The sequence below is a fragment of the Leptolyngbya sp. AS-A5 genome (assembly GCF_039962495.1).
Classification (GTDB): Bacteria; Cyanobacteriota; Cyanobacteriia; order Leptolyngbyales; family Leptolyngbyaceae; genus Leptolyngbya.
Genome location: NZ_JAMPLL010000001.1, coordinates 113924 through 171434 on the forward strand (window position 1 = coordinate 113924; position 57511 = coordinate 171434).

Below are 57511 nucleotides of genomic sequence, written 5' to 3' on the forward strand. Positions count from 1 at the left end.
AAGCTGAAGATTCAAACCCTTTCACAAGCATCAGCTTATACGCCAAAATGGCGTGCGGGATTTGGGCCTGAATTCCTCAATCGTGAAGATGGATTCCCTGGACTAGCGAAGACTTATAACCTGAAATTTGAATCTCAACCGAAAGTAATGGATTTGGGATTGTTGTATCGATCGCTGCAAGATAAACAAGTCGATATCGTGGCGGGAAGCACAACTGATGGCTTACTTTCAACACTTGATCTAACAGTTCTAAAAGACGATAAACGTTATTTTCCACCGTATGAAGCGGCAGCAGTGGTTCGGCGCGATACGTTCCAAAAACATCCAGAACTCAGAGAAGTTTTAGATCAGCTTGGTGGTTTGATTTCTGATAAAACGATGCAGGAATTAAACTATCGAGTGGATGGAAAGAAAGAAGATGTAAAACAAGTGGTTCAGGAGTTTCTAAAATCTAAGTAGAGGCTTGAAAGATTTGTGTAGCTGTTAGCTGTAAGTCTGGAAAAGTTGGAGAAATGATGCGATCGTTGCTTAAGTCATGGCGATTGACCGATTGCGGCAACTTCATTCTAGAAACAAGTAGGCTCGACTCTCGACTCCAATCTGCTTAAAACAGACTGCAATCGAAAATCGAGCCTACAGCTAAACCACGATCGACGAAATTAACGACGGCTGCGGTTCGGCACTTTGCTCATGTAGTCTTCAGAAGTTACGACGCTGCCATAGTTCGATTTAGGCGCGATCGAGGCTGCCACACTGAGGAAGCGACGCGGATCACCTTCGGGCAAACGGCGTTCTTGAGAGCGCTTGGAGTAGTAGTTCTGCACCACAAACTGCCAATCGTTCTTCACAGTTCCCACCGTGTCGCGGAAGTCTTCGCCGTAACGCGGTGTGACCAAGTTAAACGGACGCGCCTCCATACGACGACGCTGATACGGAACAGTGTAGTCACCGAAAGTGTTGGTGTACTCTTCGCTGTCGAGCAAGGCATCAACGAATCCGTTGAATCCTTTGGTTCCGATAACGATCGACCAAGCAACCTCCTCGTTGCGGTCATAGGAATCCCGACCCAAGAACCGCTTGAGGCAGATTTGCACTAAGCGATAGTTGTTGTTTACTTCTACAACGGTGCTGTAGAAGCGCTCGGATTTTGCCAGTTCACGAATGAAATCGCGCACGGTGATTGCGCCGTTTCTCAGACGAGATTCGCAAGTCACTTGGCGGTTAAACTTCAGCGTTTCATGTTCGCTGAACACTTGACGATAGGTAGCCCAGATCAGAGCTTCCATATCCGTTGAAGAGCTTACATCTTCGATTCGATAGATGTAAGGAGTATCTTCGTTTTGGTCAGCAATGCCGAAATTTTTCACCCGATGGTTTTGGGTGGTCGGCTTGTAAGCTAACAATGGCAATGCCATGTCAGAATCTCCCTCGTAATATAAACGGCGGTAAATTTTGGATGGATTTTTATGATTAGAAATCCAAGTCGCGTGAAACCATTATCTCGCGTCTGGTGTCCGAAAGTAGTACCCTTGTGAGCATTTATCCAATCGAACCGTTCACCGCGAAAAACAGTAACAGGAAGAAAATCAAGCCCAACGTCGAAACGGAAACAGCCGTAACCGTTTTCCAGTCTGAGGTTGTGACGAATTTCTCCCAGTTGAATCGTTCAAACTGCTCAAACTGCGGTCTGAACTGTTGAACGAATTTCAGTTCGCCTTGTTTGGGGAGTCGGTCGCGATAATCGGCTCCATAGCGCGGCGTGAAGCTGTAAGGGCGTTCGGTTACTCGTTTGCGCTGATACGGAACGGTGTTGTCGTCAAACGCTTCGCTGTACTCCTCGCTATCGAGCAACGCATCTACGAACTTGCTCCAGCCCAACGTTGCGATTTGGATTGACCAGGCGATCGTTTCTTCTTTGTTGTAGGGCGATCGACCCAGTAACCGCTTTAAGCAGACTTCGACCAAGCGATAGTTATTGTTCGCTTCGACAACCAGACGGTAGAACCGTTCTGATTTTGCCAAGCCTCGAACAAAATCGCGGGCTGTGATCGATCTATTCTTCAGTTGAGTTTCCAGCGTAATCTGCCGATTAAACTGCAACGTTTCCTGCTCATTAAACACTTGCCGATAGGTTGCCCAGATCAGCGTGTCCATTTCAGCCGGAGTCGAACTGTCTTCGATGCGATAGAGATGCGGGCTATCTTCATTCAAATCAGCTTTGCCAAAGCTTTGGACGCGCTGATCCTGGGTCGTCGGTCTGTACTCTAACAATGGAAGCGTCGTACCCATAAGAACCTCCTTACTACGTCTGTTGAAACAGTATCGTTATCGCAACGGGAAGCTAGCACCAGTGCTAATCGAAGCCGGAGTGCTACCGACTAATTCGCGGGTCATGTCGGGAATCGCAATGTTCTCGGTGGAGACGGGTTTGTGTTCGACCATTTTGATGCTCAGCGATCGTGCTAAGTCGCGGAAGTTGTTGATGTCGCCCCACTTGTAGCGTCCGGCTTCTTCTTGATCGCGCCAGTAATCCGCATAGCTCGGTGTCACCAGGTTAAACGGACGACCTTTATAACGCCGACGCTGAGAGGGGACGGTGTTATCACCAAAAGCAGTGCTGTATTCTTCGCTATCGAGCAAGGCATCAACGAAACCACCCCAACCTAACGTGGCGATTTTGATCGACCATGCGATCGTTTCTTCGTTGTTGTAGGCTGAGCGACCGAGTAGGCGTTTTAGGGCGACATCAACTAGGCGATAGTTTGAGTTTTTATCGATCACGAGCGATCGGAATGTTTCAGACTTTGCCAATCCGCGTACAAAATCGCGAACGGTAATTGCCCGATTTTTTAGCTGGGATTCCAGATTGGTCTGACGGCTGCTTTTCAGGATGACGTGCTCACTGAACACTTGGCGGTAAGCTGCCCAAATCAGATCAGTGATATCCGTTTGATCGACACAATCTTCGAGCCGATAGATATAGGGAGTATCTTCGCCTGGAACTTCGTACCCATCGACTCGCTGATTCTGCGAGGAGGGCTTGTACTCAAGTAGAGGGATCGACATGGTAAATCAAGGGTAAAGAATTTATACGGGGTTCGCTGCGGTTGTGAATTCGGAGAAGTCCCCTAAATCCCCCACGAGTGGGGGACTTTGAATTGGAGTTTTGGCTCGAAATTCCCCAGAATGGGAGATTTAGGGGGCAGCAATCCGTTCATTCCGAAGCGGAAAGACTCATCGAGTTCAAGCTAGAAACGTTTCGCGATCGCACTTTCCCAAAAACTCTAAACTAAACTTTCGGAGTGTTGGGAAGATAGCTATACGGCAAATTAACCTTCGGACGGCTCACGGTCGGCTTCGTTACCGCAGCAGCTTCACGGCTTGAATCCGGTACTTGAACCGCGCTCGATGTTGCTCTTGCCACATGGCGTTGTGTATCGAGATGCGGTGTACTCATGCCTTGTGCCATGTTCAAGAACGTAAACGGAATCGCTTGACGAATCACTGTTCTATCCAAGTCGCCAGCATTGTAGCTGCGAACTTGATAGTAGGAGCGAGTCGCCAACTCACGTTCTAAAAGCCGATTGCGCCAGAAGTCGCTATAGCGGGGATTGCTCAAGTTAAACGGACGACCTTCTAAGCGACGGCGTTGATACGGCACAATGTCATCGCCAAAGTTCTCGCGGTATTCTTCGCTATCAACAATGTCGTCAATGAAACCATGTAAGCCTCTGGTGGCGATGACGATCGATTTTGCGATCTGTTCATCTTGACCATAAGAAGCTCGTCCCAGAAAGCGCTTCAGGGTGATATCAACTAAGCGATAGTTCGAGTTTGTGTCAGCAACTAATTCGCGATAAACGTCAGACTTACCCAACCCGCGCATGAAATCAGCAACGCTGATCCTACGGTTGCGTAATTGCGATTCTAGGTTGACCTGACGATGACTTTTGAGAATTAGTTGTTCCGCAAAAATCTGGCGATAGGCTGCCCAAATCAAACGATCGAGATCTTCCGCCGATCGTGCATCCGCAAGGCGATAAATCACTGGATCATCTTCATCAAGCACGTCGTAACCATTAACGCGCTGATTCTGTGTTTTTGGATTAATGTTTAGAAGTGGGATTGCCATTAGAGAAACCCAATAAGTTTAAGCAAGGTGTTGTTTCGCAAGTGTGGCTCTAGCCCGAACCGCACCATCAGGATCTGTTTGAGCAAGCTGATCGAGTTGATCGATCGCACTGGATCGATTGACTAAATCCGCAGAAGTAATCCAACTTTGTAGCCCCACGATCGCGGCATAGCGATTTGCCCAATCTGCATCCTGAGCAACCAACAATAGTGTTTTCAAAGCTTGAGACTGAGCTGATTCGCGTTCTGTGGGTTCAAGTTGTTGCCAGCGTAGTTGTCCCAATCCTTTAATAGCTGCTCGCCGGACGCTTGGTGCAAAGTCTGCTTCTGCCGCTTTGATCAATACGTCTAGGGCACGTGGGTCAGCGATCGCCGCTAACGCTCGTAAACTATAAGCCCTCGCCCCATAGTTATAGCCATCAATTTGCGCTAACAAGTCGGGCACTGCTTCTTCACCCAGCGCCACTAAACCAGAAACCGCCGCTAATGCTGCACCCGGATTGTTAAACCCAAGCGCGCGAATCAGCGTCGGTATGGCTGCGGTCGATCGTGCTTGCGCCAAAGCGCGAACGGCTCCAACCAATTTGGCAGGAGAGTCTGCTGCTTCGACCGCTTGAATCAGCGATTGAATTGTGGGATCAGTTGCAATCATAGAGTCCTCGTGAGGGGGCAATTTGGCGATCCAGGTTCGAGAGCTTCGCTCCCGAATCACCGCTTACCGTTCACAATAATTGATCCATGAGGGTCATGAGCTTGATGGCATCTGAAGAAAGCGGATCGCCCGTTTCCCGCAGATGATAATCAAGCAAGCCTTTACAAGACAGCAGCTTAAAGCTGTTTTCTACCGGAGCAGCGGCAATCGCGTCAGCCGCCGGAATATATCCGATCGCGCCCAAGTCTGCTAATGCCGATCGTCTCAGTTGCACATCATTCCCCTGTAGCGCTTGTACCAACTGCTCTCCGTAAACCGGATCGTGAGTAAGCTGATACATCGATCGCGCCGCAGCATACTGAACTCGTGCCACCGAATGATTGAGAAACGGACGAACGAGATCGATCGCTTCCGTTGCTCCTAATGCCCCCAACGCTTCTAGCACTGCCTCAACGGGCTGCACTAGATGTGGGCGATCTGGAACAAACTGTGCAACCTCGATTCCACCTTCAAGGAGCGTCATCAATTGAGGAACACAAGATGCATCACCGAGCAATCCCAGGGCTTGAGCCGCTGACTCCCGTACGTAAAAGTCATCACACTCAAGGCAGCGAGTCAGCCCAGGAACCGCTCGACGATCGTCTAATTTCCCCAATGCCCGTGCTGCATTGCGCCGCAACGGGTAGCCGCCCATTTCGGTGCGATCGTCTTCGTCTTCCAATGCCCGAATCAACGCATCGATCGCCCTCGAATCTTTGATCTGAAACTTCCCCAGCCACCAAGCCGCGTAGTACCGCAAACTTGTATCGGTATCGGATAAATTTGCGATCGCTTGCTCTACCGTTAACGGTTCGGCTCCGAGTGCTTCAGGTGACGATTCAAGATCGGGCGTAGATTCCAGCACGATAGTTCGATGAGGTTAAGGTTGACTTACTCTTGATTTGCAGATGTGTCTGCCTGTGTCAGCGGGGTGATGCTGACAATGCGACCGCCCAAGCGAGCAATCCGCTGCATCTCTTCGGTCATGCGGTTGTAGGGCACGGTGAGGAACACACTGCCGCTATTGCGAATTTGATAGTTGTTGCGATCGGTTTGATCGTTTTGGCGCAAGCCGACGACTTCATAACGAAACATTCGAGCGCCCGATTGAGTGGTTGCGGCGCTGCCAACGGCGGTTTGACCGAGCATGATTTGAAACTCCTTGTATTGCAAGTGAAAAATCGAGGACTAGACCACTAATCCTCGATTCAGCGGAATCTACGCGGGTGTAACGCTCACGATTCTTCCGCCAGTGCGGTGAATCTGTTGCATCTTCGGCAACAGTTGTTCATAAGGGAGCAGATAAGCGGTGCTGGAGCGACGCACTTTCGGATAGCCAGCACCTAAAATGCCAGCAACTTCGAGCCGATAGATCCGGCCACTTTCGCCATACGAACCGCCGAGTGCCTTCTTCGGTGCAATATCGCTGGAAGCGCTGAAGTGTGCCCAACCGCCACTTGATTGAGAGGGTTGCGCGATCGTCGAAGCTTCATTTCTTGCTAGGTTCCGTGCCAAGCGAGTGTTATTGCCACCCGCTTGAGAACGATCGCTGTTCGCATACCCACGATACAGCTTGAACAAGTTCGTAAAGCCGATGCTTCTCGCGCCAGTTTCATACTGGAAGCCCCGGTAGTACGGCACAACATTGTCGCCAAAGTTTGCTTCGTATTCTTCCGAGTCAATGTAAGAATCGATTTCAGCATCAAACCCTTGGTTTTGATAAATATCCAGGTGTTCAATCACTGCTGCTTCATCAAACGGAGCACGACCGAGCAAATGTTTGTGATTCAGTTCGATCGTTCTCGTTTGGAAGTTGTTATACAAAAACTTCTCTTTATATAGTTCTGATTTTGCGACGACGCGGACAAATTCTCTGACCGTAATTTTGCCGTTGCGTAACAGCGACTCTGCACCTGTTAATCGCTCAGACTTCATCAGGTAATCGTTGCCCAACACCTGACGATAAGTCGCACGAACCACTGCTTCTACATCACCTTCTGTCCAAGGATGGCGAAGTTCCACCTTGGGAGTTTCCTGGAAAGGCGCGGTTCCAAGCCGCCCCGCTGCTGCTGTAATAGCCATTGTATCGAGTTCTCCAAAGTCAACGGCGAACGTAATTCTACAGACTCAAACTGCGTCAGCGTTCAGCCATCAGGCTTATGAGCAATCCCGATCGCCGATCGCTAACCCGAATTTTGATAAAACAATGCCCGGAAGGGTAAACAATAGCCAGCATCTGCCAGCGAACCGCATACCTTTCCGGGCAAGGCGATGTTAGCTCAGAGCGTTGATCGCGTAGTCGATGTAAGCGTTCGCTTCAACCGAGGCTTGTCCGCCCAAACCATGGTTCGCTTTGATGTGCTTCAAAGCTTCAACGTACCAGCTGGGAGACAGATCGAAGGTGCTGTTGATTTCAGCCAAACCAGCAACGAGGTACTCGTCCATCGGACCCGTTCCACCAGCGACCAAGCAGTAGGTCACCATGCGGAGGTAGTAGCCGATGTCACGGGAGCATTTTGCTTTACCACGAGCATCTGCTGCGAAGTTGTTTCCTTGCATTTGGGTGGTGTAAGGAAACTTTTGGTAAACCGCATTTGCAGCACCGTCGGTCAACTTTTGAGCGTTGTTGGTCAAGGCACGTGCAGCTTCCATTGCAGCAGCAGCGCGCTCGAAGCGTCCATACACTTGGTGCATTTCAGCGTTGCTCAAGAAACGTCCTTGGGTATCAGCAGCAGCGATCGCTTCAGTAATCGGGGTCTTCATTGTTGGTCTCTCCCTTTGGGTTTATCGTTAAGAAAAAAGTAAAGTTTGGATTTTTGCTATTGTCCCGATGCAATCGGCAAATAGCAAAGGAGATTGCGCTAGAAATTTACGCAACTGCAGCAGCAGCGCGATCAAAGTAGCTAGCCAATTCAGACATCAGCGAGCTGCAGTCACCCTTGGTGATCCCGTTGGGGTCATTCGCAATTGCGATCGCAGCGTCTTTCATCTTGCCAACACCAGCAGCAACGGAGCCACCAGGAACGCCCAATGCTTGGTAGGTCTCACGCAGACCGTTCAAGCAGCGATCGTCGAGAACACTAGCATCACCAGCGATGGCTGCATAGGTTACATAGCGCAAGATAATTTCCATGTCGCGCAGACAAGCAGCCATGCGACGGTTGGTGTAAGCGTTACCGCCAGGTGCGATGAGTTGGGGTTGCTCTTCAAACAATGCGCGAGCTGCGTTAGCAACGATGGTGGAAGCATTGCTGGTGACGCGGTTAACAACGTCCAAGCGCTTGTTGCCGTCACGAACCATTGCGGTCAGGGCATCGAGTTGACCAGCGCTCAGGAATTCGCCTTTAGCGTCAGCCTGAGAGACCACCTTTGCGAATGCATCTAACATTGGAATTCTCCTAAAAACTGGGTATGAGTTCGATTTGGTTCAGAACTGGAAGGTGTTTCTGAAGCCATTTGGAGGGTTGATGGACTTGGGGGAATACAACGCCACGCTCTGAATTAAGAACGCTCCTCAAAAACTCGATATGTTGAGTTTTGTTAGAAATCTGAGAGACTGTCACATTTCTATGAGAAAGTGCGAACCCTATTTCAGATGGTGTTTTAAGCGGGTTTGTTTTGTTGTTTTCCCCTTCGATTTCCTTTTATACAATGCTGTAGCGTCTGATTTTGTTACAAGTTATTGATTTGTATCACGCCCAACGAATTATTTGACGAAAGTGTTGCTAAATCAGGGATTTCACGGAATCAAGGCTAAGATTTACTTGATTTGCTGAGAAGATTTAACCGATGAGTGTGTAGTTTGTTTAAGTTAATTATTTCTTAAGATTTCCAGAACTGGCTTACTGATTGATTTGTAAAACTTTTCAGAGATAGAAGCAAAACTCAAGCTTGTAACAAATGATTGAGATATTTATCGAGATATTAGTTTCGCTTTGTTAAGACTGATTTGATGCATAAGGCTACGATCGCACTCCGGCTTCTCCGATTCATCTCTACAATGTCGATGTATCCTGATTGTTGGGCGTTTTTGCCCGGAAAATTATCGTTTTGGAAGTTGTATTGTGCTTGACCTGAAGCTAATTCGTGAAAATCCTGACCTTGTGCAAACCAAGCTGAATCAGCGCGGGGGTAGCTATGACATTTCTGCGATCGTTTCGCTCGATCAGCAGCGTCGCGAGTTAGAGGTTGAGCGATCGCAACTCCAAGCCCGCAGCAACGAAATCGGGAAGCTGGTTGGTCAGATGATGAAGGCTGATCCGAAAAATCCAGAAGTTCAGCCTCTGCGCGAAGAAGGAAATGCACTGAAGGCAAAATTGAGCGAGTTAGAGCCGCGAGAAAAAGAAATTCGCGATCAGATTGAAACGCTATTGTTGACGTTTCCGAATTTGCCGAGTGAGACGACACCGATCGGCAAAGACGAAACCGAGAACGTGGAAGTGAAGCGATGGGGCGATGAGTTTAAGCCCGCGATCGAAGTTCTACCCCATTACGAGATTGCTGAAAAGCTTGGAATTTTCAACACAGAACGGGCAACCAAAATTGCTCAGAGCCGATTTGTAATTCTGATGGGTGCGGGTGCGGCGTTAGAGCGGGCATTGATTCAACTTATGTTGGATCAGCAAATTGCTGCGGGTTACGTGGAAGTGCTACCTCCGGTGTTGATTAATTCTCGATCGATGACTGCAACCGGGCAGTTACCCAAATTTGCCGAAGAAAGCTTCAAATGTTCTGACGATGATTTGTGGTTAGCTCCGACTGCCGAAGTTCCGGTGACAAATCTATACCGAGATGAGATCATTCCTGCCGAACAATTACCAATTCATCACTGTGCTTATACGCCTTGTTTTCGTCGTGAGGCAGGCAGCTATGGCAGAGATACACGCGGCTTAATTCGACTGCATCAGTTCAATAAAGTTGAGTTAGTAAAGCTAGTGCATCCTGAAACTTCCGAGCAGGAACATCAAAGCTTAGTGCGAAATGCAGAAGCGATTTTAGAAGTGCTGAAACTGCCATATCGCACGATCGAGCTTTGCACCGGAGATTTAGGCTTCGGTGCAGCAAAATGTTATGACCTTGAAGTCTGGCTACCATCAGCGGGAACATACCGCGAAATCTCAAGCTGCTCGAATTTTATGGACTTCCAAGCGCGTCGGGGCAATATTCGATTTAAGGGAGCGGGGCAGAAAGGAACACAATTTGTGCATACGCTGAATGGATCGGGATTGGCAATCGGACGAACGATGGCAGCAATTTTAGAAAACTATCAGCAAGCGGATGGAACAGTGAAAGTTCCGGAGGCATTGCAGCCTTATTTGGGTCGTGAAGTGCTGTAAAAAATGGAGATTGTGCGATCGTTTTGTCCAGCGATCGTGTTTCAACATACAACTATTCTCTAAAAGGTGTAAACGTTCCTATTGCAGACTGGAACGTTCACACTTTTTGCACGAATTTCCATGCTTTAAGCGAGAACTTTCACGTTGAGAGCAAGAACTTTCATCAATTGAACTAGAACGTTCACACTTTTTGCAGGAACGATCGTGCGTTGAGGTGGAATAATGCGATCGAGAGGGGGAAGGATTACGTTTCGAGTTGGAATTGGGATTTTTTGTTGTATTCAAGGCTGGTATTTTCAGATCATGCAACAACACGATCGCTCCTCCAATAACTCCAAAGCGAAGAGAACGATCACACTCCAAACTCAACTCATCTCAGACTGAAACTGATTCATCAGCCAAGCACTCACCTTGCCGTGATTCATCTCCCGACTGCGGCGAAAGGCTTCTTCCAAGACCGCAATTTCTAAACCGGGTAGAACGATCGAACAGTCAATCCGCCGACTTCCACGATCGGCAACCGCAAATGCCCAAATACTCGCATTCTGCACATCAATAATCCAGTATTCCTTCACGCCTAACGATTCGTAGAGCAAGCGTTTTTCACCGCGATCGTCGGCCAAAGAGGAGTACGCAACTTCAATTACCAAATCTGGAGCAGGATACCGATCCAGATCGATGATCGTCGCTTCCCAGGGTACAATCTCTGCATTTTCACCCACGTAGAACGACACATCGGGCTGAACTTCAGCGCACCCAGTTTTGCGATAGGTGCAATTATCATGACCATCAATATCAAGACCTAGAATCCCGGTGAAAATTGATATAGCAGCAATCACAATGTAGTGATCACGAGAATGCGGATTACCCAGTGCTGCCATTTCTTCGAGCCTCATTCGTCCGTTGTAATAGTAAGCCTTAACCTTGGCATAGGCAGGAGTCTCAGTGATTCGGATAAACTCTTCCCAAGACATCGAAATCCAGGCTTCCAGCTGCACCTGAGTATTTAGCTGACTCATGAGACTTTTCCTTGTACGAGTTGGCTTTATTGTAGTTCAGAAGCTCAATTCACCCGGATACAGTAACGATCGTGAACTACTCCTTTCTACCGATTTGTGCCGTGAAGATTCGTAACGGCAAGACGAAACCTCTAGAATAAGAAAAACGTTCTTCATCGAGCCTTAACTTTTACTGCTTATGTCTGTTCTGGCGGTTATTCTTCTTCTGGCAGTTCTGATCTTTGTACATGAACTCGGTCATTTCCTGGCGGCAAGGCTTCAGGGAATTTATGCAAATCGCTTTTCGATCGGCTTTGGCCCGATCTTGCTGAGATATCAGGGTGAACAAACCGAATACGCCCTTCGCGCCCTGCCGCTTGGGGGTTTTGTTGGATTCCCTGACGATGACCCAGAAAGTACGATTCCGCCAGATGACCCGAATTTGTTAAAAAATCGTCCGGTACTCGATCGCGCGATCGTCATCAGCGCTGGCGTAATCGCGAATCTGATATTTGCTTACTTTATCTTGGTCGGACAAATGGCATTCGTCGGACTGCCCGCAATTGAGTACAATCCCGGTGTGATTGTGCCAGAAGCGATCGCGGAAGGTGTCGCTGCTCAATCAGGCATCCAAAACGGAGATGTTGTCGTTGGGATTAACGGCAAATCGCTCGGTGCATCTGATGCTGCGATGAATACGCTCAGACAAACGATCGAGACGAGCCCCGGAAAACCGTTGCAGTTGTCGATCGAGCGCAAAGGGCAGCCTGTGACGGTTAATGTTACGCCACAAGACGACAACGGCAAAGGCAAGATCGGAGTCAAATTGCAGCCGCACTTTAAAACTCAACCAAATGGAAAAATCGTTTACTACAAACGCGCCAGTAACCCAATTGCAGTTTTCACGATGGCGGCAAACGAGTTTCAGCGAATTGTTGTCTTGACGGTGCAAGGCTTTGGGCAACTGATTAGCAATTTTGGTAACACTGCAAATCAAGTGGCTGGACCAGTTGCGATCGTGGCAACAGGTGCAAGAATCGCTAAAACTGACTTTGCTAGCTTGTTCAACTTCACAGCATTAATCAGCATCAACTTAGCGATTATCAACATCCTGCCGCTTCCCGCACTTGATGGCGGACAACTTGCATTCCTGTTGGTAGAAGGTCTTCGCGGTAAACCTGTTCCGTCTGGCATTCAGGACGGCGTGATGCAGACCGGATTAATGCTATTACTGGGATTAGGCGTTTTTCTGATCATCCGTGACACGGTGAATCTCATTCCACAGTGACAACTAGACGACTTTCTGCAACCAAACAACGTGCATTAGAGATCTTGATACGACTGAAAAAGCTTTATCCAGAAGCTCCTTGCACGTTGGATTATGACACTCCAGTTCAATTAATGGTGGCAACGATCCTGGCGGCTCAATGCACCGATGAACGAGTCAATACCGTCACGCCTGCCTTGTTCCGCCGCTTTCCCGATGCGGCGGCTTTGGCAGGCGCTGATCTTTCTGAGCTTGAAGAATTAGTACGATCAACCGGCTTCTACCGCAACAAAGCCAAAAATATTCAGGCGGCTTGTTGCATCATCATGGAAAAGTATGGCGGGGAAGTGCCGCGATCGATGGAAGACCTCACCAGTCTCCCTGGTGTTGCCCGTAAAACTGCAAATGTCGTTTCGGCTCATGCGTTTGGCGTGAACTTGGGGGTTACAGTCGATACGCACGTCAAGCGATTATCGTATCGATTAGGTTTAACCAAGAACACCGAGCCTGTGAAGGTTGAGCGGGATTTGATGAAGCTCTTACCGCAACCGGACTGGGAAAACTGGTCGATTCGGTTGGTATATCACGGTCGGGCTGTATGTAACGCTCGGAATCCACAGTGCGATTGTTGTGTTCTCGCTGATCTTTGCCCGTCCGCCCCTCTCGCCGCTCTGCCAGCAAAGAAAAGCCTGAAGGAATCTCGCACAACCTCGTAGAAAGCTGCAGTTTTTGAGTAGAATCAAAAATAGTGTCTTTTATCAGAAGGTCAAACATCATTCATGGCTAAGAAAAGCATGATTGAGCGTGAGAGAAAGCGCGAACGCACCGTCGAGAAGTACGCAGAAAAGCGTGCGGCTCTGAAGGAACAGTTTGCGGCTGCCACGACTCAAACCGAAAAGCTAGAAATTCATCGCAAAATTCAACAGCTCCCACGCAATAGCGCAAGAGTCCGGGTACGAAATCGCTGCTGGGCAACCGGTCGTCCGAGAGCTGTGTACCGTGACTTTGGACTGTCACGGCACTGTATTCGGGAAATGGCACACGCTGGATTACTGCCTGGCGTAGTGAAATCAAGCTGGTAAAAAGATTTTGGATTTTGGATTAATCAATCTAAAATCCAAAATCTCACTGTCCACAACAGCGATCGACCCCTAAACTCTCCATGAGTAAATCGCTCACGGCATTAGCGATCGCGAATTCTCCATAAAAACTGTCAGAAAAGTCGAACGATTGCATCTCTGCAATAATCGCAATTACTAGCGACCCCAAATCGTTTTCGTCTTCCATGCGGTGGCGCTTGTAGATTTGGGCCGCCCGTTCTGCAATTCTTCGGTTGGCGGGTTCTGGGAGAAATTCCTCATCGAGCCACCGCAGCAATTTTTGTTCAAGCCAAACCGCTTCTTGCTCCGGATGCTTCGCGGGCGGTAACGTAATCGGTGGGATGGGTTCAATCATGCTACTTTCCCCCAAACAAGGCTATTCAAACTATATCGTTTCAGTATCCCTGTTACAACGCCTTTCGGAGCTAGGTTATGCGAATTGATGTGCCTTCGATTCTTGAAGGTTACGCTCAAGGTTATTTCTTGATGTCGAATGAGTCAGGTAAAGATTTAGCCTGGTATACCAGTCGTGAACGAACTTTGATTCCTCTAGATGAGCGGTTTCAATATCCCAAATCGCTACGACGGGTATTGAATCAAAATCGATTTACCGTGGCAATTAATCAAGCGTTTGAGGCGGTAGTCGAGGGTTGTGCCGATCGTGAATCAACCTGGATCTCAGATGACCTCAAGGAAATTTACTGGACGTTGCATCAAGCAGGCTGGGCGCATAGCTTTGAAACCTGGCAAGACGATCAGCTTGCGGGTGGTATTTTGGGATTGTCGCTGCGGGGAGCGTTTATTGGGGAATCGATGTTCTTTCGGATCCCGGACGGCTCGAAAGTGGCGATGGTGAAGCTGGTGGAACATTTACGATCGCGCAATTTCGTTCTATTTGATGCGCAGATGATGAATCCGCACTTAGAGCGGTTTGGCGCTTATGTCATCAACAATCGCGATTATCGAGATTTGTTGCGGCAGGCATTGGAGCGAGATTGCTCGATCATATGATCGGATGATGCACGATCGCTTGAGCTAACACGCCAAAATCTTCTCTAATGTGGTCGTGGTCATGTGAATCGAATTGGTAGACGATCAATGATCAAATCTTCTGTTCCTTGGATCGCTTTAGCTCTAGCAGGTGCGGGGGTTGGACTGATGCAACTGAGATCACTCGCTCAAGCAAAACTACCTCAATCTGATTTATCCGTTGACGCAGTGCAACTCATTCTGCAACGCCGCATTGACCAGGAAAAACAAAGTCTGGGCATCGTCGTCGGACTGATTACACCTGAAGGACGCAAAATTGTTAGTCATGGACGATTGGCGCAATCAGATTCTCGCAAGCCTGATGGGAATACAGTTTTTGAAATTGGCTCGATTAGCAAGGTGTTTACGGCGCTCTTGTTAGCAGACTGCGTAGAGCGGGGAGAACTCAGGCTGAGCGATCCAATCTCAAGGTTTCTGCCCAAATCTGTTCGCGTTCCTCACCGGAACGGAAAGGAAATTACGCTAATCGATCTCGCTACACATACCTCTGGATTGCCTAGACTGCCGGATAATTTCAATCCACAAGACCCCGAAAATCCTTACGCAGATTACACCGTTGAGCAACTGCATGAATTCTTATCCAGGCATCAATTAACCAGAGATATCGGAACGAAGTACGAATACTCGAATCTAGGATTTGGCTTGCTCGGACAGATCCTCAGCTTAGAGTCTGGAATGAACTACGAAACGCTTGTGACAACGCGAATTGCTCAGCCGCTAAAGATGGAAAGCACTCAGATTCAGTTATCTTCAGAGCTGCGATCGCGCCTCGCAACAGGACATACTTCAACAGGTCAGCCTACTAAAAGCTGGGATTTTCCAACCTTGGCAGGGGCAGGAGCATTACGCTCTACAACTCAGGATCTCTTAGATTTCCTGGCAGCAAATCTGGGCTTAATCGAGTCTAATCTCGTGCCTGCGATGCAGCGGACGCAGGTCGCTCAGCGTCCAACTGGAACACCTGATTTAGACATCGGCTTGGGTTGGCATATTTTCCGAAAGTACGGTAGAGAAATTGTTTGGCATAACGGTGGAACAGGGGGCTATCGCAGCTTTATTGGCTTGGATAAAAAGAAGCGATTGGGAGTCGTAGTTTTGTCAAATTCCAGTAACAGTATTGATGATATCGGACTGCATCTTCTGGAGAAGCAGTTTCCGCTAATGAAGCATGAGCCACCAAAAGAGCGAAAAGCGATCGTTGTCAATCCCAAGCTGTATGAACCTTATGTAGGACGCTATGAACTTTCTCCGAACTTTATTCTGACAATTACTAAAGAAGGCGATCGCCTCTTCGCCCAGGCGACGGGTCAGCCTATGATAGAACTTTTCCCTGAGTCAGAAACCCGCTTTTTTACCAAAGAAGTCGATGCTCAGATTACGTTCATCAAAGATCAACAAGGCCAGGTAACGCAATTAATTCTGCATCAAGCTGGACAGGATAGTGCTGCTAAGCGGCTTCGTTCATGAGTCGAGCGTTTAATCGAACTGCGGCGACCAGAGATCTTCGACTTTGGCTTCCCAACCCGGAAGAAGATCGGGGACTGTGATTGTGTCGCCGTTGTGAAGAACGATCGGATCTTCTCCACTACGACGAATTTCGACCCACTCTTGCTCTGGATTGATTAGAATACCGACTCTGGTTCCCAGCTCAAGAAATTCATCAATTTTGGTTCTGAGTTTGGTAATGCTGTCGCTGGGTGATTTAACTTCAACCACCAAATCGGGAGCAAGTTCGGCAAAGCTTCGGGGACTGCGGCGTAATCGTTCTGCTTGCACAAAGGAAACATCAGGCGCACGAGTATCAGAGTTCGGTAAGACGAAACCAGCGCTAGAAGCAGTCACTCTACCCATTTTTCTGGGTCTAACCCAGTTTCCTAACTGTCGAATCATTTCTGCTGTGACTTCATCTGATTCATACCCCGATGGACTCATGACAATAATCTCTCCATTCACTAGCTCCATTCGATAGTCTGGACACTGCGTTTGGAGTATTTCTAAATCCTTAACTGTAAGTGCCATAAAGTGGTTGGATTGTTGGATTATGAGTCAATTTTATGCTCTGTCACTAATGTAAGGCTAACCCATTCACCTTTATCGCTATAGCTGCGGATTAAGCGCTGCCTCAGATTTGGCTGTAGAAGCCAGCCGACTTCAAGCACGAAAGGCTGACGAGGTTGAATTTCTAACGGACAGTTGGATGAAGCTCCATTCGGAAGCAGCAAAATTTGAACACCTCGATCGAATCTCAATCGCGATCCTTCAATTTGAGCACTGGTGACGATTGTGCGTCCGAAGTTCAGTTCTTGATGTAGACGTTCACCTTCGCGCCAAATTTTCAAAGCAGTGGTGTACGAGTCGGGCGATCGCCAATCTGGATAAATGGTCGTCGCTTCTCCCTTCCATTCCCCGATCAAATCTTCAACTTGAAGGGGTGGACGTTCTAGTGTTTCTGAACCGGATAATTTTTCTCGAATTAAGGTGAGTCCGGTGAGCTTACCTTGTTTGTCGAATAGTTGAACGAGGCGGAGGCGGCGATCGTCATGAATTAATCCCAACTCTGCACCAAACTCCGAGAACGGCGCAAACTGAATCGTACCTTGAGAAAATGCGCCGTTGTCGAACAGCAGAATATTGCGACCGAGTGAACTGTACTCTAGAACTTTCTCGCTGATGGGCTGATTTGCTGGAGCGAGACGAACAATCTGACGCATGGTTTGATTGTGATTGAGTCCGGTGAAAGACACGATCGAAGGGGTATCTTCTAAAACTTCCCCAGCGGGTGAAAGCCGTGTAAACGAGCCTTCCCATGTGCCTAAATTCTCCAGCAAACAATCCCATTGAGATTTCATAGCGGTGCAAATTCGAGTTGATTGAAGGTTCGATCGTCTCACAAACTGCTTGATTCTGCGACAAGTCAGTGCGGACGCTAACTTGAGCAACGGGATCACCTTCGATCTCAATGGCGCTGTTTTGCCATGCGATCGCCCAAGCAGTAATATGCGCTGCGAATAGGATTGTATAATTTGAAGTTTTGACTAATCGTTGGAGTGCTACCGATAGCGGAAATTCTGTATTACGCGAGGTATAGACTGAAACAATCTTTTCAGCGTTGAGCGTGTACCGAGATAGCCATTGCCGATCGTAAAAACTGTTTCTTGAGCGTGAAGCCTCGCTGGATTAAATTCTGCTTCGAGAATGCTCCATGCAGCGGTATCAGTTGTAACGTGATCGAACTCAAACATCGAAATGTTTAAACAAAATATGCAAACGAAAAAGCGCGATCATTTCATATGATCGCGCTTTCTAGCCAACGATTCAGGCTTGTTTAATACTCTAAAAATAGGGTATTCAGAGCAGAGTCAGAAGCTGAAATTTTTGTGACAGAAGTTAGCTTAGGAGTCGATGCCCTTTGCATCTCAGAAACCTGGCTTTCGAGAAATGATAATCGCTTTTGAATGCGATGGCGGCGCTGTTCGATCGAGTCAAGTTCGGTTTGAAGACGCTTCTTCTCGATCGCGAGTTTGTACAGATTCAGGTAGGCTGTTGCTTCCGTTTGGGGACGGGGCATCGTGCTAATTTTGGGGCGCGAGTCAGTCAAAGGGTTAGGACGCATGAGAACACCTATAGATTAAGAAGCATACTTACGCCATCGGTTGCAGCAGGCAGCGTTGCGAACTGCCCACCGCAGAGGTCGTAAGTTTGATATCGCTAGAGTGCCTCAATTTTTTTATCTGATAACAGGTAAAGTTTATCCTTTTTTCATATTTGGATTGTCGCGCTTTTGCGATCGAATCATGCTAGTTTAGTACGCAAATACTATGATTAGTCAAGGGTTAGATCTTGGCTGAATGATTTGTGATGCAAACACCGTTGTCTGTTGATACGATTTTGGGCGACCGCTACTGCGTCTTAAAGATTCTGCATCAAAGTGCAGCAGGATGGGTCTATCTAGCGATCGACCAAACGACAAAAGGGGTTTGTGTCTTAGAAGAAATTTCTGCAATTGATCCAAGCGCGTTACCGTTTTTGCAAGAACAATATGCGGAATTGCTGCCAGCTTTAAAGCTTCGTCAGGTGGCGCACTATCAAACAACGATCGTGGATTTTGATCGGTTTTATTTAGTTCGTGATTATACGGAGGGTCATTCCTATCGTGAGTTATTCGAGCAAAAACGAATCTTCTCAGCAAAGGAAGTGACGCAGTTTTTCAAGCAAATTCTAGCAATTCTGCGATCGCTGCAACGACGAGAGATTGCACACCAAAATCTTTCTCTCAATTCGATTATTCAGCGTTTAGATGGCTCATTAATGCTAGCCGAGTTCACGCAAGCGAGCTTTGTAGAGCGGGAATTTAATACAGATTTATATCTGTTAGCTGTTTTATCGATCGTGCTGTTGACAGGATGCGAACCGAAAGAACTCTACGACGAAACAACACAATCCTGGAAATGGCGCGATCGCGCTGATGTTCAGTCTCGATTAGCGCAAGTCCTCGATCGAATGCTTTCTCCCAATCCGCAAAGCCGTTATTCCTCGGCTGCAAAAGTCACGCAAGCTTTATCTGCATCACATCAACCGGATTTTGCTGCAATCGTCTTTACGTTCGCGCTGCTCGGACTGGCTGCAATCTCAGCTTATCGGCTGATCAACTATCTACCAAATTTACAGACATCACCTCCGATCGCGCTGGATACTACAGCATCACCAACCGCAACTTCAAAAGAAACGGTTCAGCAACGATCGAAACGATTAGGACTTCGAGATAATCTGCTTCAGCAAATTGTTGATGACTCAAACGGGGTGCAAACACCAGAGAAGCTTCTAGAGCATCTAGAAACATTAAGCCAAGAAGCTCGTAGCGACATTGGAACCTACAAACGTGTTAACTACAATGCTTGGCTATCGAGCAATAAAGAGATCAGCGAACGAGCGATCGAACTGCTCACCGACGCTCAATTTGTCTCGTACTTCCCAGAACAGGAAGGAAAAGTTCTCAATCCCAGAACCTTTGGTCAAATCTGGTATGCGATCGCCCGCGACCAAATCACCAAAAACAAATTTGAAACACTCCCTGCTCGTGCAAGTGGAACACTTAAGAATGGAATCGGAAAAGTTTACCGATCGCAATTCAAACAAGGTCAAACATTGAAGCTCAATCTAAAATCAGATTCGGTCAGCGTTTGGATCATTACTGACAATGCAACGCCGCTGAAAAACTTTGATCAATCAACCTGGACGGGAAAGGTCACTCGATCAGGCATCTATGAGATCGTGATTGTTCCCAATACAGCTAAAACGACTCAATATGAACTATCGATCGACTCTAGCTCGACTTCCAGGTAGGGGAATAAACAATCTCTTGAGTGACTTGGCGCGGTTTTTGAATGGTTCGACGATCGCGAGCAGAATAACAAACCGCACCGTAACCACTGAAGGTTTGGTAATCCCGATAAATTGAAACGAGAAACGGAACGTTAGAAGGCTTTCTAGCGTAAGTGATAAAACGATTCATATTGCACACCCAACTTAGCGCATTGAACAATGCTGAGTCTTGTACTCAAAACAGAGCCAAGAACCAACATCAAAACTCTACAGTCCCAGTGCAAGCTGTAACTCAGGAGTTGCACTAACCGTTGTAGGCAACGGAGCCGGGTTAACATTCACCGCAGAACAATACCGGAAATATGCACAACGATCGCATTGCTTCCCTGGTATTGGCTCCCAGGTTTCATCATGGCGCAACCGTACCGCCAAATCTGAAATCACCGCTTGCACTTGCTTTTTATGTCTGCGAGTGGCTCGATACCGAACCTTCTCGCCCGTTCGCAAAAAAAGCAAGGTGAGATACTTCAAACTTTGTTGATAAGTCTGTTCCAACGCCAGGTAATACAATCCGATCTGCAAATCCATCTCATCAGACTCTGGAACCTTCAGATCGCGGCTCGACTTGTAATCGATTAGCTCTAACCCATCGTTGAGATAGTCGATCCGATCGTATCTTCCCGTAATACAGAATTCGAGGCTTTCGACGCGCAAAAACGCCTGAATTCTTCCTTCAACTGCTAACGGTTGGCGTAACGACGGAGCATTCAAAATGAACTTCTCGTAATAACGCTCAAGAATTGATCGACCATCTTCGACTTGGCTCGGAGTCAAGCCGGTTGAATGCTCTTCCCAGCAGCGATGCACCCAGGCTAAATCGGGGACAGAATCGTGGTAGTGCCAGTCCCGATGAACCATTGCCAACGCTTGATGCAGTGCCGTTCCCAACGCTGCTGAACCGAAGAAATCATTGCTCGTAAGCCGCCGCTCGTACCGCAAATAGTACGCATAGGGACAGCGACTATACGCCTGAAGTTTTGTCGCAGAAATCTGATAAGGCATGATGAGGCAAACAAGGTTATGAGGAACGTACAGTTCGGAAATCGATAATGCTTGAATCGGCTCGACCGAATGCTAGAGCGTCGGACTTCTAATCCACTGCTTCTAGGTTCCAATCGAAACAGTTAAATCTGTTCAACCGGACGCTTAAAGATAGAATCGAGATAAATCCGCGCTGTCTGACGATCGGTTTGACGTTCATTTGCTGGGCGGTTTTGCAGCAGGAACAAAGACAGCGCCGCAGACATCACTCGGTCTTGATCCCAATCGGGACGGGAATCGAGAAACGACTGGAATGATTGATGTAGTGCTTCGGGAATTTCAACAAAAAGACTGATATTGCTATCCATATCCATCAAACCTCAAATAATGAATCGTCAGTAGGTGAGCTAACCCTCGAATTTCTGCGAAAATCTGCAACAGAAATCTACGCCAGTCCGGTCGCTCTTTCCAATCTCCAGGGCTGTGGAAATCTTGTATCGCGGCTCGGCTGAACGCTTTCGGTTAGTCGCTACATTCTGCGCGATCGCTGCCAGAAGATCAACATCAAGAAACGTAACAATCCGCTGCTAGATCAAAATTACTGAACGATAGAATCGGCATTTCAGCCATTTTTTCTTAATGTCGCTTCACAAATTAAGCAATTCTCAAGCAGTGAGCAGGATTGCACTCGACTTTTCCACAGTCTGCCGGAAAATGACGATCCTAGCCCGATCCCCTGTGGAAAACTTTCTATTCGATGTGGAAAAGGTGTGGAAAAGGAATCGATCACCTGTGGAGAGGCTGTGGAAAGTTTGGGGAAAACCCGCTTCTTTGTAAAGTTTTGTTAAGATTCCTGCTCTCTCCAGCCTAAACTGTAAATCCCGCGGCTGAATTGGGTATTCTCTGTCTCCGAGCCTACGAATTGATCGAGAACATGAGCAAAATGGATGCTGATACTCCGGTCAGTGGTCGCCAATCTAGACACAAGAAGGGATAATAGAATGTCTGATTACCGCTGCTCGTCCTTTAATATTCTGGAATGATAGATCTGAATTTTCCTGCCCAACTCAATCCGCAATCCTTCCTAGTCCTAATCGTTTTAGTTGCCTTGGAATGCGTGTTGTCGGCAGATAACGCGATCGCCCTTGCTGCAATAACTCAGGGCTTGCAAGACCTAGAACTAGAGCGTCGCGCCCTGAATATTGGGCTAGTGGTTGCCTATATCTTGCGGATATCGCTGATTTTGGCAGCATCTTGGGTCATTGGGTACTGGCAATTTGAGTTAGCGGGAGCGCTCTATCTGCTGTGGCTGGCATTTCAGTATTTCACCTCTGCCGAGAAAGAAGAAGGAGCGCATCACAGCCCCCGATTTTCTTCGCTCTGGCAAGCGATCCCGTTAATTGCTTTTACAGATTTGGCGTTTTCGCTGGATAGTGTGACGACCGCGATCGCGGTTTCTCAAGAAACCTGGCTGATCTTGCTCGGTGGCACGATCGGGATCGTAGTGCTGCGGTTTATGGCAGGTTTATTTATCAATTGGCTAGAAGAATTCACGCACCTCGAAGATGCAGGTTACGTTACTGTTTCATTTGTGGGAATTCGATTGCTGTTGCGGGTGCTGAACGATCAGCTTGTGCCGCCAGAATGGTTGATGATTACGCTGGTTGCGATTGTGTTTGCATGGGGATTTTCTAAGCGAAATGATATCGCGGAGATTGAAGCGATCGCCGAATCCCAAAGCGAAGCAATGCCCGAAATTGAACCCATTTCGGAAAAAGATCCGGTTTAATTGCTCAAAACCCGACGGCACGCCGCCGGGTCACGATCGACAATTTGTCGCCGATTCAGGATTGCGATTATTCGTAAATCCAAGACAGCACAGTGGGCTGCCAATTCACTAATTCTTCGTCCTTAAACCAAAGCGCAATCTCGCTTTGAGCAGTTTCCGGCGCATCCGACCCGTGAATCAGATTGCGTCCGATATTGGCACCAAAATCACCCCGGATTGTTCCGGGTTCAGCAGTGAGGGGATTGGTTGCGCCGATCACTTTCCGCGCTGCTGCAATCACACCATCGCCTTCCCAGACCATTGCGACGACTGGGCCAGAAGTGATGAATTCAACCAGACTGCCGAAAAACGGACGTTCCCGGTGAACGCCGTAATGGCTTTCTGCCAGTTCGCGACTGACATTCATAAATTTCAAACCGACAAGGGTAAAGCCCTTCGTTTCAAAGCGGCGAATGATTTCACCGATCAGTTTGCGCTGTACGCCATCGGGCTTGATGGCTAAAAATGTGCGTTCCAAGCTGGACTCCCAAAAATGAAGTGAAATTTACAGAACCTAGATTATCTTAGAACGGTTAATCCAGTGATATGAAAGACTTCTGTTTTCAGATGGACGCGATAGACTGGATGCTTGAAGATTCGTTGCAATGAGGAAAAACCACGATGGGAGAACGCTCCGCTACTGTCAAGCCCGAAAAACAACCACCAAATCCGGGCTTGCAAGAGGAGGATTTGAAAACTAAGAATGGTAAGTCGAACGGCAAGCAAAACGGGAAATCCCCCACTCTGCTGGCTGCGCCGAAAAAGTGGACGATCGAAGATAGCGAAGAACTTTATCGGATTCAGGGCTGGGGCGATCCGTACTTTTCAATTAATGCGGCGGGGCACGTCACCGTCTCACCGAGAGGCAATCGCGGCGGATCGCTGGATTTGTTTGACTTGGTGAATGCACTAAAGCAACGAAATCTTGGTTTGCCGCTGCTGATTCGGTTCTCGGATATTTTAGAGGATCGCGTCGAGCGGATTAATTCCGCATTTGCAAAAGCGATCGCTCGTTACAGCTATCCCGGAGTTTACAAAGGAGTCTTTCCGGTTAAGTGCAACCAACAACGGCATTTGGTCGAAGATTTGGTGCGCTTTGGTCAACCGCATCAGTTCGGGCTGGAAGCGGGCTCAAAACCGGAATTGATGATCGCTCTCGCGTCGCTGAAAACTCCTGGAGCCTTGCTGATCTGCAACGGCTACAAAGATCGGGAGTACATTGAAACGGCGATGTTAGCGAGACGATTGGGACAAACGCCGATCATTGTTCTAGAGCAGATCGAAGAAGTTGGACTGGCGATCGAAGCCAGTAAAAAACTCGGCATTCAGCCGATTTTAGGGGTTCGAGCAAAACTGAGCGCGAAAGGCATCGGACGCTGGGGAACTTCGGCAGGCGATCGAGCAAAATTCGGCTTAACAGTTCCCGAAATCATTGATACCGTGAACCAACTGAAAGCAGCCGATATGTTGGACTGTCTGCAATTGCTGCATTTCCACATTGGTTCTCAGATTTCAGCAATCAGTGTGCTGAAAGAAGCCATGCGTGAAGCCAGCCGCATCTATATCGAACTATGCAGACTGGGTGCGAATATGCAGTACCTCGATGTCGGTGGCGGTTTGGGCGTGGACTATGACGGATCGCAAACGAACTTCCATGCCTCGAAAAACTACAGCACTCAGAACTATGCGAATGATGTGGTTGCAGCCGTGAGAGATGCTTGTGCGCTTGCCAATCTTCCGGTTCCAACCTTAATCAGCGAAAGTGGACGAGCGATCGCATCGCATCAATCGGTGCTGGTGTTTGACATTCTGGGTACAAGTGATGTCGCGGTTGAAACGCCCGAACCTTCCCAAGAAGATGAACATCTAATCATCCAAAATCTCTATGAAACTTACACCTCGATCAACAGTGAAAACTTTCTAGAGATGTATCACGATGCAGCTCAGTTCAAAGAAGAGGCGGTGAATCTATTTGGATTTGGTTATCTCAGCTTGACCGAACGAGCCAGAGCAGAGCGATTGTATTGGTCTTGCTGCCATAAAATCATTACATTTTCGCGCCAGCTTGAGTACATTCCCGATGACATCGAAGACCTTGAGAAAATTATGGCTTCGATGTACTACATGAATCTATCAGTGTTTCAGTCGGCTCCGGACAGTTGGGCGATCGATCAACTCTTCCCGATCATGCCCATTCACAGACTCAACGAGGAACCGACAAAGCGAGCAACTCTGGCAGATTTGACCTGTGATAGTGATGGCAAGATTGATCAATTCATTGATCTACGCGACGTGAAATCGGTGTTAGAACTTCATTCACTCAAGCCGGGTGAGCCTTACTATCTGGGAATGTTCCTTAGTGGTGCATACCAGGAAATCATGGGCAACCTGCATAACTTGTTTGGGGACACCAATACGGTTCACATTCAACTCACACCTAAAGGCTATCAGATTCAGCACGTGGTTCGGGGTGACACGATCAAGGAAGTGCTGGGCTATGTGCAATACGATGTGGAAGACATGATCGAAAGCGTTCGATTGCAAACTGAACACGCGCTGGAAGACGATCGCATTACCTTACAAGAGTCACAATTGCTGCTTCAGAACTATGAGCGCAGTTTAAGCGGCTACACCTACTTGCTGTCTTAATGATGAAGTGGTTTGTTTGGCTGTTGCCATTGTTATTGATTGGATGCGGGTACGATCGTTCACTATCTCAAGCTTCCGATGAAACTGTGAATGCTCGACCTGCTCCGGTCGATCGATCAATTTGGGGACAATTGCGCCAAGTAGAAACCTTCACAGTAGTTCTGATGCGTCACGCGCTGGCTCCCGGAACAGGCGACCCAGGCAACTTTCGCTTAAACGATTGTTCGACTCAGCGCAATTTGTCCCAAGAAGGTAGAAATCAAGCCAAACAAATCGGTCAAGTGTTCAGACAGCGACAAGTTCCCGTGTCGCGAGTGCTATCGAGCCAGTGGTGTCGCTGCTTGGAAACGGCTCAATTGATGAATTTAGGAAAAGTTGAGCCGTTTCCCGCGCTAAATTCTTTTTTTCGCGACAGATCTACCGAACCGCGACAAACTGAACAACTCCGCCAATTCATGATCAAAAACAAAGCTGCAAAGCAAGTCGTGATCATGGTGACGCATCAAGTCAACATTACGGCGATCACGGATGTTGTTCCTGATCAGGGTGAAGCGATCGTCGTGCAACTCGACGAGCAGAATCAGTTTAAGTCGATCGGCGAACTCGATCCGAATTAAGCGCGATCTATACTTGCAGATGGCGTTTCGTCTTGAAGATTATGAAAGTCGCGGTGACTGGGGCAACAGGATTTGTCGGATCACGGTTAGTAGAACGATTGTTAGCAGAAGGGAATTCAGTGGTTGCATTCAGCCGCGACCGTGCCAGTGCAGAACGAAAACTTCCGCGCTCCTCAAACTTAGAAATCGTTGCATACAATCCGAAACAAGCGGGAGACTGGCAAGCAAAAATATCAGGCTGCGATGCGGTTGTGAATTTAGCCGGAGAACCGATCGCTGAAAATCGCTGGACTCCTGAGATCAAGAAATCTCTGTTAGAAAGCCGGACTTTGACAACTCAAAATGTGGTGAATGGGATTGCTCAAGCCAATCCAAAACCGTCTGTGCTGGTGAATGCGTCAGCGATCGGCTTTTACGGCACCAGTGAAACGGCGGCATTCGATGAAACCAGTGCCGCAGGACAAGATTTCTTAGCCGAAGTGTGTCAGGCTTGGGAAGCAGAAGCCAGTAAAGTCAAAGAAAGCGGCACCCGATTGGTAATCTTCCGAATCGGAATTGTTCTCGAAAACGGTGGCGCACTGGGTAAAATGTTGACCCCGTTTCGGATGTTTGCGGGAGGGCCGATCGGTTCAGGCAAACAGTGGTTCTCCTGGATTCATCGCGAGGATTTAGTCAATCTGATTCTCAAAGCCCTGACCGATTCCAATCTGGAAGGCACCTATAACGCAACGGCTCCGAATCCGGTGAAAATGGCAGAACTCACCGACGCGCTCGGACAAGTGATGAATCGTCCGTCTTGGTTGCCCGTTCCGGCATTTGCGTTAGAAGCATTATTGGGCGATGGCGCGATCGTCGTTCTCGAAGGACAGCAAGTTTTGCCAAAACGTACCCTGAACACCGGCTTCGAGTACGAGTATCCAACCGTAAATCAAGCCCTTGCCGCAATTCTTAAATAATCCCAGTAAACCCTAGATTTCATAAGGATTTCAGCCCCGATCCCAAAGCTAAATTTGTGCTAAAATTTATCCAATATGAGCCGAAGCAGCTATACTTTCTAGGCATCTTTTTCCGCTCATATTTTTTCGCTTTTCGATAGTACAAAAGTATCTCGGAGTCTTCTATGACCTTCTCCCAGGAACCGCCCCAAGATCGGATTATTCCAACCGATTTACGCAACGAAATGCAGCGGTCTTACCTGGAATACGCGATGAGCGTCATCGTAGGGCGGGCGCTGCCCGATGCGCGGGATGGGCTGAAACCTGTGCATCGTCGTATTCTTTATGCCATGCACGAATTAGGACTAACGCACGATCGACCCTTTAGAAAGTGCGCCCGTGTGGTCGGGGAAGTGCTGGGTAAATACCATCCGCACGGAGATACCGCCGTGTACGATGCCTTAGTGCGGATGGCGCAGGACTTTTCGATGCGATCGCCCTTGATTGATGGGCATGGAAACTTCGGATCGATCGACAACGATCCCCCTGCAGCAATGCGATATACCGAATGTCGCTTAACTTCACTCACGGCATTTTCACTGCTCCAAGACATCGAATCGGAAACCGTAGATTTTGTCGATAACTTTGATGGCTCAGTTCAGGAACCAACCGTTCTGCCGTCAAGAGTGCCGCAACTGCTCTTAAACGGTTCAGCAGGAATTGCAGTCGGAATGGCAACCAACATTCCGCCGCACAACTTAGGAGAACTCATCGACGGACTGGTGGCATTGATTCAGAATCCAGATTTAACCGATCTGGATTTGATGCAGTACATTCCGGGCCCTGACTTTCCAACCGGTGCCCAAATTCTGGGACGGACTGGAATTCGAGAAGCGTACACAACTGGCCGCGGCTCGATCACGATGCGAGGCGTAGCTTCGATCGAAACGATCGAACATCGTGGACGACCGGATAAAGAAGCAATCATCATCACCGCTCTGCCGTATCAAACGAATAAAGCGGCATTGATCGAACGCATTGCAGATTTAGTGAACGATCGCAAGATCGAAGGCATTTCCGATGTACGCGACGAGAGCGATCGAGATGGGATGCGAGTCGTCATCGAACTGCGACGTGATGCTTACCCACGTGTAGTGCTGAATAATCTCTACAAGCAAACTCCGATTCAAGCGAACTTTGGCGCAAATATGCTGGCGCTTGTAAATGGCGAACCACAGTTGCTGACTCTGAAGCAGTTCTTGACCGTGTTCTTGGACTTCCGGGTCGAAGCAATCACGCGCCGTACCCGATACCAACTCCGCAAAGCTCAAGAACGCGATCATCTCCTGCAAGGATTGTTAATTGCACTGGCGAACCTCGATCGCATTATTGCGCTGATTCGTCATGCGGCTGATACCGCAACGGCGAAACAACAACTGATTGAAACCTATTCGCTTTCAGAACAGCAAGCTGATGCAATTCTGCAAATGCAGCTTCGACGGTTAACAGCACTTGAAGCCGAAAAGATCGAGCAAGAACACCAAGATTTGCAAGCTCAAATTCAAGACTTGTTAGATATCTTGGCAAGACGCGATCGTATCTTAGACATCATCACTCAAGAAGTCACGCAGCTTAAAGCGAGTCATGCTACACCGCGTCGAACCATCATCGAACAGTCTGAAGACGATCTCGGTGATATCGATCTGATTGCAAATGAGAAATCAATCGTGCTTGTCACCGAACAAGGCTACATCAAGCGAATGCCGATCAGCACGTTTGAAGCCCAAAATCGCGCCACTCGCGGTAAGTCTGGAGCGCGAATGAAGGAAGACGATGCCGTTGAACACTTCATTAGCTGCTGTGACCATGACAGCGTATTGTTCTTTAGCGATCGTGGAGTTGTCTACGCGCTGAAAGCCTATCAAATTCCAGTCGGATCAAGAACCTCGCGAGGAACGCCGATCGTTCAGTTGCTCACTGTGCCGCACGGAGAAAAAATCACTTCGGTTATCTCTGTGAGTGAATTCTCCGATGATGAGTACCTGGTGATGCTGACCAACAAAGGCTACATCAAGAAAACAGCCCTTTCAGCCTTTAGCAACATTCGCACCAACGGCTTGATTGCGATCTCGCTCGAAGAAGGCGACCAACTGCGATGGGTGAGACTATCGCGAGTGGATGACAGCATCATTATTGGATCAAGTCAGGGTCGATCGATTCACTTCCGTGTCAACCATGAGCAATTGCGCCCACTCGGTCGTGCAACTCGTGGTGTAAGAGCAATGTCTCTCAGAGAAGGTGATAGCTTAGTCGGTATGGCAATCCTGCCAGGTCAGATTGTGGCAGATGTTGTCCAAGCGCAAGCCGAAGATCCTGCGGGCGTTGAAGATGAGGCAAGCCTGGACGAGAACACAGAACTGCCGCCGCAGTCCGGCCCGTGGGCGCTTGTCGTCACGACCGGAGGCTATGGTAAGCGAGTTCCGGTCAAACAATTCCGTCTGCAAAACCGAGCAGGAATGGGAATTGTGGTGACGAAGTTCCGCAAACCGGGTGATACTTTGTCTGCGCTGCACATTGTCAACGAAGGCGATGAAATGATGCTAATCACCAATCGCGGCATTATTATTCGGCAGTCGGTGGATGCAATTTCATCGCAGTCACGCGCAGCCACTGGAGTCAGAGTGCAGCGATTAGACGAAGAAGATGCGATCGCAGCCGTTGCGCTTGTTCCTCCCACTGCAGAGGAAACTGAAGTGGTTGATCTCGAAGACGACGCAGAATAATCAAAAGGCGGGAGCAATCCCGCCTTTTTTGTTTTTTTGCAGATCGAGATCGACTCTCAGAGCCGGCTTCTCTCTCTGGGGGGTCATAGCCCTGAACTTTGTTTGAAAAAATTGAGCAGGAACCGAAGTTAAAAACTTTGCCTGACCCCTGCCCTAATCCCTGAGAGTAGGGTAAGAAGACGTAAGTTCGATGCACCAAGAGTGAGAACAATTCGTGAGTGTTTTACAGCGATTTCAGTCTAATTCGTCCAATCATCCATTGGGGGGTCGCTATCAAGTTATTCAGGAATTGAGCGCGGGTGGATTTGGTCAAACTTTTCTTGCTGCGGATTTGCACCTTCCCGGTCAGCCTCGCTGCGTCGTGAAACAACTGAAACCCCAGTCTACTCATCCCCAAAGCTTGCAGGTCGCTGCCCGCCTGTTTGATACGGAGGCGCAAGTGCTTTATCGCTTGGGACATCACGATCAAATTCCGCGCCTGCTGGCTCACTTTCAGGAGAATTCAGAATTCTACCTGGTTCAGGAGTGGATCGACGGACACCCCGTGGGTGAAGAACTGATTGCTGGGCAACCCTGGTCAGAAGCGCAAGTCCTCTGGATGCTTCGCAGCTTGCTTGACGGACTGAGCTTTGTGCATCAGCAGAACGTGATTCATCGCGACATCAAGCCCTCAAATCTGATGCGTCGTCACTCAGATGGCAAAATTGTGCTGATCGATTTCGGAGCCGTGAAGCAAGTCAGTACCGGATTCAGTCACACTGCGCCAACTCATACGATCCCGATCGGCACTCCAGGCTATATGGCGATCGAACAAATGGCAGGAATGCCCCGCTTTAGTAGCGATATTTATGCGGTTGGTGTGATTGCGCTCGAAGCTCTCACCGGGCTTCCGCCTTCCCATCTCACTCAAAATCCGAATACCGGAGAGCTTCAGTGGCGCGATCATCTACCCGATCTTAGCCCCGCGATCGCTGCTGTGCTAGAGAAGATGATCTGTGCTGACTTTCGCGATCGCTATGCCACTGCTGTACAAGCTTTGACCGCCATTCAAGCGATTTCCGCAGATCTCGGCGCTGCACCTATCCCCCTGCCTTCGCATTCACCGATCGCGTCAAACTCTACCGGAACCGCTTCGGTTCCGGTACCCACAGCAGCCTTAGCCGTCAATCCTCCACGCAATTTAGGCAATGCAGCGATGCAGGCGCAAAAAATCTTTCCGTTTCTCGCGTCGTTCCGTCCCACCGTCTTAGCGGCAACATCCCTAATGCGAGTCAGAACACTTAAGCAAAGCGTAACGGTCAGATGGCGTGAACCGCTCGCTAAGATTTCTCGCCGTCGGATGCTGCCTCCCGCGATCGGACTCACGATACTAGGCGCTACTTTTTTCGGTTGGAATGCCACTCGTCCCCCTCAAAGAAATCTGAGCATTTCCACGCCTGCTCCTTCCCCGAATCCGGCGACTCAAGCTGCAAAACTTCTCGACGAAGCAGAACAGCAGCGGACAGCAAAGCAGTATCAGCAAGCCGTGAACACCTACGATCGGATGATCACGATCGACGCCAAATCTGCTGAAGCGCATTGGGGACGGTGCTACAGCTTGAATTATTTACAGCGCAGTAAAGATGCGATCACGGCGTGTGAGGCTGCATTAGCGCTGCGCCCGAATTATCCAGAAGCTTTATGGAGTAAAGGGTACGCTCTGGAGCAACAGCAACAGTACGAGCAAGCCTTGCCGCTTTATCAACGCGCTATCACCCTGAAGCCTGATTTTGCTGAGGCGTGGAGCAATCAGGGAACGCTACTGTTCCGGTTTGGTCGTTTCCCTGAAGCGATCGCCGCCCTGGATAAAGCAACCACCCTCAAACCAGATCTAGCAGAGGCTTGGAACAATCGGGGTGCCGTATTGTGGCGCCTGGGGCGGATTGATGAATCGATCGCATCGATCGACAAAGCCATTCAGCTTCGACCCGATTACCAAGACGCGCTCAGTCTGCGGCAGCAGATTGAGCAAAAACTGAACCGAGGCGACCATCAAAAGCGAAACTAGCCAAATTGGCAAACTCCCACTGCTAGCAGTGGAACTCTCCCACGCTCTGCGTCAGACCAAATTGATTTGTGGATGCGACAGATTCTCGCCCCCTAAATCCCCCAGAATGGGGGACTTTGAGTATGATCTGTCGCATTCTATGTTTAATTCGGTATCAGACCAGCCAAAAGCAAGCCGATTGAGATCAGTCTCGAACCGCAGTCTGTCGGATTCGCATTAATCTTTACGCTCACGCCGTTGTCGAAACCATTGCTGCAATTGATCCCGGCAAGGCATTTCTAAAATCCCACCGAATACTGTTAATCGATGATTCGATGCCGCGCTATCCGGCAAATTCAACACTGTCCGAATCGCGCCAGCTTTCGGATCATCGGCTCCATAAACAAGCATTCCTAATCGCGCTAAGACGATCGCACCCGCACACATCGGGCAGGGTTCCAGCGTTACGTACAGCGTACAGTCGTTTAAATGCCAAGACTGTAAAGCTTGCCCCGCTTGTCGCAGCGCCAACACTTCTGCATGAGCCGTCGGATCGCGATCGCGTTCTCGGCGGTTCTCAGCCTCCGCAATAATCGTGCTAGATCGAACCACGATAGCACCAACCGGAACTTCTCCCGCATCTCCGGCTTGCTGTGCCAATTCGAGCGCTCGCCGCATCCAATCGCAGTGCGTGGAATAGTCAGCGCTATTGATCCCACTTGGGTACCCAGAAACCATGAACTTTATTGAGGCTTTTAGGGAATACTCTACCTGATTGCCTTGGAGATTCTTGCAGCTCTGGGCAGTTCAGGGTCAAACATTCTGTAGCGCGATCGATGTCCTCATGAGCTATTGCTTAAATCCAGTCTGTTCTAATCCCGAAAATCTGGCGAACGTTGAGCGGTGTCAAGCTTGTGGTGTTTCTCTGCTGTTGCGCGATCGGTATCGGGTGTTTCACGCGCTGGGTCAAGGTGGCTTTGGTGCAACATTTCTAGCTAGGGATGAATCGCTTCCCGGTCAGCCTCATTGTGTGATTAAACAACTCCGTCCCACCGCAACGGCTCCTCATGTCATGCAAATGGCGCGAGATCTGTTTGAACGAGAAGCCCAGACGCTGGGACGAATTGGCAACCATCCACAAGTGCCACGCTTGCTGGATTATTTTGAGGCAAACCAGGAATTTTATCTAGTTCAAGAGTATATTAGTGGATCGACGCTGCAACAGGAAATCAAACGATCGGGCGCGTTCAGTGAAGCTGGAGTCAAACAGTTTCTCAGTGAAATCCTACCGATCATGCAGTACGTGCATAGCCATCAAGTGATTCACCGGGACATCAAGCCTGCAAATCTGATTCGCCGATCGCAAGACTGCAAGCTTGTGCTAATTGACTTTGGAGCCGTGAAAAATCAGGTTAACTCGATTTCCACAAGCTTGTCAGATCAAACTGCTTTAACCGCTTACGCCATTGGGACACCAGGGTTTGCCCCACCAGAGCAAATGGCGATGCGTCCAGTGTATGCCAGTGACTTGTATGCACTCGGAGTCACCTGCATTTATCTCTTATCTGGGAAATCTCCTAAAGATCTAGACTACGATCCCACAACAGGCGAACTCCTTTGGCAAAGGCAAGTTCACGTCAGCGAACACTTTGCAGGGGTCTTAAAGAAAATGCTGGAAGTGCCCGTGCGACATCGGTTTCAGTCGGCTAACGAAATTCTCCGAGCGCTGGACTTAGAACCATATCTTGACAGTTTAGCGAACAGCATGAATAGCGTCACCGCCCGATCGACCCTGCCGAAACGCGAACCCGATTCCCAGCCAAGCTCTCCCGCCGCTCGCGCAGCAATGGCAATTCGTGCTAGGAATACGCGAGACTCAACTCACACCCAAACCGGAGCCGCCCGAAATCGGATGATGGCAGCCCGTTCTCGTGATTCGGGCGGACGCACTAGCGGCATGACCGAGGGCAGAATCAATCAGGCCACAAAACTGGATGCTATCACTCTCGCTAATTTGTATACCAAAGGAAAACGCGATTTTGCTTCTGTAGATCTGTGCGCTGTCGTCGCTCCAAAAATTAATCTAGCCGGTGCAGTCTTTCACCAATCGAATCTCAAGCAAATTAACTTACAAGGCGCAAACTTATTCAACGCAGATTTTGGGCGAGCCAACTTAAGCCGCGCAAATTTACGTGATACCAATATGGCGCAGTCTTATCTGAGCAATGCGGATTTACAAGGGGCAGATTTGCGGGGAGCCGATCTCACCCAGGCCTATTTGCTCAATGCCAATCTCCGGGGAGCGAACCTCTGTGGCGCGAATCTCACAGGCGCGAAAATTACTGAAGAACAGTTAACCACCGCAAAAATGAATTGGCTAACCGTCAGACCCAACGGAAAACGCGGAATTTTGTAAAGACATGGCTATTATTAAGATAAATTCTCGATCGCACCATGTTAATCGCCGTTATTGCTCTGAATCTTTCACTGGCACTTTACGGGTTCTACCTGACCTGGCAAATGCGGAACCTGCGCCGGACATTTTCTCAAGCCGCAGATGCCCTGATTCTTGCAGAACAGAATACACACAATCTACTCAGCGGCGCACCTGAAGGAATTGAGCGACGAGAACTCACTGTTCGCCAGCTTCGTCAGAACTATCGACAACTCCAGCCAAAACTCCAGCAAGCTCAGAAAGCAGTGGCACTTCTCGGCATGGGACGATCGATGTTCTTGAGTCCCAGGCTCCCCCAACGCTTAAGAAAATCTGCTACAAAACGAATGAGCCGCTAGATCGCTCTCTTCGTCTGGCAAAATGGGGGTACGGTGTGATCGAAATACTAGCAAGGGGAAAAGCCGAGCATTATGTCTAATCGGTCTGGATCATTTTTAGGTGGCATGATTATCGGAGCGGCGATGGGAACGATCGCAGGCTTACTGATGGCACCGCGCACTGGGCGAGAAACCCGACAACTGATCAAAAAATCAGCCAATGCCCTACCTGAACTTGCGGAAGATCTTTCCACCAGTGTCCAACTTCAGGCAGATCGATTTTCTGAGACAGCTTTGCGAAACTGGGATGGTACCCTGACTCGATTGAAAGAAGCGATCTCGGCGGGTCTCGAAGCGACTCAGCGTGAGCATCAACTCCTTGATCGTGAAACTGAATCAGGGACTGACCCAAATTCTCCGGTACGCGATCGTTTGCGATAGGCGAGTGAAGTGTGGCTGATCCTATTTTTTGGTTAGGTTTATCGATTTTATTGGTGGCGATCAGTTTGACCGCACTGCTGACGGTTGCAATCCCAGCGTTTAACGAGATGGGACGTGCTGCCCGTAGTGCGGAAAAGCTATTTGATACGCTGAATCGCGAACTGCCGCCAACGCTGGAGGCGCTGCGAATTACGGGTCTGGAAGTCACCGATCTCACTGATGACGTGACGCAGGGCGTTCAGAGTGCAACCCAAGTGGTGAAACAGGTCGATCAGAGCATTACTGGAGTAAAACAGCAGGTTCAAAAAGCGCAAACGACAAGTCGAAGCGTGCTTGTGGGTGTGAAAGCGGCATGGCGCACCTTGACCCAGCCGAACAAATCGCGGCGATCGTCCCGGTTGGCAACAGGTTCAGATCCACGATCGTTTTTTCGTCCTACTGCTTATCGCGACCCTTTTGACGGCAATCATTACGAAGATTCTTTAAGCGCAGACCCGCATCATAAGCGCCAAAGTGAGAATTTACCGAATGAGCGATCAGACGTGCAGCCCACTGAACCTCCAAGATAATCGGTGCAGCGTAAGCCAGAGTAGTCTAATTTCTCAGGGATCGCGATCCTATATTAGAATTAGTTAAACAAATGTAAACAAAAATGAACGTTAATCCCTGAACGTCTCATTTTACGATCGCTTCTATGTTCTTTAGTCATAAAACTGTGAAACTGCCCATGCACACTCTTCGAGTCCGCCGTCTGTTACAAGGACTGATGGCGCTGATGGTTGTTCTCTCTGTATGGACGATCGCACCCGCGGCTCAGGCTTATAACAATCCTGATCTGTTGCCCGATCATCCGACTAATGTGATTGATCTCGCGAACGAATTGACGACGATCCAGGAAGAGACGCTCTCTGAAGATTTAACCAATTTTGAGGCGAAGACGGGCTGGAAACTGCGCGTTCTGACTCAGAGCGATCGCACTCCCGGAACTGCGGTAAAACAATTTTGGGGCTTGGACGATAAAAGCGTTTTGCTTGTGGCTGATCCCCGTGGTGGGAATTTATTAAATTTCAGCGTTGGTGATGACCTGTATCCGCTACTGTCTCGGACATTCTGGATCGAGCTGCAAACCCGATTTGGCAACCAGTTTTTTGTGAGAGATAACGGCGGGGATCAGGCAATTTTGCAGGCGTTAGAGTCGGTGAAAGGATGCTTGTTGCAGGGTGGCTGTAGCGTGGTTCCGGGATTACCGCGTGAGCAGTGGTTATTGACGTTAATCACATCTACAGTCGGTGGATTGGTGTTTGGCTTTGCGGCACAGCCTCGTAAAGAAGGGCAGATTTTTGCTTGGCAGTGGGCGCTGATTTTCTCGCCGCTGTGGGGCATTTTGTTTTTGGCGTTCGGTGTTGGCCCAGTCGTGACTCGCACTTCGGAATGGCTCCCTCTGTTTCGCAATGTGGCAGGATTTGCGATCGGAGCGCTAGTTGCATTTCTAGCTCCATCTTTTGCGCGATCGTCCACCTCAGAAACCTAAACATTCAGAACACAAGCAATTCTCCATTAGAGGATCGTAGCGACATGACTGATCGCGTCGCTACGATTATGTAACGAACTGGCGATCTCCTACGATTCTTTAAGTTTGAATTAGACCGGGGTTGATGAACCCTCCGATCGCTCTTCCAAGCTTGGGCTAGCCATTTCAGGCAGAATAGCAGTTCCGCTCAAAGTCATCACAGACAGTAAAGTTAGCTCCATTAGCTCGATGTATGCCTGAACTTCAACTTGGTCAGTAATCAACATCTCGCGGTATTGCTGCTTGAGATAGCCTAATTTCTGTAGGGCGGCTTGTGGATCGGTTTGCAGCGAGGCTTGCCAGTCATCTAAGACCAGTAGTGTGTTCAGAACAAACTGTTTTCGCTGCTGCTCTAGGATAGTGCGGCATTGAACCGCGAAAGTTTGCGTTTTGTGCTGTACTTGCTCATAGACATCCGACGTAATCGAACCGTCGATGAACATCAAGCGGTGTTCCTGGCTCAGATCCTCAATGCCCTCTAGAGCTTGCTGAGGGTTGTGCGGAAGAAACTGCTTCAGTTCGTTGGTGCGAGTGATGGTAGCCAGGAGGAACTTTTTGCTGCGATCGCGTCTCCATCGCTGAATAATTAATCCAATCCCGCTCGTGCCAAATAGAATCACAAGTCCTGCCTGGAGGTCACTATTGGCTTCGAGATATCGCAGCCACGCATTGCGCGGATCAGCATTTTCAGCATAGACATTCTGAGCGCCGGGGTGGACGTAGAGCAAGTTTCTCTGCAACAGCGATCGCGCTTCCCCGGTTTGCAAATCGGGATAAAAGAGCGAAAACCGGCGGGAATTGTATAGAATCGCCCAGGTGAGTAAGCCAACCGTTTCGGTGCTGACATCGGGGCGAGTCACCAGAACAGTTGCAGTGGCGAGAGTAGAAATATCGCGGCTGGGAATCACAGGGCGCGGATTGTACACACCCTGCGGGATCGTTGTGGACTGATACGCACCCGGATCGCGATTGGTGAGGTAGTTGATGCGCTCAGGCTCGATCGACACCAGTTGCAGCGAGGAATTTGCAATTAACTCCTGTCGTAGTCGTTCGCTTGCACCCAGCGTTCCTACATAGAATCCAGCATCAAGCTGACGGATGCTGAGCTTACGAAAGGTTTCATCAAAGCTAGAGCTGTCTTTCTGAAGCTTGAGGTTGAAGGCTCGAATGAGATATTCCGAGGTGTAACGGATGCCGCTGCCTGAAGAGCCAACTCCGACCCGCTTGTTGTTCAAGTCGGAGAACGATCGAATTTTGGCATCTTTGGAGGCGATGATGTGAATCGGCTCATTTGCCAAAATTGCCACGGCTTGAACTTTCCCTTGGCTCATGGCATCGCTGACGACATCAAGCTGCACTAAGGCGAAGTCTACCTGACGATCGAGTAAACGCCTCAGGTTCTCGATCGAGCCTTGAGATTCGCGGTTTTCGACCTTGAGCTGTACGGTGTGATGAGTTACGGAGCGAATTTGCTCTGCCAATCGACTGTAATAGCCCTGGCTGGTTCCACTCGAAAGCGCAACTTGTTTAGACGATCGAGCGCAACCGGAGGTCAGCAATGTGACTCCAACGGCACAACCCATCATTAGCTTCGATAAGAACTGCAGTTTTAGCATTGTTTCGATCGAGAAAGGAACGCTCAGACCTGTCTTTTAATCATGTCTGATTTCATCATCCCTGAAACCGTCACCGCGGATACAGTGATAATTTTTGTTTGGATGAATTCGGTTCAAGCTGTTTCGGTTTTCCTTTCCGTAAAGCAAGACTAACCAACGATAGGGTCTTTAAAAGACTGACATCCTGTCGAACCAAAACGCCATACGAGGGAGATTGTAAGTTAATCCAAATCACAAATCGAGTCGCAGGCAGAGTGACTACGATTGGGATTTTTGCTTCAGCGAGTACCCATGCCATTTGGTACGCCTGAAGACGGTATCTCAGATCAAATTGGTAAGCTGCGCCATAGAGAGTATTGGCATACCGCATTCCTTCTCGAATTTGATCTTGGAAAAAGAAGGAAAATTTGTCGATCGTAGATTCCCGCAGAATAGGAGGGTACTGGTTGGGTGCAGTGTCCTTGATCTCAAAGCCAAGAGTCTGAAAAATGCGGCGCTTGATCTCTACTTGATCTCTATGAGTGCGGTTGCATTGGCTGGGTTTTGTTCAAGCTGCTGGTAAAGCTTTGTTAGCAGCTCAAGCTCTTGAATTCTCAAGCTGCGGTTCCCAGGAGCGAGTGGCAAATTTTGCACAATGCGATCGAGATTGTCGTCACTCAGATTGAAGCAATTTGAAGTGGAAACAAGCGATCGATCGAGGTATTCAAGATTTTGCCTGAGAAATTTACGAATGTGATATTGAGCGATCGGAGAAAGAGACATAACCGTAGACGAGAATGGACTTGCGATTGAGCAACTTCTATTTCAGAATGCCCCATATAAGTCGCTTAAGAGCGTCAGCGTTTTAACGGAAGTCTCCAACGAAGGTGCACTTGTGGGAAGGGCGAAATTAATTTGTTAGATCGCTTCGGGATTGAAATCGATTAGCTCACGGGTCGCATAGGTTCCGATCGGACTCCAGAGCAAATAAGGCACAAGAAACAGGGCAGCAAGCGGGGAAATCGGCAACACCGAGAGCGCTAAGACAAAACCCAAAACCCCACCAAAGCCTCCGATTACCGTTCCGATCGCTAAGCTGCGAAGTCTTAACGTCAGCGGAATATAAGCAACAGTCACGACCTCCACAAGCAGATAGAAGCCCATAATCAACCAGGTTTTGAGGCTGCCTGGATCGGCTCTCCACACAAGCAGCGCCGAGATTGCACCACAGGTAAAAATCACAGTCCAAATCACTGGAATTACAGGTTCAACGATCGCTAGCCAGCGTGGAAGATTCAGCCGTTTCACCCAGCGAATGTCCTCTTTGGGGTGAAACAGAAAGCTTCCAAACGATACCAATATCGTTACGATCGCAATGATCATCCAGGGTTTCAATGAACTGCTCCTAACTCTGCATTTTGAACATAGCGAGATTGCTACAAGCGCAACCTGTATCCCCAGGCAGAACTATCCGCCGACGTGGATACGGGGACGGCGCTGCGGAATTCTTTCAGCTTTTCGCAAGACTTCGCGAGTTAAAACTGCGATATCTCCTTCACCCAGTAGAATAAACCGCATCAAATATTGAATCGGATTGCCTTCGACCCAGCCAAAGTAAACATGAGGAAGCCGACCCGTTTCATCTCGAATGGCTAAGGCAATGGCTGCGATCGCATTCGGTACAGCAGCACTCCTGGCTCTCAAGATGCGATAGTTTCCAACCTGCACTCCTTGGACTTGAATGGTATGAGCAAATTGTGACGCATCTGAAATCTGGATTTCTAGAAACAGAATGGTTTCATTCGGTGGAATGTGAGTATCTTCGCGTACCTCTTGTTCTTTGAGAAAATACTCTCGTTCATCCCCTATACTGATCCGATTTGCAATCAATCGCACTGCATGATGATTTTCTTGAGCGAGAAATTGACGCGCAACTTCATCAAACTCAAGGTGCTCAGCCCGAAGCTCAGTCGATCGCCAAACTCGCGAAATCATCGACGTGACAATGATCGCTCCGATAAACAGCGAGGCAATCCGAATTCCTTCAGGTCGCTCGATAATATTGACGATCGTAGTGTAGATAAACACTAAGGTAATAATGCCGAATGTGAGCGTTCTGGAAAGCTTGCCTCGATTGCGCGTTGAGAGTGTGACCGCGATCGCGGCTGAACTCATTAGCACTAACACACCTGTAGCATAAGCTCCCCCCTGTGCCTCAACATTCGCCTTGAAAATGATGGTTACGACAAAGGCAACAAAGGTGTAAATCAGCACTAAAGGACGAATCATTAATGTCCAACTGGGAGCCATTCCATAGCGAGGTAGATAGCGCGGCACAATGTTTAACAATCCTGCCATTGCAGAAGCACCCGCAAACCAGAGAATCGCGATCGTGCTTAGGTCGTAAACAGTTCCAAACGCATTTCCTAGATATAGGTGTGCTAGATATGCCAGTGCGCGTCCGTTTGCTTTTCCGCCTGCTTGGAACTCTGCCGCTGGAATTAATAGTGTTGTAACAAGACTACTGGTCATGAGGAAAAAGCTCATAATTATTGCAGCAGTTCCCAACAACTTATGAGTATTGCGAATTCGCCCTTTGGGGGCTTGTTCGGTATCAGTTTGCCGTCCTCGTACTAGCGGCATCACAGCAACCCCGGTTTCAAATCCAGACAGTCCTAGTGCTAACTTAGGAAACAGTAGTGCGGCAACTCCTACAATTAGCAATGGATTAGATTGTTGTGCAAACAGTGCTTGTTGCCAGTTTGCCACAGCTGATAAGTTATTCAATATTTGATAAGCGCCTACACCAATGGTGATCAAATTCAGAAACAAATAGACACTGACTAAAAAGACAGCAATGCCGATCGCTTCTTGGAAACCCCTAAGAAAAACAGCTCCCAACAGAGCAACTAATATCAACGTAATCGTAACGCTTTGCCCGTGCAGAAATTCTGGAACAAACGGATTTTCAATAATGTGAGCCGTGGCATCCGCAGCAGAAAGGGTAATCGTAATAATAAAATCAGTGGCAACAAAGCCCAGCAAACATAGCACAAACAATTTGCCTTGCCATCCCGGTAGAAGCTTTTCGAGCATTGCGATCGAACCTTCTCCATTCGGACTGATACTGGCAACGCGACGATAGATAGGAAGCGCTCCAAAAAGCGTTAATAGCACTAGAATCAGTGTTGCGATCGGAGATAAGGCTCCGGCGGCGAGTGCTGCAATTCCTGGCTGATAGCCTAGGGTCGAAAAGTAATCCACCCCAGTTAGACACATCACTTGCCACCAAGGTTTTCTCACATGATGCTTTTCTGCTTCGCTGCGATTAGTATCTAGCAACCATTCGGCGAACTGCTGTCGATATTGTTTTGGTGGAACAATTGGTCCGACCATGAACATTACTCCTAAAGTCTAGCAAGCCTAGTTCAGTTATGCAGAAGCATGATCGCTGAACAGCAGCCTTAATTTGTCAAAAATTTGTCAAAATTAAAGGTTACATATTATTAGGGTGAAGGTACCTATCTAAGGTCGAGGACTGTAGCGTTAGAGGCTCTACGGGCTAGCCAGATGAAAGTATAGAGGATTTTAGCTGTAGAGCGACAAATTCTTTGACCCCGTTGAAGAATTCGTTTGAAAAAATATAAAGACGGGAATAAGGGGAGCGATTGGAAGAACTGAAGCGATCGACAGTGCTACAGTGAGTCCTGACGGTTGAAGAGTCAAGACTATGAGCTTATCGACGCTGATTTTGGTGGCAATGGCGGTGGGAATCGGGTTTGGGGCGGTGCTGCATGATTTCTTTCCGACAGTGATCCTGCCGCTCGATCTCTATTTGCTCAGTCCAACTGGAACGGCATTTTTGCGGTTGATTCAGTTTGTGGTCGTGCCGATCGTTTTTTCATCGCTGATTTTAGGCTTGACTCGGATTCAGAATGCGGCACAGGTTGGGCGGTATGCGGTAAAGCTGATTGTGAGCTATTGCTTAACGAGTGGGATTGCTGTGGCGTTGGGATTGATCATAGCGGTTGTTGTTAAGCCTGGAGTTGGAGTGTCGGTTTCAACTGATGTGCAAATTAGTGCGATCGCTCAACAACAATCACTAATCGATTGGTTAGTAAGCTTGATTCCAACGAACCCAATTGAAGCACTCAGCACAGGTAATTTACTACAAGTGATTTTCTCATCTGCGTTGATTGGCGTTGCAATTCAGCTTGTGGGTGAAAAGGCAGCAAGCTTTGTTAGCTTTGTTGAAAGTTGCTATGTCATTAGTGAAAAAATTCTGTCGATCGTGCTTTATGTTGCACCGATTGGTGTTTTTGCCTTAGTTAGCTCAGTTATTGCAACCGAAGGGCTACAGCTAATCGTGAAGTTATTTACCTATGTCTTTTCGCTCTTTGTTTCGACATTGATCATGATTACTTTCTATGTCTTGATTCTTGCGATACTGAAAGCCAAACCGATTAAACTGCTTCAAAGTCTTGTTCCAGCATTGTCCTTAGCGTTTGGCACTGCAAGTTCTAATGCTGCACTGCCTGTCGTGCTGAAGAATGTTCAGGAAGATTATGGACTGCGTGAGGACATTGCTAGCTTTGCAGTCCCCTTAGGAACAGCATTAAAGCGAGATGGATCAGCGATTTTGCAAGGTTTTAATGCGGTGTTTATTGCTCAAATGTTTGATATTTCTTTGACTCCTTCATTGTTGCTTGCGATCGTACTCAGCACCTTCTTAGTTTCGTTCAGCACTCCGGGTGTTCCTGGTTCTGGAATCATCATGATGACGACTGTTCTAACTGCATCAGGATTACCCGTGGAAGGAGTGGCGATTGTGGCGGGAATCGATCGCTTAACTGATGGCTTCAAAACAGTGCTTAACATCATTGGCAATGTTTCAAATGCAGTCATTCTGAATGCCTGGGAAGATGCGGCCGCTCCTCAGCCTACTGATGTCACGGATGATGTCAGGGAGCTTACCTAATCGCACTTCAAGTTGGTAGGTCAGCTTTAAACGAAGTGGGCTTTTGACCCACTTTTTTATGATCTCTATCTTGGGTCGGGCTGATCTTCTACTGTCTTCTATCTATGTGGGGACGACATAATTTAGCTAGAACCCCTACTCTACTTCAAGACGTAGCAGGTAGACGGATAGTAGGTAGACAGTGTGAGTGAGGCGATTTCAACAGCAGAAAGAATTGCGATCGTTCGGGCATTACCAGGATTGGGGGACTTCCTGTGTGCAGTGCCAGCCCTACGCGCTCTGAGAGTCGCTTATCCTCAAGCAAAGGTGACGCTGATTGGTTTGCCCGGTTCACAGGGATTAGCGGAGCGATTTGAGCAGTACATTGATAAGTTTGTAGTGCTGCCTGGTTATCCTGGTCTGCCAGAGCAGTCTGTTGATTTATCCGCTTTGCCAGCTTTTTTTGCAGAAATGCGATCGCGCAAGTTTGATCTCGCAATTCAGATGCATGGAAGCGGCGTTGTGACGAATCCGCTAACACTGGAACTCGGTGCAGGGCGAACGATCGGATTCTTCCAATCCAGTCAAGTTTGTCCCGATCCCGCCTCGTTTTTGCCGTTCGTCGAAACGGAGCATGAAATTTTGAGGTATTTGCGCTTGCTTGATTTTGTAGGAATCCCAGCGTCAAACGCGCAGATGGAATTTCCGATCGGAGAGAACGATCGCCAAGAGAGACAAGCTTTATTGCAACTGTATGATCTACAGCGCTATGTCTGTATTCATGCCGGGGCAAGTGTTTCTTCGCGCTGTTGGTCAGGAGATCGGTTCGCAGCGATCGCAGAGCATCTCGCCCAGAAGGGATGGCAGGTAGTATTGACCGGAAGCGATGCGGAACGGGAATTAACTGAGGCGATCGCACAATTGATCAAGGCTCCGACGATCAATCTAGCAGGACGAACCAGCTTGGGGACGTTGGCGGCAGTGCTAGAAAACTGTCGATTGTTGGTGTGCAATGATACGGGAGTTTCACATCTTGCGGCGGCGCTCAAGGTTCCAAGCGTGGTGATCTTTAGTGGGTCTGATCCGCAGCGATGGTCGCCTTTGGATCGCCAGCGCCATCGATCGATTGTGCCTCCTGCTTCGGTTAGCACGGTCTTGGAGCAGGTTGAAGCTCTATTACAGCAGGAGGCACTCTATGTTGCCTGAGAAGGTATTGGTGATTCAGACTGGCAATCATCCAGATGGATTGCGATCGGGAATTAAGCAGGTGCGATCGCAGTTTCCAAGTTCGCAGATTGTTGTGCTGTGTGCGGCTCGGCTGAGTCAAGTGGCACTCTCAATTGCTCAAGTGAATCAGGTCTTAGTACATTCTGCTATCTCTGAAACAAGCTTGTCTGATGTTCCAGAGCGATTACTGAATTTGATTGAACTGCTGAAAGTTGAGCAATTTGATGCTGCGATCGTCTTACCCGATGGGAATCGATCTCCTTATCCGGCTGCTTATGCTTGTTATCTTGCAGGAATTCCGGTGCGAGGCGGAGTGTCTTGTGAGTTTGGAGGCGGAGTGTTATCGGCGTGTAAAGCGAGTATTGAGGAGATGCTAAATACTCTTCGGGAGGCAGCGTGACACGAGAAGGAGCTGCGCTAATTCGGTTTAAGCGAGTTGCTCAAGTGATTGTTCAGCAGATCCAAGAGGTGCTGAATGCACGAGTGTTTGTAGTGGACGATCGAGCGATTGTGGTCGTAAGTACCGAGAATGAGGCAGTTGGACACTGTTTTGATGCACCGTCGAATTTGAGACTGCCTTTACAGGTCGGATACCAACGAGGCGAATTGATTCTCAGCCATTTAGAGTCTGATGAGATTTCGCTGCGGCTAATGCAAGTTTTAGTAGAGTTAGTGATTGCTCAGGCAATGTCGATCTCAGATCAGCCTTTTCAGCCAGAACTGAAAAACAAGTTTATTCATGATCTGCTGCGTTCTGCGAGCCGGAACGAATCTGAAGTGCTACGAGAAGCGCAGATTTTGGGCTTAGATTTTACTCGTCCGCGGGCTGTGATTTTGATTGACGCGGCTGAATATTTGCTCTCTTGTCCGACTAAGCCGTTTGAAATGTTGGATGCTCAAACTCAACGCAGAATTCAGGTAATTATTGAAAGCATTGTTAAGTTCTTTCATCTCCCTAACGATACAATTTGTGCTTACATTGGCGGGAGTGAGATTGCAGTATTAAAAGCCAGTAGCACTCAAGATCTTAAGGCTTGGGCAGACCAGAAAGACCCCGCCGGAAATCCATCGTGGGCAAATTTAGCCGCCTTAAAACGAGCCAGTACCGCATTGCTGAATCAATTGCGATCGCAAACCGGAACCAATCTCAGCATCGGAATTGGGCGCTATCATCCAGGCATTCAAGGGTTGGCGCGATCGTATCAAGATGCACAGGCGGCATTGTCTTTAGGACATCACTTTTCTGGTGAAAACCAAGTTTATTGTTTAGACGATTTGGGTGTCGCTGCGTTCGTTGGCATTTCAGACGAAAGCACAAAAATTGATTTAGCAAAACATCTTCTCAGCCCGTTAGATCAAGAGCCAGAGCTAATTGATACGCTAGAAGTTTTCTTTGCAGAAAATTGCTATCCGTCTTCTACAGCCGGGAAGTTATCTATCCACAGGAATACTTTAAGTTATCGTCTTGATAAAATTACTTCATTAACGGGACTAAATCCCCGCCTATTTGATGATGCGATCCAGATTCGATTAGCGCTACTGTTGCGCTCTTTTGTTGATTCGCATTCGGAAAGTTTAGCGGTTCGCGATCGTAAGTTGGGCACTTGCACAATCTATGAGCGTACAAACTCATTACATCTTGTGCAAATGCCCAATGTATTCTCTCGTTAAATTTTGCATGATATAAAACAATCATTCAGTATGTTTGTTTTGCGTTGATTGTTCTGCTCCAGGAACGCGCACTTATTTGGAATTTTAGTTATGAAACCTCTTCGGATTCTTACTTGGCACGTCCATGGGAGCTATTTGTATTACCTTGTCCAGTCGCCGCATCAATTCTTTCTGCCTGTGAAACCTGGGTTTCCAGAAGGATACGGCGGTAAGTTAGGTGGATTTGTTTGGGGTGACAATGTGCATAATGTTCCGGCTGAAGAAGTACGGAACTTGGAGTTCGATTGCATCTTGTTCCAATCACGCAAAAACTATCTCGAAGATCAGTACGAGATTCTGTCGGAGCAACAGCGCTCCTTGCCTCGGCTCTATCTGGAACATGATCCACCCCGCGAACATCCAACAGATACACCGCATGTTGTGAATGATCCAAATGTCCTATTAGTTCATGTGACGCACTTTAATGATCTGATGTGGAACAGTGGTGTGACACCGACCTGTGTGATTGAACACGGTGTTATGGTTCCTGAAAATGTGCGCTATCAAGGGCAGATCGATCGCGGCATTGTCGTAGTGAACGGATTACAAGCAAGGGGACGAAGACTCGGAGCTGATATTTTTGAACGAGTGCGATCGCAAGTGCCGTTAGATTTAGTCGGAATGCAGGCGGAAAAGCTCGGTGGACGGGGCGAGATTCCGCACCAACAATTGGCTGAGTTCACGTCACACTATCGATTCTTTTTCAATCCGATTCGCTACACCAGTTTGGGCTTATCGGTCTGTGAAGCCATGATGATCGGAATGCCAATCATTGGGCTTGCGACCACGGAAATGGCAACGGTGATTGAAAACGGAGTGTCTGGTTATGTGGATACGAATGTTGATCGCTTAATTGAGGTGATGCAGCAGTTGCAGAAATCACCCGAAGAAGCTCAGCGATTGAGTCAGGGGGCGCGGAAAGTTGCCGAAGAGCGATTCAATATCGAGCGGTTTAAGCGCGATTGGAATCGGGCATTTGCACAAGTTGTCGATCGTAAACCTACTATGACCCTCGTATGAAACGGATTGCATTAATTAGTGAACACGCTTCGCCGTTTGGGATTCTGGGCGGTGTGGATAGTGGCGGACAAAATGTGTATGTCGGACAGTTAGCGAAGCATTTAGCCAAGCGCGGTTATCAGGTGGATATTTTCACGAGGCGCGATCGGGCGTTGTTGCCGGAGATTGCCAGCTGGAGCGAGGGAGTGCGTTTAATTCATGTTCCCGCAGGTGATCCGGTTGAGATTCGCAAAGAAGATCTATTGCCGCATATGCAGGAATTCACAGCGTATATGCGGCAATTCTGTCAGCATACGCACTATGATCTCGTTCATGCTAACTTCTGGATGTCTGGACTGGTTGCCGCAGAGTTGAAGCGAGTCCTGCAAATTCCGTTTGTGATTACGTTTCATGCGTTGGGGCGGGTGCGTCGATTTCATCAAGGCGGAAACGATGAATTTCCGGATGAGCGGTTTGAAATTGAGGATCGATTGGTGCAGGAAGCCGATCGCATTGTTGCCGAATGTCCTCAAGATGAAACGGATTTGATTGAACTCTATAATGCTGATCCACGCAAAATTACGATCGTGCCTTGTGGCTTTGATTCGTCTGAGTTTTGGTGTTTAGATAAAGCATTGGCGAGAGTTGCTTTAGGGTGGAATCCTGACGATCGCATTGTTTTGCAACTCGGTCGCATGGTTCCGCGTAAAGGGGTTGATACCGCAATTCGGGGATTTGCAAAGTTCTCTGAGAAGACTCCTGCACAGTTGATCATTGTGGGGGGTGAACTGAATGATAGTGATCCGCGCATTGCGAAAGAGGTCGATCGACTGAATGCAATTGCAACGGAGCTAGGAGTCGTCGATCGAGTGCATTTCGTTGGTCGTAAAGGGCGGGAAGTGTTGCGGTACTACTACAGTGCAGCAGATGTGTTCATCACGACCCCCTGGTATGAGCCTTTTGGAATTACACCGCTTGAAGCAATGGCTTGCGGAACTCCAGTAATTGGCTCGAATGTCGGCGGGGTGAAATTCTCAGTTGCAGATGGTGAAACAGGCTATCTTGTGCCACCGAATCAGCCCGATGCGATCGCCGATCGTCTGTCTCATTTGTATGCTCATCCAAGTTTAATGGAAAAGTTCAGCCGCCAAGCAATTCGGCGCGCCAATGATCTGTTTACTTGGCAAAGTGTGGCAGACTCGATGGCGAATTTATATCAGTCTGTGCTGATTGATCAGTCAACCGTGTTAGATTCTGCGGCAGTGATCGATCGGGGATTCAATTCAGTGATTGCAGCCATTCAAGCGGCTCACTCCTGCTTGCAAACTGAAATTACTCAAGCGGCAACCTTGATCACAAATTGCTTTACTCAGAATGGCAAAGTGTTAATCTGTGGCAATGGCGGTAGTGCTTCAGATGCTCAACACTGTGCAGCAGAATTTGTCGGACGATTCAAGATTCCAAATCGGCGGGCGCTGCCTGCGATCGCGCTATCGGCTGATAGTGCATTGTTGACCGCTTGGGCAAATGATGTGGGATACGATCAGGTGTTTTCTCGTCAGATTGAGGCATTTGCACAACCGAATGATTTAGTCATTGGAATTAGCACGAGCGGTCGATCGAAAAACATTCTTGCCGCGTTTGAAACAGCGCAACGTCTGGGAATTCCGAGCATTGGGATTTTAGGCGGCGATGGAGGATACGCTCGATCGCTTTGTGACTTGTCGATCGTTGTTCCTGCGACTGATCCACAACACATTCAGGAAGTGCAAATTGTTGTAATTCATCTGCTCTGCGAATTAGTTGAAGCATGGGTGGTGAATCACGAACAGAAACCGAAGCGACAACGATTAAGGGTACAAAATCGTAAACAAGCTTCGGGACTTCCGTTAACTGTAAATTATTAGGACTGCGATATGCCTATCGCCCTCACCCTAACCCTCTCCTGTAAGAAGCTACTGTGTACACACAAGTTGATTGGATCTGCTATCGCCCAAGTTCTTCGCCCCCTAAATTCTCCGTCAATGGGGGACTTCGTTCCAAAGCTTCCAAATCCAAAGTCCCCCATCAATGGGGGATTTAGGGGGCTGAAGCCGACCGAAACGAAGCGGAAAGAACTTGTGTGTACACGGTAGTCCGCAAGGAGAGGGAAGTCAGCAGCCCAGTTCCCCTTCTCCCTCAGGGAGAAGGGTTGGGGATGAGGGCAACACCGTTAACGCAAAGAACAAACAATTGATGTAGGAGAAAACAATGAGTGATTTAACTGGAAAAGTAGCTCTCGTGACAGGTGGCGCACAAGGATTAGGCGAAGCAATTTGTCGAGTTCTGGCTGCTTCTGGTGTTACTGTCATCGTCGCAGATATTCGAGAAGATCTCGCTGAGAAAGTTGTCTCCGAAATTAGCTCAGAAGGTGGAAAAGCGGCAGCCTTGCGCTTAGATGTTACCGATGAGAATCAAATTCTCTCCAGCATTGACAAAGTGATTGCAGAATATGATCACTTAGATATTCTGATTAACAATGCGGGAATTGATGTTACGGTGTCGATCGAAGAACTCGATGTCAAAGACTGGGATCGGGTTCTTGCTGTGAACCTCCGCGCACCCTTCATTCTGTCGAAAGCGGTGATTACGCACATGAAACAGCGCAAGTCTGGGCATATCGTCAACATTGCTTCGACTGCATCAAAGCGCACGTGGGCGAATGCAACTGCGTATCATGCAAGCAAGTGGGGCTTAGTTGGGTTTAGCCATGCGCTGCACGTTGAAGCACGTCCAGAGCGGGTCAAAGTTACGGCTGTGATTGCAGGCGGAATGCAGACTCCATTTATTCTCGATCGCTTCCCCGATACGCCGCTTGACAAGCTCCAAGACCCCAAAAACGTTGCGGATACCATTCGCTACATTCTCACCCAACCACCGGAAACTGTGATTCCAGAAGTGATGGTAATCCCGATGCAAGAATCGTCTTGGCCTTAATCTAATATTAGAAAGGCACTTCTAACTCTGTTGAACCTTATGCAGAAGATTTCGATCGCGCTTCTCACGCTCACAGGAGTTTTAATCTCCGCGTCTGCCCAAGCTCAAAACTCACAGCAGCTTCAACAGTTGCAATCGACTAAAGAGTGTCGTGGGTGCGATTTGACCAACGTGAATTTGGCAAATACCGATCTGAGCAATGCACGCTTGATCAATTCTTCGCTGTTCGGCAGTAATTTCAGCGGTGCTAATCTGACTGGAGCAAACCTTAGTGGAATTCAGGCAGGTGAATTAGTCGTGAATGCACGATCGAGCGATCGGCGAACGAGCAACTTTACTGGAGCAAATTTCACCAACGCTGATGTCAGTCGGGCTTCGCTCAATCGTGCGATTCTCGATCGTGCGAATTTCACTAATGCTTACTTACTAAACACTGATTTCGGTTCGGCTCGGCTCACGGGTGCAAATTTTCAAGGTGCGACGCTTGGGTCTGCATTTTTTGGGGGTGCAGACTTAAATGGCGCAAATCTAAGCAATCAGCAGCTTGTCAGTGTGTACCTGAGAAATGCCAGACTGGACAATGCTCAGCTTGCAGGCGCACAGTTCAGTTTCTCTGATTTGACCAATGCTGTATTGAAAAATGCGGATTTGCGGGGAGCAACTTTCGTTAGCACTTCGATCAGCAATGTCGATTTCACAGGCGCGCAGCTTGATCCGGCGATCGTGCCGCAACTGTGTCAGCTTGCGAATGGAACAAACACGATTACCAATGTCTCAACTCGTCAAAGTCTCGGCTGTCGCTGATAGACTATGAACTCGGAGTGTTATTGGAATGAATCGTGTATTTATTAATTCCTGCGGCGGGTTCCGGACGAAGAATGGGCAGTGAGCGCAATAAACTGCTGCTCGAACTACTGGAAAAGCCTTTAATTGCTTGGACATTGCTTGCCGCAGAAGCCTCACAAACAATCAAATGGATCGGCATCATCGGGCAATTGATCGATTGGGAAGACTTCAAATCGATCGTTGAGTCGCTGAATCTGACGAAGCCTGTTCAGTTTATTCAAGGGGGTGCAACTCGTCAAGAATCGGTCTACAACGGACTTCAAGCACTCCCGATTGGAGCTGAATCCGTTTTGATTCACGACGGCGCACGCTGTTTAGCCACGCCAGAACTGTTTGATCGTTGTTCTGAAGCATTGCAATCTTGTGATGGATTAATTGCTGCAATTCCGGTCAAAGATACGATCAAAGTTGTGGATGCAACCGGGGCGATTGAAAGTACACCGGATCGATCGCGACTTTGGGCAGCCCAAACTCCTCAAGGATTCTCAGTTTCACTGCTGAAAAAGTGCCATGAACAAGGGCGGCAGAATGGCTGGGAAGTGACGGATGATGCGGCACTATTTGAACAATGTGGATTGTTGGTGCGGATTGTGGAAGGTGAAGAAACGAATTTGAAAGTCACAACACCTGTGGATTTGGCGATCGCAGAATTCATTTTGCGACAGCGTTCTTAAGCCGAAAAAATTTGTGCTGGCGTTAGGTTGAGCATTGGGAAAGTTGAGGAAGAAATGACTCGATCGCCTTGAAACGCTCCGATTTCTTGATAGGCTCCTGCTTCTAATTGCAGCACCGTGACACTCTGAGTTTGAGGATCAACAATCCAATATTCAGGAATCCCTCGATCTTCGTACTGTTCACGCTTTTTGGTGTAGTCCCGCGATCGATTGGTTTCCCCCGGACCGACAATTTCCACCACCAGCAGGGGAGGAGCCATCGATAAAAGGATCGTATTGCGGCGTTTTAACTGCTCGATGTGTTCTTCGCGAAGCACCGTCAGATCAGGAAAGCGGTTCTGGGGTTCACCACGGACTTGTAGCTCTAGTCCATGTCCTCGAATTCTCCGATACCCGATGAGCGGTAATAGCTGTGCAAATAGAAAGTTGGCAATTTCAAAATTTAGTCCTGATTCCGGTGGCAATGCGACTAGCTTCCCATTCCATAACTCGTAAAGCTGATCTGTCCCGTCATCATAGGACAAATATTCTTCAAAACTCGAAAATTTGACTTTTGCTTGAGTCATGAGATTGTCCTCGATCGCTCTCTTCATTCTGACGTGATTTTCAAACAGTAATTACTAATTACAAAATTTCAGCTTCTCTGTTCTACACTCTAGGGTAAGTGTGATGAAGCATCAGAAAGTATTATGAAATGCAAGATTTTTACACTTTCGTTGGCGATCGCGGTTTCTTTACTACCTGTTCGCGTCTCGGCTCAAGCGATTGAAGGATTTACAGTTTTTGGAGATAGCCTTTCAGATAATGGCAATGCGTTCAGAGCCACAAACGGATTATTTCCGCCAAGTCCACCTTATTTCAACGGTCGGTTGAGTAATGGGCCTGTTTGGATTGAAAGCCTTGCTGAAACACTCAACCTAACAACCACAACCACGAATTTTGCATTCGGTGGAGCTTCGAGCGGAACGATAAACACCACGGTTCCATTTTTACCTGGCGTGACGACTCAGGTGAATGGCTTTTTGCAGAATTCACCGAGTATTAGCCCCGATCGTGTGTTTGTCGTTTGGGCAGGCGCAAATGATTATCTTGGTGGTCGTGTTACTGATCCCGCAATTCCACTGGGAAATATTTCTAACATTCTGCAACGCCTGACGGCAGCAGGCACAAGAACTTTGATCGTGCCAAATCTGCCGGATTTAGGCAGAACTCCGGGAGCGAGGACTCCAGAGCGACGTGCGGGACTCACCCAACTGTCGATCGCGCACAATCAAGGCTTAAGAACCTCATTACAAGCCTTAGCGCAAAGTCAGCCAGATGTGAATATCATTCCGCTTGATATTGGCGCATTACTCAATGAAGTGTTCAATGATCCGGCTCGATTTGGCTTTACCAACGTGACTCAGCCCTGTATTCTATCGGGCGCAAATTGCGATCAGTTTCTATTTTGGGATGATATTCATCCAACAACCGCCGCGCATCGAATTGTTTCAGAGTATGCGCTGGACATCTTGACGGCTCCGCAAACGATCGTGCCTCAAGCCGAGATTGCGCTGGGTGTGGCGCGTCGTCCCACTCGCGATCTGGATGGTCGATTATTGACGCTGCGAAATCCAACTCAAAATCCAACCCAAAGACTGGGTGTATTTGTGAACGGAGATTTTAACTTTGGGAATCAGGATGCAAACGATCGCAGTACAGGGTTTGATTTTGATACCAAAGGCGTTACAGTCGGAGCAGATTATCGCGTCACAGATGATCTAGCACTGGGATTAGCATTCAATTATGCAAGCAGCAATAGTGACTTAAACAACAATCGTGGCAGAGTTGAGATTGATAGTTATTCGCTATCTGCCTATGGAAGTTATGAGCGCGATCGGTTTTATGCAGATGCAGTGATTAACTATGGCTGGAATGACTTTGAAATCGATCGGAAAATTAATGCGACAGGTTTCCGCTCTGCAACTGCAAAGACTAACGGTAATCAATTCTCGGTTCGTTTGAACACAGGGTATAACTTTGGAAGAGATCAGCTCTCTGTCGGGCCGATGATTGGTGTTCGATATACCAGAGTTAACATTGATGGCTACACAGAGCGAAACGGCAGTATTCTGAATTTGAATGTGGCTGATCAAACAGCAGATTCTGTAATTTTGAATGTTGGAGCACAGCTTTCGTATGATTTCCGTTCTCCTGCTGCAACGGTAACGCCGTTTATTGCGGCAAACTATGAGCATGAATTTGCCAACGGAAGTCGCGAAATTGTCACCGAGCTTGTCGGTCAACCCGGAATCCCCAATCGCACCAGAACGGGTGAACCCGATCGAGATTTTATTCGATTGAGCGCAGGAGTCCAAACTCAGTTTGCGAATAATTTGTCGATCGGAGTTGGATACGAAACAATTTTAGGCAAGCGGGATGTCAGCGATCATTTTGTTCAAGCCCGAATTCGCTATCAGTTTTGACATCCGGGGTGGGCTGACGTTCTGCGGTGAAGAGTCCACAATTCTTAGCGATTCTTATACCGAATTAAACATAGAATGCGACAGATCATACTCAAAGTCCCCCAGAATGGGGGATTTAGGGGGCGAGAGTCTGTCGCATCCACAAATCAATCTGGTATTAGCGATCGCACGTTTCTACTCCAAATTGGGATAGAGCATTGCTGCCAGATTGATATTCAGGTTGATAATCTCCCAGAAATCTCCCAGAAATCGCGCAAAAGGTGTAGAAAGGATAGAATCACTCTCTGAAAGATGCGCGATCGACGTATGAAATTTTCCGCTCCGACAGGTTTCTGGCGATTCTGGACATTCGCAATGGCGGCGTTCTGCCTTGTGTTGACTGTCACGGCTTGCAATCCTCAAGGATATAAGACACAAGCAGCGCGAGTTCCACAAATGGTCGATAGCATTCTGAGCGATCCCAAGTCGTTCAACTATGCGCTGATTAACGAAGATCCAAACGTTGCGGGTCTGATGTATGTCGGATTAGTGACCGAAAATGCTTTAACCGACAAGCTAGAGCCAGAATTAGCCGAGAAATGGGAGCTTTCCCCGGATAAAAAGAAAGTGACCTTTACGCTGCGAGAGGGCTTGAAGTGGTCGGATGGCGCACCTTTAACGGCGGATGATGTCGTGTTTACGTTTCGCGATATTTTCTTGAATCCCAAAGTTCCGACTGATATTCAAGATGTGCTACGGATTGGTAAAGAGCGGCAATTGCCCACCGTGCGGAAGATCGACGATCGCAGAGTCGAATTCACGACCCCAGAACCGTTTGCTCCATTTCTACGGGTGACGGGTGGACTCGGAATTTTGCCAAAACACATCTTAGCGGAAACGATCGCGAAAACGGGTAGAGACGGCAATCCGTTGTTTCTCTCGACTTGGGGAACGGATACCGATCCGAAAAAGATTGTTACGAACGGTCAGTATACGATCGATCAATATGTCGCCACTCAGCGAATCATCTTTAAGCGCAATCCTTACTACTGGCGCAAAGATGCTCAAGCCAATCAACAACCGTATATTGAGCGGATTGTTTGGAGCGTGGTCGAAAACCAGAATACCGAGCTTTTACAGTTTCGATCGGGTGGGTTAGATATCTCTGAACCGATTCGGGCAGAAGATTATCCAATTCTGAAAAAAGAGGAAAAGCGCGGTAGCTTTACAGCTTACATTGGTGGCACTCGACCGATTACCACGTTTATGGCGTTTAACCTGAATCAAGGACGCAGAAACGGTCGTCCTGTGGTTGATCCGGTGAAGTCGAAGTGGTTTAACAATCCGAAGTTTCGGCAGGCAATCGCGTATGGTATCGATCGCGAGCGCATGAACACCAACATCTATCGCGGTTTGGGTGTGTTAATCAATTCTCAAATTCTAGAAACGAGTCCGTACTATCTCAAACCCGAAGAAGGATTAAAATCTTACAACTTTGATCAAACAAAATCGAAGCACCTGCTAAAAGAAGCCGGATTTAAACTCAATTCTCGCGGTCAATTGACTGATGCAGAAGGAAATGCGGTGCGATTTACCTTGATCACGAATGCTGGAAATACGGTTCGAGAAGCAATGGTGGCTCAGATTAAGCAGGATTTGAGTCAGTTAGGAATTCAGGTTGATATCAATCCGATTAACTTTGGAGTGTTAATCGATAAGCTAGATAACACTCAAGACTGGGAAGCGTATTTGCTTGCAATGGGTGGCAGTAAAGAGCCAAACAGTGGGGCGAATGTGTGGTTGCCGGATAGTCGATCGCATAGTTTTAATCAGTCTGCGTCTCCTGGAAAACCCCCGCTCGAAGGTCGGGTTGTGGCAGATTGGGAAGCAGAAATCGGACGGCTCTACATTGAAGGTGCAAGAGAGTTAGACGAAGCGAAGCGTAAACAGATTTACGGTCAGATCCAGAAAATTTCTCAGGAGTATTTGCCTTGGATTCCGTTGGTGAATGCAAGAGTGATGGCAGTGGTTCGCAACAGCATTGAGGGTGTACAGTATCCTGAGAGCGGCGGCGCATTGTGGAACCTCCACGAACTTAGAGTTGAGGATTAATGGATGATGAAAGTGGCAGATAAGATTTACGAATTGGTGAAGACGCTGCCAGAGGAGCAAGCCAGCCAGGTGCTTATGTTTGTTGAGTCTTTGCAGCAAGCTACTAGAGTACAAGTAGAGGGTCAAACAATGGCGCGACAGTCAGAAACACCTCTTTCTGATTTCGTCGGAATTCTGAAAGACTCACCCAACTTTAATCAAGATCCAGTAGCACTACAAAGAAAGCTGCGCGATGAGTGGGATTAGATTTCTCCTAGATACTAATTACATCATCGGTTTGGTAAAGCAGCAAGCAGCAGTGACCCAGGAAATAATCGATCGTGCGATCGTGGTTCAGGCTTGCGCTTATAGTGCTATCACGCGAATTGAACTGCTCGGATTTCCAGATATCACACCGCAAGAGGTGGAAGGGATTGAGCGCATCTTAGCTCCAATGTACTATGCTGCACTAACTAGAGAGATAGAAGATTGTACGATCGTTGTTCGCCGTCAATATTGCTTAAAAACACCGGATGCCATTATTGCTGCAACCGCCAAATGCCTCAAGCTAGAACTGCTCACGCTCGATCAGCAATTAATTAAACGAATGCAGAAAATCGAAGTGAGTGATCTTGAAGGATGAGAAATATGTCATTTCAATTTATCCGATCGATGCGTTGGAACGTTGTTTTAATCCTTGCGATCGCTTCACTCTTTCTATCTGGCTGTAGCCCACGGAATTATCGAACTGAAGCTGCACAAGCTCCACAATTAGTATTAGTTAGTCCAACTGATCCTAAAACGTTTAACTATGCAAATAACCAAACATTTCCAAGTGTCTTTCCGTTTATTTATGAAGGATTAACGAGAGAGAATGGTGTTACTGGAAACTATGAGCCTGCATTAGCAGAATCGTGGAAATTTTCACCTGATAATAAACGAATCGTTTTTACGCTTCGCCCGAATCTAAAATGGTCAGATGGAACCCCTTTAACATCAGATGACGTTGTTTTTACTTATGAGGATATTGTTTTCAATCCGAAAATTCCAACCGACCAAAAGGAAACTATTCAGATTGGAACGCAGAAGGTTTTTCCAAAGGTTCGTAAAATTAATGATCGACAAGTCGAATTTATTTTGCCTGAGCCATTCGCTCCGTTGCTTGCTGCGACTGCCGCTCCAGAGGGCGTGATGATTCTCCCAAAACACGCACTTGCTGAAGCGGTTAAAAATAAGCTGCCTGACGGAAATTCAGCCTTTATTTCAACTTGGGGAACGGATACTGAGCCGAAGAAAATTATTACCAATGGTGCCTATGTAATTGATAGCTACAGCGCGGGTCAAAGATTAGTTTTAAAGCGAAACCCGTATTATTGGCGCAAAGATCAGAGCGGAAAACAATTGCCTTATATTGATCGAATCATTTGGCAGTTTA

Annotated in this window: 60 protein-coding genes (2 of these 60 cut by a window edge); 33 read left to right on the top strand and 27 right to left on the bottom strand. The window is 48.1% G+C overall.

Annotated elements, in window-relative coordinates; genetic code table 11:
- Positions 1 to 459, top strand: the 3' portion of a protein-coding gene (locus tag NC980_RS00575) for a glycine betaine ABC transporter substrate-binding protein (RefSeq protein ID WP_190378553.1). The gene continues 420 nt to the left of window position 1, outside the view; only the last 459 of its 879 coding nucleotides appear in the window; its start codon lies beyond the left edge, outside the window; it ends in the stop codon at positions 457 to 459.
- A gap of 200 nt (positions 460 to 659) precedes the next feature.
- On the opposite strand, the gene NC980_RS00580 is transcribed toward NC980_RS00575, so the two are convergent.
- The 10 genes from NC980_RS00580 to NC980_RS00625 all read right to left on the bottom strand — a co-directional run bounded on the left by NC980_RS00580 (position 660) and on the right by NC980_RS00625 (position 8210).
- Entirely contained in the window at positions 660 to 1415 is a 756-nt protein-coding gene (locus tag NC980_RS00580; protein ID WP_190378554.1) for a phycobilisome rod-core linker polypeptide, read from the bottom strand.
- Positions 1416 to 1539: 124 nt separating this feature from the next.
- On the bottom strand, positions 1540 to 2289 hold the full coding sequence (locus NC980_RS00585; protein ID WP_190378555.1) for a phycobilisome rod-core linker polypeptide: 750 nt from the start codon (positions 2287 to 2289) through the stop codon (positions 1540 to 1542).
- Between the two features lie 36 nt (positions 2290 to 2325).
- Positions 2326 to 3066, bottom strand: a complete 741-nt coding sequence (locus tag NC980_RS00590) for a phycobilisome rod-core linker polypeptide (RefSeq protein WP_190378556.1) — start codon at positions 3064 to 3066, stop codon at positions 2326 to 2328.
- A 223-nt stretch (positions 3067 to 3289) separates the two neighbouring features.
- The gene (locus NC980_RS00595; RefSeq protein WP_190378557.1) at positions 3290 to 4132 is read right to left on the bottom strand and encodes a phycobilisome rod-core linker polypeptide; all 843 of its coding nucleotides are present in this window, start codon (positions 4130 to 4132) and stop codon (positions 3290 to 3292) included.
- 18 nt (positions 4133 to 4150) lie between these two features.
- Positions 4151 to 4783: a HEAT repeat domain-containing protein gene (locus NC980_RS00600; RefSeq protein WP_190378558.1), complete on the bottom strand. Its 633-nt coding sequence runs from the start codon at positions 4781 to 4783 to the stop codon at positions 4151 to 4153.
- 70 nt (positions 4784 to 4853) lie between these two features.
- Positions 4854 to 5687 carry a HEAT repeat domain-containing protein gene (locus NC980_RS00605; RefSeq protein ID WP_190378559.1) on the bottom strand — a complete coding sequence of 278 codons (834 nt, stop codon included), beginning with the start codon at positions 5685 to 5687 and terminating at the stop codon, positions 4854 to 4856.
- Positions 5688 to 5713: 26 nt separating this feature from the next.
- The gene (locus NC980_RS00610) at positions 5714 to 5971 is read right to left on the bottom strand and encodes a phycobilisome linker polypeptide (protein WP_190378560.1); all 258 of its coding nucleotides are present in this window, start codon (positions 5969 to 5971) and stop codon (positions 5714 to 5716) included.
- Positions 5972 to 6040: 69 nt separating this feature from the next.
- The gene (locus NC980_RS00615) at positions 6041 to 6904 is read right to left on the bottom strand and encodes a phycobilisome linker polypeptide (RefSeq protein ID WP_190378561.1); all 864 of its coding nucleotides are present in this window, start codon (positions 6902 to 6904) and stop codon (positions 6041 to 6043) included.
- A gap of 192 nt (positions 6905 to 7096) precedes the next feature.
- On the bottom strand, positions 7097 to 7585 hold the full coding sequence (gene cpcA / locus NC980_RS00620) for a phycocyanin subunit alpha (RefSeq protein ID WP_190378562.1): 489 nt from the start codon (positions 7583 to 7585) through the stop codon (positions 7097 to 7099).
- A gap of 106 nt (positions 7586 to 7691) precedes the next feature.
- A complete protein-coding gene (locus NC980_RS00625; RefSeq protein WP_190378563.1) occupies positions 7692 to 8210 on the bottom strand; it encodes a phycocyanin subunit beta in 519 nt (172 codons plus the stop codon).
- A 676-nt stretch (positions 8211 to 8886) separates the two neighbouring features.
- Here NC980_RS00625 and serS point away from each other — a divergent pair.
- Positions 8887 to 10158: a serine--tRNA ligase gene (gene serS / locus NC980_RS00630; protein WP_190378564.1), complete on the top strand. Its 1272-nt coding sequence runs from the start codon at positions 8887 to 8889 to the stop codon at positions 10156 to 10158.
- Between the two features lie 365 nt (positions 10159 to 10523).
- Here serS and NC980_RS00635 read toward each other — a convergent pair whose 3' ends face one another.
- Complete coding sequence (locus tag NC980_RS00635) at positions 10524 to 11177, bottom strand: Uma2 family endonuclease (RefSeq protein WP_190378565.1); 654 nt, start codon at positions 11175 to 11177, stop codon at positions 10524 to 10526.
- A 178-nt stretch (positions 11178 to 11355) separates the two neighbouring features.
- Here NC980_RS00635 and rseP point away from each other — a divergent pair, with 178 nt between their 5' ends.
- From rseP to rpsN, 3 genes are all read left to right on the top strand, one after another.
- On the top strand, positions 11356 to 12444 hold the full coding sequence (rseP, locus tag NC980_RS00640; RefSeq protein WP_190378566.1) for an RIP metalloprotease RseP: 1089 nt from the start codon (positions 11356 to 11358) through the stop codon (positions 12442 to 12444).
- Positions 12441 to 13139, top strand: a complete 699-nt coding sequence (gene nth / locus NC980_RS00645; RefSeq protein ID WP_190378567.1) for an endonuclease III — start codon at positions 12441 to 12443, stop codon at positions 13137 to 13139. The genes rseP and nth overlap by 4 nt, the downstream gene beginning before the upstream one ends.
- Positions 13140 to 13202: 63 nt before the next feature.
- Positions 13203 to 13505: a 30S ribosomal protein S14 gene (gene rpsN / locus NC980_RS00650; RefSeq protein ID WP_190378568.1), complete on the top strand. Its 303-nt coding sequence runs from the start codon at positions 13203 to 13205 to the stop codon at positions 13503 to 13505.
- Between the two features lie 43 nt (positions 13506 to 13548).
- On the opposite strand, the gene NC980_RS00655 is transcribed toward rpsN, so the two are convergent.
- Complete coding sequence (locus NC980_RS00655; RefSeq protein WP_190378569.1) at positions 13549 to 13878, bottom strand: hypothetical protein; 330 nt, start codon at positions 13876 to 13878, stop codon at positions 13549 to 13551.
- Positions 13879 to 13955: 77 nt separating this feature from the next.
- Between NC980_RS00655 and aat the strand changes: the two genes are divergently transcribed.
- Positions 13956 to 14534, top strand: coding sequence for a leucyl/phenylalanyl-tRNA--protein transferase (gene aat, locus NC980_RS00660; RefSeq protein WP_190378570.1), 579 nt, complete (start codon positions 13956 to 13958; stop codon positions 14532 to 14534).
- A gap of 87 nt (positions 14535 to 14621) precedes the next feature.
- Positions 14622 to 16040 carry a serine hydrolase gene (locus tag NC980_RS00665; protein ID WP_199298664.1) on the top strand — a complete coding sequence of 473 codons (1419 nt, stop codon included), beginning with the start codon at positions 14622 to 14624 and terminating at the stop codon, positions 16038 to 16040.
- 9 nt (positions 16041 to 16049) lie between these two features.
- Here NC980_RS00665 and NC980_RS00670 read toward each other — a convergent pair whose 3' ends face one another.
- From NC980_RS00670 to NC980_RS00685, 4 genes are all read right to left on the bottom strand, one after another.
- A complete protein-coding gene (locus NC980_RS00670) occupies positions 16050 to 16592 on the bottom strand; it encodes a Uma2 family endonuclease (RefSeq protein WP_190378571.1) in 543 nt (180 codons plus the stop codon).
- Between the two features lie 20 nt (positions 16593 to 16612).
- On the bottom strand, positions 16613 to 17422 hold the full coding sequence (locus tag NC980_RS00675) for a DUF3598 family protein (protein WP_190378572.1): 810 nt from the start codon (positions 17420 to 17422) through the stop codon (positions 16613 to 16615).
- A gap of 201 nt (positions 17423 to 17623) precedes the next feature.
- Positions 17624 to 17815, bottom strand: coding sequence for a hypothetical protein (locus NC980_RS00680; protein WP_190378573.1), 192 nt, complete (start codon positions 17813 to 17815; stop codon positions 17624 to 17626).
- Between the two features lie 83 nt (positions 17816 to 17898).
- Positions 17899 to 18186, bottom strand: a complete 288-nt coding sequence (locus tag NC980_RS00685) for a hypothetical protein (protein ID WP_131604006.1) — start codon at positions 18184 to 18186, stop codon at positions 17899 to 17901.
- Between the two features lie 245 nt (positions 18187 to 18431).
- Here NC980_RS00685 and NC980_RS00690 point away from each other — a divergent pair, with 245 nt between their 5' ends.
- Positions 18432 to 19916, top strand: coding sequence for a hypothetical protein (locus NC980_RS00690; protein ID WP_190378574.1), 1485 nt, complete (start codon positions 18432 to 18434; stop codon positions 19914 to 19916).
- Here NC980_RS00690 and NC980_RS00695 read toward each other — a convergent pair.
- The 3 genes from NC980_RS00695 to NC980_RS00705 all read right to left on the bottom strand — a co-directional run bounded on the left by NC980_RS00695 (position 19897) and on the right by NC980_RS00705 (position 21304).
- Positions 19897 to 20085 carry a hypothetical protein gene (locus NC980_RS00695; protein ID WP_190378575.1) on the bottom strand — a complete coding sequence of 63 codons (189 nt, stop codon included), beginning with the start codon at positions 20083 to 20085 and terminating at the stop codon, positions 19897 to 19899. The two genes, NC980_RS00690 and NC980_RS00695, sit on opposite strands and share 20 nt — an antisense overlap.
- Positions 20086 to 20162: 77 nt before the next feature.
- The gene (locus tag NC980_RS00700) at positions 20163 to 20957 is read right to left on the bottom strand and encodes a PD-(D/E)XK nuclease family protein (RefSeq protein WP_190378576.1); all 795 of its coding nucleotides are present in this window, start codon (positions 20955 to 20957) and stop codon (positions 20163 to 20165) included.
- 122 nt (positions 20958 to 21079) lie between these two features.
- Entirely contained in the window at positions 21080 to 21304 is a 225-nt protein-coding gene (locus NC980_RS00705) for a DUF2811 domain-containing protein (RefSeq protein WP_190378577.1), read from the bottom strand.
- 671 nt (positions 21305 to 21975) lie between these two features.
- On the opposite strand from NC980_RS00705, the gene NC980_RS00710 reads away from it, so the two are divergent.
- Positions 21976 to 22725 carry a DUF475 domain-containing protein gene (locus NC980_RS00710; protein WP_190378578.1) on the top strand — a complete coding sequence of 250 codons (750 nt, stop codon included), beginning with the start codon at positions 21976 to 21978 and terminating at the stop codon, positions 22723 to 22725.
- 67 nt (positions 22726 to 22792) lie between these two features.
- Here NC980_RS00710 and ndk read toward each other — a convergent pair whose 3' ends face one another.
- A complete protein-coding gene (gene ndk, locus NC980_RS00715; RefSeq protein WP_190378579.1) occupies positions 22793 to 23242 on the bottom strand; it encodes a nucleoside-diphosphate kinase in 450 nt (149 codons plus the stop codon).
- 143 nt (positions 23243 to 23385) lie between these two features.
- Here ndk and speA point away from each other — a divergent pair, with 143 nt between their 5' ends.
- The 5 genes from speA to NC980_RS00740 all read left to right on the top strand — a co-directional run bounded on the left by speA (position 23386) and on the right by NC980_RS00740 (position 31795).
- Positions 23386 to 25413: a biosynthetic arginine decarboxylase gene (gene speA / locus NC980_RS00720; RefSeq protein ID WP_190378580.1), complete on the top strand. Its 2028-nt coding sequence runs from the start codon at positions 23386 to 23388 to the stop codon at positions 25411 to 25413.
- On the top strand, positions 25413 to 26030 hold the full coding sequence (locus NC980_RS00725; RefSeq protein ID WP_190378581.1) for a histidine phosphatase family protein: 618 nt from the start codon (positions 25413 to 25415) through the stop codon (positions 26028 to 26030). Before speA ends, NC980_RS00725 begins: the two co-directional genes overlap by 1 nt.
- Before the next feature lie 41 nt (positions 26031 to 26071).
- On the top strand, positions 26072 to 26986 hold the full coding sequence (locus NC980_RS00730) for a TIGR01777 family oxidoreductase (RefSeq protein WP_190378582.1): 915 nt from the start codon (positions 26072 to 26074) through the stop codon (positions 26984 to 26986).
- Between the two features lie 164 nt (positions 26987 to 27150).
- Positions 27151 to 29748 (top strand): DNA gyrase subunit A, encoded by a 2598-nt coding sequence (gene gyrA / locus NC980_RS00735; RefSeq protein WP_190378583.1) that lies wholly within the window; start codon positions 27151 to 27153, stop codon positions 29746 to 29748.
- A 214-nt stretch (positions 29749 to 29962) separates the two neighbouring features.
- On the top strand, positions 29963 to 31795 hold the full coding sequence (locus tag NC980_RS00740) for a serine/threonine-protein kinase (RefSeq protein ID WP_190378584.1): 1833 nt from the start codon (positions 29963 to 29965) through the stop codon (positions 31793 to 31795).
- A gap of 216 nt (positions 31796 to 32011) precedes the next feature.
- Here NC980_RS00740 and tadA read toward each other — a convergent pair whose 3' ends face one another.
- Entirely contained in the window at positions 32012 to 32512 is a 501-nt protein-coding gene (gene tadA, locus NC980_RS00745) for a tRNA adenosine(34) deaminase TadA (RefSeq protein WP_190378585.1), read from the bottom strand.
- A gap of 106 nt (positions 32513 to 32618) precedes the next feature.
- Here tadA and NC980_RS00750 point away from each other — a divergent pair, with 106 nt between their 5' ends.
- From NC980_RS00750 to NC980_RS00770, 5 genes are all read left to right on the top strand, one after another.
- Complete coding sequence (locus tag NC980_RS00750; RefSeq protein WP_190378884.1) at positions 32619 to 34190, top strand: serine/threonine-protein kinase; 1572 nt, start codon at positions 32619 to 32621, stop codon at positions 34188 to 34190.
- Between the two features lie 38 nt (positions 34191 to 34228).
- Positions 34229 to 34567, top strand: coding sequence for a hypothetical protein (locus tag NC980_RS00755; protein ID WP_190378586.1), 339 nt, complete (start codon positions 34229 to 34231; stop codon positions 34565 to 34567).
- 69 nt (positions 34568 to 34636) lie between these two features.
- On the top strand, positions 34637 to 34987 hold the full coding sequence (locus tag NC980_RS00760) for a YtxH domain-containing protein (protein WP_190378885.1): 351 nt from the start codon (positions 34637 to 34639) through the stop codon (positions 34985 to 34987).
- Positions 34988 to 34998: 11 nt separating this feature from the next.
- Positions 34999 to 35556 (top strand): DUF948 domain-containing protein, encoded by a 558-nt coding sequence (locus NC980_RS00765; protein WP_190378587.1) that lies wholly within the window; start codon positions 34999 to 35001, stop codon positions 35554 to 35556.
- 158 nt (positions 35557 to 35714) lie between these two features.
- Positions 35715 to 36518 (top strand): TPM domain-containing protein, encoded by an 804-nt coding sequence (locus tag NC980_RS00770; protein ID WP_190378886.1) that lies wholly within the window; start codon positions 35715 to 35717, stop codon positions 36516 to 36518.
- A gap of 110 nt (positions 36519 to 36628) precedes the next feature.
- Here the strand turns inward: NC980_RS00770 and NC980_RS00775 are convergent, their stop codons facing one another.
- From NC980_RS00775 to NC980_RS00795, 5 genes are all read right to left on the bottom strand, one after another.
- On the bottom strand, positions 36629 to 38173 hold the full coding sequence (locus tag NC980_RS00775; RefSeq protein ID WP_190378588.1) for a TAXI family TRAP transporter solute-binding subunit: 1545 nt from the start codon (positions 38171 to 38173) through the stop codon (positions 36629 to 36631).
- A 70-nt stretch (positions 38174 to 38243) separates the two neighbouring features.
- Entirely contained in the window at positions 38244 to 38543 is a 300-nt protein-coding gene (locus tag NC980_RS00780; RefSeq protein ID WP_190378589.1) for a hypothetical protein, read from the bottom strand.
- A gap of 134 nt (positions 38544 to 38677) precedes the next feature.
- Positions 38678 to 38935: a hypothetical protein gene (locus NC980_RS00785; RefSeq protein ID WP_190378590.1), complete on the bottom strand. Its 258-nt coding sequence runs from the start codon at positions 38933 to 38935 to the stop codon at positions 38678 to 38680.
- Positions 38936 to 39070: 135 nt separating this feature from the next.
- Positions 39071 to 39535, bottom strand: coding sequence for a tryptophan-rich sensory protein (locus NC980_RS00790; RefSeq protein ID WP_190378887.1), 465 nt, complete (start codon positions 39533 to 39535; stop codon positions 39071 to 39073).
- An 84-nt stretch (positions 39536 to 39619) separates the two neighbouring features.
- Entirely contained in the window at positions 39620 to 41548 is a 1929-nt protein-coding gene (locus NC980_RS00795) for an amino acid transporter (RefSeq protein WP_190378591.1), read from the bottom strand.
- 334 nt (positions 41549 to 41882) lie between these two features.
- On the opposite strand from NC980_RS00795, the gene NC980_RS00800 reads away from it, so the two are divergent.
- The 9 genes from NC980_RS00800 (at position 41883) to ispD (ending at position 51541) form a co-directional block, all read left to right on the top strand.
- Complete coding sequence (locus NC980_RS00800; RefSeq protein ID WP_190378592.1) at positions 41883 to 43130, top strand: dicarboxylate/amino acid:cation symporter; 1248 nt, start codon at positions 41883 to 41885, stop codon at positions 43128 to 43130.
- A 183-nt stretch (positions 43131 to 43313) separates the two neighbouring features.
- Entirely contained in the window at positions 43314 to 44315 is a 1002-nt protein-coding gene (locus NC980_RS00805; protein WP_190378593.1) for a glycosyltransferase family 9 protein, read from the top strand.
- Entirely contained in the window at positions 44305 to 44736 is a 432-nt protein-coding gene (locus NC980_RS00810) for a hypothetical protein (RefSeq protein WP_190378594.1), read from the top strand. Before NC980_RS00805 ends, NC980_RS00810 begins: the two co-directional genes overlap by 11 nt.
- Entirely contained in the window at positions 44733 to 46007 is a 1275-nt protein-coding gene (locus NC980_RS00815) for a helix-turn-helix domain-containing protein (protein WP_347272873.1), read from the top strand. The genes NC980_RS00810 and NC980_RS00815 overlap by 4 nt, the downstream gene beginning before the upstream one ends.
- Positions 46008 to 46097: 90 nt before the next feature.
- Positions 46098 to 47066: a glycosyltransferase gene (locus NC980_RS00820; RefSeq protein WP_190378595.1), complete on the top strand. Its 969-nt coding sequence runs from the start codon at positions 46098 to 46100 to the stop codon at positions 47064 to 47066.
- A complete protein-coding gene (locus tag NC980_RS00825; RefSeq protein ID WP_190378596.1) occupies positions 47063 to 48952 on the top strand; it encodes a glycosyltransferase in 1890 nt (629 codons plus the stop codon). Before NC980_RS00820 ends, NC980_RS00825 begins: the two co-directional genes overlap by 4 nt.
- Positions 48953 to 49295: 343 nt before the next feature.
- Positions 49296 to 50021, top strand: coding sequence for an SDR family oxidoreductase (locus tag NC980_RS00830; protein WP_190378597.1), 726 nt, complete (start codon positions 49296 to 49298; stop codon positions 50019 to 50021).
- 39 nt (positions 50022 to 50060) lie between these two features.
- Positions 50061 to 50825, top strand: coding sequence for a pentapeptide repeat-containing protein (locus tag NC980_RS00835; RefSeq protein WP_190378598.1), 765 nt, complete (start codon positions 50061 to 50063; stop codon positions 50823 to 50825).
- Between the two features lie 35 nt (positions 50826 to 50860).
- Positions 50861 to 51541, top strand: coding sequence for a 2-C-methyl-D-erythritol 4-phosphate cytidylyltransferase (gene ispD, locus NC980_RS00840; RefSeq protein ID WP_190378599.1), 681 nt, complete (start codon positions 50861 to 50863; stop codon positions 51539 to 51541).
- Here ispD and NC980_RS00845 read toward each other — a convergent pair.
- Positions 51538 to 52107, bottom strand: coding sequence for a Uma2 family endonuclease (locus NC980_RS00845; RefSeq protein WP_190378600.1), 570 nt, complete (start codon positions 52105 to 52107; stop codon positions 51538 to 51540). The genes ispD and NC980_RS00845 overlap by 4 nt on opposite strands.
- A gap of 123 nt (positions 52108 to 52230) precedes the next feature.
- Here NC980_RS00845 and NC980_RS00850 point away from each other — a divergent pair, with 123 nt between their 5' ends.
- From NC980_RS00850 to NC980_RS00870, 5 genes are all read left to right on the top strand, one after another.
- Positions 52231 to 54006, top strand: a complete 1776-nt coding sequence (locus NC980_RS00850) for an autotransporter domain-containing protein (protein WP_190378601.1) — start codon at positions 52231 to 52233, stop codon at positions 54004 to 54006.
- Between the two features lie 306 nt (positions 54007 to 54312).
- Positions 54313 to 56097: an ABC transporter substrate-binding protein gene (locus NC980_RS00855; RefSeq protein ID WP_190378602.1), complete on the top strand. Its 1785-nt coding sequence runs from the start codon at positions 54313 to 54315 to the stop codon at positions 56095 to 56097.
- Positions 56098 to 56100: 3 nt separating this feature from the next.
- Positions 56101 to 56343, top strand: a complete 243-nt coding sequence (locus tag NC980_RS00860) for a DUF2281 domain-containing protein (RefSeq protein ID WP_242027121.1) — start codon at positions 56101 to 56103, stop codon at positions 56341 to 56343.
- Positions 56330 to 56719, top strand: coding sequence for a PIN domain-containing protein (locus tag NC980_RS00865; RefSeq protein ID WP_190378603.1), 390 nt, complete (start codon positions 56330 to 56332; stop codon positions 56717 to 56719). The genes NC980_RS00860 and NC980_RS00865 overlap by 14 nt, the downstream gene beginning before the upstream one ends.
- Positions 56720 to 56724: 5 nt before the next feature.
- Positions 56725 to 57511 carry the beginning of an ABC transporter substrate-binding protein gene (locus NC980_RS00870; protein WP_199298666.1) on the top strand. It continues 1010 nt past the right edge of the window, so only the first 787 of its 1797 coding nucleotides appear in the window; it begins with the start codon at positions 56725 to 56727; its stop codon lies beyond the right edge, outside the window.

Bases quoted from the DNA above. Each gene is read 5' to 3' on its own strand.
- gyrA (WP_190378583.1), top strand. From the start codon at position 27,151: ATGACCTTCTCCCAGGAACCGCCCCAAGATCGGATTATTCCAACCGAT.
- NC980_RS00860 (WP_242027121.1), top strand. From the start codon at position 56,101: ATGATGAAAGTGGCAGATAAGATTTACGAATTGGTGAAGACGCTGCCA.
- NC980_RS00795 (WP_190378591.1), bottom strand. From the start codon at position 41,548: ATGGTCGGACCAATTGTTCCACCAAAACAATATCGACAGCAGTTCGCC.
- NC980_RS00810 (WP_190378594.1), top strand. From the start codon at position 44,305: ATGTTGCCTGAGAAGGTATTGGTGATTCAGACTGGCAATCATCCAGAT.
- NC980_RS00700 (WP_190378576.1), bottom strand. From the start codon at position 20,957: ATGCCTTATCAGATTTCTGCGACAAAACTTCAGGCGTATAGTCGCTGT.
- NC980_RS00710 (WP_190378578.1), top strand. From the start codon at position 21,976: ATGATAGATCTGAATTTTCCTGCCCAACTCAATCCGCAATCCTTCCTA.
- rpsN (WP_190378568.1), top strand. From the start codon at position 13,203: ATGGCTAAGAAAAGCATGATTGAGCGTGAGAGAAAGCGCGAACGCACC.
- NC980_RS00750 (WP_190378884.1), top strand. From the start codon at position 32,619: ATGAGCTATTGCTTAAATCCAGTCTGTTCTAATCCCGAAAATCTGGCG.
- NC980_RS00600 (WP_190378558.1), bottom strand. From the start codon at position 4,783: ATGATTGCAACTGATCCCACAATTCAATCGCTGATTCAAGCGGTCGAA.
- speA (WP_190378580.1), top strand. From the start codon at position 23,386: ATGGGAGAACGCTCCGCTACTGTCAAGCCCGAAAAACAACCACCAAAT.
- NC980_RS00820 (WP_190378595.1), top strand. From the start codon at position 46,098: ATGAAACCTCTTCGGATTCTTACTTGGCACGTCCATGGGAGCTATTTG.
- NC980_RS00655 (WP_190378569.1), bottom strand. From the start codon at position 13,878: ATGATTGAACCCATCCCACCGATTACGTTACCGCCCGCGAAGCATCCG.
- NC980_RS00865 (WP_190378603.1), top strand. From the start codon at position 56,330: ATGAGTGGGATTAGATTTCTCCTAGATACTAATTACATCATCGGTTTG.
- NC980_RS00730 (WP_190378582.1), top strand. From the start codon at position 26,072: ATGAAAGTCGCGGTGACTGGGGCAACAGGATTTGTCGGATCACGGTTA.
- NC980_RS00770 (WP_190378886.1), top strand. From the start codon at position 35,715: ATGCACACTCTTCGAGTCCGCCGTCTGTTACAAGGACTGATGGCGCTG.
- NC980_RS00790 (WP_190378887.1), bottom strand. From the start codon at position 39,535: ATGATCATTGCGATCGTAACGATATTGGTATCGTTTGGAAGCTTTCTG.
- NC980_RS00610 (WP_190378560.1), bottom strand. From the start codon at position 5,971: ATGCTCGGTCAAACCGCCGTTGGCAGCGCCGCAACCACTCAATCGGGC.
- NC980_RS00685 (WP_131604006.1), bottom strand. From the start codon at position 18,186: ATGCGTCCTAACCCTTTGACTGACTCGCGCCCCAAAATTAGCACGATG.
- NC980_RS00675 (WP_190378572.1), bottom strand. From the start codon at position 17,422: ATGAAATCTCAATGGGATTGTTTGCTGGAGAATTTAGGCACATGGGAA.
- rseP (WP_190378566.1), top strand. From the start codon at position 11,356: ATGTCTGTTCTGGCGGTTATTCTTCTTCTGGCAGTTCTGATCTTTGTA.
- NC980_RS00835 (WP_190378598.1), top strand. From the start codon at position 50,061: ATGCAGAAGATTTCGATCGCGCTTCTCACGCTCACAGGAGTTTTAATC.
- NC980_RS00725 (WP_190378581.1), top strand. From the start codon at position 25,413: ATGATGAAGTGGTTTGTTTGGCTGTTGCCATTGTTATTGATTGGATGC.
- NC980_RS00680 (WP_190378573.1), bottom strand. From the start codon at position 17,815: ATGTTTGAGTTCGATCACGTTACAACTGATACCGCTGCATGGAGCATT.
- NC980_RS00580 (WP_190378554.1), bottom strand. From the start codon at position 1,415: ATGGCATTGCCATTGTTAGCTTACAAGCCGACCACCCAAAACCATCGG.
- NC980_RS00665 (WP_199298664.1), top strand. From the start codon at position 14,622: ATGATCAAATCTTCTGTTCCTTGGATCGCTTTAGCTCTAGCAGGTGCG.
- NC980_RS00855 (WP_190378602.1), top strand. From the start codon at position 54,313: ATGAAATTTTCCGCTCCGACAGGTTTCTGGCGATTCTGGACATTCGCA.
- NC980_RS00595 (WP_190378557.1), bottom strand. From the start codon at position 4,132: ATGGCAATCCCACTTCTAAACATTAATCCAAAAACACAGAATCAGCGC.
- tadA (WP_190378585.1), bottom strand. From the start codon at position 32,512: ATGGTTTCTGGGTACCCAAGTGGGATCAATAGCGCTGACTATTCCACG.
- NC980_RS00850 (WP_190378601.1), top strand. From the start codon at position 52,231: ATGAAATGCAAGATTTTTACACTTTCGTTGGCGATCGCGGTTTCTTTA.
- NC980_RS00625 (WP_190378563.1), bottom strand. From the start codon at position 8,210: ATGTTAGATGCATTCGCAAAGGTGGTCTCTCAGGCTGACGCTAAAGGC.
- NC980_RS00615 (WP_190378561.1), bottom strand. From the start codon at position 6,904: ATGGCTATTACAGCAGCAGCGGGGCGGCTTGGAACCGCGCCTTTCCAG.
- NC980_RS00670 (WP_190378571.1), bottom strand. From the start codon at position 16,592: ATGGCACTTACAGTTAAGGATTTAGAAATACTCCAAACGCAGTGTCCA.
- NC980_RS00705 (WP_190378577.1), bottom strand. From the start codon at position 21,304: ATGGATAGCAATATCAGTCTTTTTGTTGAAATTCCCGAAGCACTACAT.
- NC980_RS00780 (WP_190378589.1), bottom strand. From the start codon at position 38,543: ATGCGGTATGCCAATACTCTCTATGGCGCAGCTTACCAATTTGATCTG.
- NC980_RS00825 (WP_190378596.1), top strand. From the start codon at position 47,063: ATGAAACGGATTGCATTAATTAGTGAACACGCTTCGCCGTTTGGGATT.
- NC980_RS00585 (WP_190378555.1), bottom strand. From the start codon at position 2,289: ATGGGTACGACGCTTCCATTGTTAGAGTACAGACCGACGACCCAGGAT.
- aat (WP_190378570.1), top strand. From the start codon at position 13,956: ATGCGAATTGATGTGCCTTCGATTCTTGAAGGTTACGCTCAAGGTTAT.
- NC980_RS00755 (WP_190378586.1), top strand. From the start codon at position 34,229: ATGTTAATCGCCGTTATTGCTCTGAATCTTTCACTGGCACTTTACGGG.
- NC980_RS00785 (WP_190378590.1), bottom strand. From the start codon at position 38,935: ATGTCTCTTTCTCCGATCGCTCAATATCACATTCGTAAATTTCTCAGG.
- NC980_RS00830 (WP_190378597.1), top strand. From the start codon at position 49,296: ATGAGTGATTTAACTGGAAAAGTAGCTCTCGTGACAGGTGGCGCACAA.
- NC980_RS00590 (WP_190378556.1), bottom strand. From the start codon at position 3,066: ATGTCGATCCCTCTACTTGAGTACAAGCCCTCCTCGCAGAATCAGCGA.
- NC980_RS00775 (WP_190378588.1), bottom strand. From the start codon at position 38,173: ATGCTAAAACTGCAGTTCTTATCGAAGCTAATGATGGGTTGTGCCGTT.
- NC980_RS00690 (WP_190378574.1), top strand. From the start codon at position 18,432: ATGCAAACACCGTTGTCTGTTGATACGATTTTGGGCGACCGCTACTGC.
- NC980_RS00695 (WP_190378575.1), bottom strand. From the start codon at position 20,085: ATGAATCGTTTTATCACTTACGCTAGAAAGCCTTCTAACGTTCCGTTT.
- cpcA (WP_190378562.1), bottom strand. From the start codon at position 7,585: ATGAAGACCCCGATTACTGAAGCGATCGCTGCTGCTGATACCCAAGGA.
- NC980_RS00845 (WP_190378600.1), bottom strand. From the start codon at position 52,107: ATGACTCAAGCAAAAGTCAAATTTTCGAGTTTTGAAGAATATTTGTCC.
- NC980_RS00800 (WP_190378592.1), top strand. From the start codon at position 41,883: ATGAGCTTATCGACGCTGATTTTGGTGGCAATGGCGGTGGGAATCGGG.
- NC980_RS00635 (WP_190378565.1), bottom strand. From the start codon at position 11,177: ATGAGTCAGCTAAATACTCAGGTGCAGCTGGAAGCCTGGATTTCGATG.